This is a genomic window from Pseudomonas sp. B28(2017) (assembly GCF_002113025.1).
Classification (GTDB): Bacteria; Pseudomonadota; Gammaproteobacteria; order Pseudomonadales; family Pseudomonadaceae; genus Aquipseudomonas.
In genome coordinates, this window is record NZ_NEJH01000007.1 from 228,956 (window position 1) to 282,125 (window position 53,170).

A 53,170-nucleotide genomic window follows, 5' to 3' on the forward strand; every position below is an offset into this window, starting at 1 on the left:
TCACTCACCGCCAGGGCATCGGTGATGCCGTAGCCGGCCAGGGTGGTCGGGTTGGTACCGGCGATTACGCGCCCAAGGGCATCGACGGTGACACTGCGAAACGTGCCAATGCCCACTCCATTGCCGCCCGCGATAATCTCGAACTGCAAACCGGTGCTGCCCAAGGTGATCGGCGCGTCGGTGATCAACTGCCAAAGGCTGTCGCCGTTGACGCTGCCCTGCTCGACGTGGACGAACAGCCCGGGGGTCACTTCCAGACTATTGTCGGCATCGGTGGCCCGCGTCCAGCCTTCGGCGCTGACGACATACAGGCCGTTGTCATGGGCCTCTGCCTGGGCGGTCACCAGCACCCGGTCACCGACGACCACAGTCACGTCATCGAGGGTCTGCACATTGCTCAGGGTGATGGGGACCGTGGCCGCTACCCGCGCTGACTGCTTGTGATCCAGTTTGGCCAGTTCCTCCTGGATCTTGAGGTCCACGTATTCACGCGTGGCCAGCACCACCGCCGGGTCGATCTTCAGCACGATGTTCGCCGAGCTGCTGACGATGAAGTTCATCCGCACCACTTGGGTCTTGCCACTGCCTTGGTCCAGCAACGGTTTGTAGCTCGGCGCGCAGTTGGCCACCGCCACCAGGTCGCCGTCGATATCGTACAGGCCGATCTCGCGAATCCACTCACCGCCGACTTCGGGCGGAATGATCTGCTCGGTGATCACCGTGTTGGGGTTGGCCGGATCGACACGGATCTGGTTGATCGGCGCCCGGCGCCATTCGTTGATCAACTGGGTCTGCAGGCGATCGGGAATCGGGTCGGTGCCGTTGGCATCGCCCAGGCCCATCTCGGTGAACATCCAGTCCAGGCCCATGGCGATGGCATTGGCGTGTTTGGCTTCACCGACTGCCGTGAGGATGGCAAAAAACTGACTGCTCTTATCAATCATAGGGATAAACGTCCAAAGTATCGGTTTCATCGACGCAAAGCGCCGGGCCAAAAGTGCCGGTCACGTCGATGTCTTGCGGGGCCGGTGGGTACACGTCGATCTCTTCGCCCTCTTGCACGCACACGGCGATGCCCAGCACTCCCTCGGTCTGCAGACTGAGCGCCAGGTTGGTCATGTGCCGGCTGACCGGACGGGCGTCGTCGATCAACCAAGCCAGTTCCTCGTACAGTTCCTCGGTGATGCCCGCGTCGTTCAGGCCGACCTCCAGGGCGAAGGTGCCGGGCACGCCTTCCGGCACGGTGTCGAACCACTCGACCACGTCGATCAGGTAGCCCAAGGGCTCGACCACCCGACGCAGCGCACCGATGGTGCCTTTGCGCGCGTGCACGTCGTACGCCGAACGGATCGCCGTGCGCTTGGCCTCCTGCGTCCAGTTGTTGTTCCAGCGGTCCACCGACCAGGCCGACGCCAGATACGGCAACAGGTGTTCAGGGCAGGTGTCGGCGTTGTACAAACTGCGCAGCGGAATCAGCGTGCTTTCGTAGTTGGCCGCTTCCACGGCCAACTCCAGCGGCGTGCTGTTGAGCGGTAACTGGCTGCTCATGTCAGGCCCCCAGCGTCACGCTGTAACCGGTGCAATACGCCGCCTCGGCCTTGCTCGGCTTGATATCAGTCCAATCCAGCAATTCAACCCGGGCGATGCCGGGAATGTGCAACTGCGCATCGATCCCCGAGCGCGCCACTTCCAGCCCCAAACGACGACGCGGGTTGATCCACTCGCCCAGGCGTTTCTGGCTTTCGGCCAGATAGGCTTCGTTTTCCGGCCCCGGTGCCTGGGGGTACAGCACTGCTTCAATGTGGTAATCGATGACCACGGCGCTCTGCACCGTGAGGCGGTCGGCCACCGGCCGCACGTCCTCGTCATTGAGGTGCAGCCGGACCTCTTCCAGCAGTTCTGGCGAGGCCGCGCCGCTGCCTTCCAGGCTGAGCACGGTGACCACCACTACGGCCGGCGATGGGCTTTCCGCTGTGGCATCGGCCACCAACCCGGAAGCGTTGCGTGCATGCAAGATGTAGCTGTTGCGCGGCCCCGCCGTGGTCAGCCCCTCATACGACAGCTGCACCCGCTCGCGCAGGGCATCGTCCTCTTCGAGCACCTGCGGCGTCGGTGGCACGGTGCTCGGATCTCCGGCCTGAATCACCAGGCGTTGCAGGTTGACGTTGGCGGCCAGGTGATCGAGGTCGGCGCGTTCGGCGTGGGCCAACAGCAAGGCCTTGCCCGCATCGTTGACCCGCGCCCGGTTCTGCAAGGCGCCATACGCGGCCTGCTCGATCAGCTTGAGCACCGGGTCGCTCTCCAGCTCCGCGCTCCAGTTGTCGCCCATGCTCAGGCGGAAGGCTTCCAGTTTCTCCTGGTAGACCTCTTCAAAATCGAGGTCTTCCAGCACTTGCGGCGGCGGCAGGGCCGCCAGCTCCATGGTCATGTCGACACCTCTAACAACACATCGCCGCCCAGGTACTGCCCGGTCAGTTCAAAGGTGATACGTCCGTCGAGGATGGCCACGGCGCGCACCCGCCCGAGTTTCAACCGCGGCTCCCAACGCCCAAGCGTGCTGGCCACTTCCGCCTGCACGGCACTTTTCCAGCCGTCATTGACTGGCAAGTCGACAAAACGCCGCAGCTTGCTACCGTACTCCGGGCGCATGCGTCGGCTGCCCAGTGGAGTGGAGAGAATGTCCTCGATGGACTGGCGCAGGTGATCGAGGCCGGAGATCAGCTGACCGGTACGGCGATCCAGTCCGATCATGTAGGTCAGCCCTCGACCGCGATAAAGTCCACCCGGCCTTCCAGGTAGCCGATGGCGGCGTTATCGTTCGACGCCACCGAGACCTGCCCCTTGGTCACCCGCAACGTACCGCTGCACTGGGGCAGGATCAGCACCCGGGAGGTATAGAGCGTGTCGCGAAACACCCGCACCGCGTCCAGCGTGGCCGGCATGGGTGGATTGGCGTCAGGCTCGTCGGGCGACACGGCGGCGCCTTTGATTTTGGTCGTCATGGTTTGCTCCAGGCATAAAAAGGCCCGCGCATGGCGGGCTGAATGTGAACGGAATCGGGTTAATGCGAGTGGTTGCTGCTGTTGCCAGTGGCGTCCATGATTTTGCCGTCACCCTGAATGTCACCCGTTACGCGTAACGGCCCGTTGATCGTGACCGCACCGGTCAGATCGATGGCGGCGGCCTGGCCGGTTATCGCGTTATCCGTAACGGCCAGAGTCGAGGCGCCGACACGGATCAGGACCTGCCCACTCGGCACACTGATGGTGTAGCTATTGGCCTGCCAGTCGTAGACCAGCGAGCCGCCATCTTCGAAGTGCCAGGCCTCGACATGATCGCGGTTGTCCGGCGGTGCCCCGGCATTGCCATACAACCCCGGGATAAAGGTCCCCATGGCCGGCTCACCGCTAGGGCTGAACAAAACGCCCTGCTCATTCATGCTCGGCACCCGCCAGTGGCGGGCCTTGCCGGCGGCCAGGCTGTGCCAACGAACCCAGGCACTGACCCAGTCACCTGACTTGACCCGCACCCGGCCGGCCTCCAGATCGATGCCGACCACCACGCTGGGCAACAGCATGGCGGCGATCATCCGGTCATGTTCAGCGCTGGGGTACCCCATTCTCCAGATCCTCCGGCTGAAAGTAGTGGTCTTCGTTGCCGATACCGGTGCAACCGTCGACGTTCAGGTACAGGCTGCCCGGAGGTTCAATCGGCCATGGCCATTCAAGTTCGCCGACCTGAAACACCTGCTTCCATTCGACAATCCACATCACGAACTGGGCCAGCTCGGGCATCGAGTCATCCGGAAAGGCATGGACATCCTGCACCTCCTCGACAAAGTCCAGATCCCAATATTGCCCGCGTAAAATCTTGCTGATCTCGGTGGCTAGAATGGCCGCCTGCAAGGCGGCTTTACTGAGGGTGGAATCAACCATGATGCACACCTGAAAACGACCAGTCAGCGACGTTTTACCACTGCCATTGTCCGTCGCTTCACCAATGTCCGTCAGGGCAAACAACACCGCCGGCAGCCCCACCTCGGCCTCCAGCTCGGGAAACGACTCGACGCTGGCCACCATCGGCAAGCGCTCGCGAAAGGTGGCCTCAATGGCGTTGTGTAAGGTCGTCAGTTCATCCATTGTTCAAACTCAGTGTGAAGGCGACCATGCCGGCGCCGTCCGGTTCGCGCTTGCTCACCTTGTAGCGGCCACCCCCTTGCTCGGTCGGCAGATCGATGGTCAGGAAACTGTCTTTATCAATCCCCGTCGCATCCACCACCCGGGCCGTGAAGGTCGGGGCCAGCACGTTGTCGGTCACGATGGCATTGCCCAGGCGCACGCTCTTCGATTTGCCACCCACGTCGGCGCCGACAAAGGGCGAGAGAAAGGCACCGAACAGCGCCACCCCATCCGGCTTGATCGCTCGGTCACCCAAGCGACCCACCAGCACCGCATCCATGCGCGCCGTGATGTCGCGGAAGCGTTCCATTCCCGTCACTGAATCAGCAACGCTTCGGCAATCCCGCCGACCGGAGCGCTCATCAGCTTGCCGAACGGCACCAGGTCACCGGTGGCCACCAGCGGATCGACCAGCACACCGCCTTGCAGGGCCACCTTCTGCCCTTGCAACAGTGCCGCATCGGCGGGCAAACGCCAGACGCCGTCGAGATGGCCCACCAGGACATCACCCGCCGCACCACTGGCAATCGGGATGACCACCGTATCAACCAGCACCAACGGCACCCCCGCCATCGCGCCACCATCTGGCGCCACAAAAGTCAGCGTGCTACCGGGGCCGGAATAATTCTTGGACATGCGTTTTTCTCCTGCACAGAAACAACAAACCCCGCACACGGCGGGGTATTGAGGTGAATCACTATTGTCAGCGGGCTTTAGTCGCTACCGCACCGACCGACTTGTTCAGGCCGCGATAGTCCAGCGCCGCGACCCCAGCGTCGATTCGCACCTTGCTCGTCACACCATCAATGGTGAAGCCCTGTTGCTGCTCCATGTAGGGCTGTTCAACGCCGTCCAGGTAGGCGACTTCGATGGTGTCCGCGCCTTGGCGGGCTGCCTGATACCAGGTGGTCGCTGAATCATCGTCAAGACGTGGTTCGGCGATCACTGCGGCGAAGTTGCGGATCGGGTTGTCGATACCGGCATTGGTATCGACGCCGGGTACGGACGCCGAGCGGATCAGTTGGTTGGTCTTGTCTTCCAGCGCCACCGGTACCAAAACAAACGCCGGGCGAATGTTCAGCGTCCGGGGCTTGCCGCCCTCGACCTGAGTTTTCTGCAAGGCCATGGCGGTCTTGGCCTTGCTCAGCGCTTCAATCGACATATTGGCGCCGGCACCGGTGAACAGGTTGTTTCGCTCGGCATCGAACAACTCTTTGCCGTCGCTCATCACCGGCGAATGGATCAGCGTGTCGTAGACCAGGTCGCCGATGGTGCCGCGCGCGGCCAAGCCCATGTTGTAGGGCACCGTGCTCAGCTGGTCGAGGTCGTCGTTGATGATCGCCTGACGGGTGATGCTGAACATTTCACCGTAGGTGGCCAGGCGGATTTTTTCGCCACGGTCACTGGTGGTGATGTATTTGTATTCCGCACCTGGGCGAACTTCACGCAGGCTCGGGAAGGCCCCCATGCCGACCCGGGATGCCACCTTAAAGTCACTCAAGCGGCCCTTTTTGGTCCACAGGTGGTAGGTCTCCGGCGCCTCGTCCCAGCCGAGCAGCACCGACTTGGCGGCGCTGTCCACCAGGATGTTGCCGAAGTCGCTGGAGTCATGGGTGAACGCCAGCCCGACCATGGCCATCGGATCAAGGGTGGCCACCAGAATGCCGCGATCATGCAGCGAAGCACGGGCCAGCTCACGCAGGCTCATGTGGTTATAGGCGTTGTCCTTCTGATTTTCCGCCTGACCCAAACGACCCGCCAGCGAGGCGCGCACCGAATCGCCGACCAGGTTGCCATTGCTGACGTGGCCATGGTGGTTAGGGCCACCCGTTGGGGTCGTGGTCGAGCCCAGCGCAACCAGCAGTTTTTCTCGCGCCATCTCGGCCGTGCAGCTTAGGTCATTGAGGCAGGTGTTGAGCAGCTCGGTGTGGCTGGTGACCAGCGAGCCGCAGAACGCGGCATTGATCGCCGTGCGGCGAGCACCGTCCGCCGCCATGACCTGGGCGCGCATCTGATCGAGAGTCAGCGCGACCGGCGCCGGATCGACAACCGGCGCTGGAGTCGGGGCTGGAGCGGGAGCCGGAGCAGGCGCTGGGGTTGGAGCGGAAGCGCGCGGATTGAACAGATTTTGTGCCGAGGTAGGCATGTTGTTGAACTCCTGCATGCGTTTTGAAGTGAGTTGAGCGGCCGCCTTGAACGGGTCAAGCACGTTGTCAGCGAAACCGGCCGCCACCGCTTCGTTGCCATCCATCCAGGTTTCAGCCTTGAGCAGCGCCTGAATGTCCTCAATCGCCTTGCCCGACTTGCGCATGTACGCCTGAATTAGCGTGCTCTCGACTTTGTCGAGTAGGTCGGCGTACTCGCGCATGGCGTCGGCATCACCCACCTGACCACCCCACGGCTTGTGAATCATCATCATGGCGTTGGCCGGCATGTTGATTTCATCCCCGGCCATGGCAATTACACTGGCCATCGAAGCGGCGAGACCATCGATGTACACCACGACCCGCGCCGAATGGCCGCGCAGCAGGTTGTACATGGTGGTGCCTTCAAACACGTCGCCACCCGGCGAGTGAATGTGAAGATTGATCTGTGACACGTCACCCAGGGCGGCCAGATCACGGGCGAACTGCTTGGCGGTAATGCCCCAAGCACCGATCTCGTCGTACAGCATCACCTCGACCACCCCGCGCTGCACCGCACGGAGCGAATACCAGCTTTCGCCGGGCTTATTCGTCGGAGTTATCGAGGCTCTCGGCCTCATCAACGACAGGTTTTTTTGGCTGTTCATCGGTTTGCGTTTTTCCATAGATCTCGTGATAGAAGTCCGAACTGAAGACCAGTCCTTGTTCCCGGTTGGTTTTGATTTCCGAAGCCCGGGAACGCTTGAGTTCCTGCGGGTTGCGCTGCCGCGCCCGCGCCACTTCCGACTCATCGGAAAAGCCTGCTTCAACCAGAATTTTCCAAGCATTGGCCTCATGGATCGGATTGATCCAAGGCATCACCGGCCCTTGGTAAATCGCGCCAAACACCGTGTCCGGATCGACGTCGGCCGGCACCTTGATCACCCCGCTGGCAATCGCCATGTGCAGCCATTCGCGATAGACCGGGCGACTCCAGTAGTCGATAAATTCGTGCTGCAGCAGGTCATAGCCCGCCTGCCCCTCGACCAGCTCCTGACGCTGTGCGGAATAGGTGCCGTCATAACTGCGCGCCACGCTGGAGTAAGTGCCCCGGGTACCGGCGGCCACCGCCTTGAGCTGGCCGTTGCGAAAGCCTTCAAGAAAAGGGTTGGGCCGGTTGCTTTCGATCATGCCAACGTCTTCGCCGGGCAGCAGGCCGTCGAACACCATGCCAGGGCCGATGGGAATGCTGCGAGCAGCGACAGCCTGGCCATTCACCGCCGATGGCGTGGTGTAGTCGTCCGGCGTGCCTTTTTTGATGTACATGGCCAGCGCCGCGCTGATCCGTGCGGCAACCCGTTCGCTTTCCTCGTAATCCTTGATGTCTGCCAGGCGAATCAGCACGGCATGCAGCAGAGGTTGGCCGCGGTTTTGACCGATGCGCTTACGGTGCGCGATGTGAATCATCTGTTCGACCGGCACGCGCTTGGTGATCAAAGTCAGCTGGAAACCGGCGGCATGCCCGGGGTGATGCTTGACCAGGTGATAGGCCCGGACCCGCCGCCACTGATTGCGCTCGATTCCTTGCACAATGCCCTTGGCTTCATCGTTGTATTCCCACGGCAGGTAATCCGGTTCCAGCAACTCCAAAGCGAAAGGCACCACGCTCAAATGCTCATAGCTGGGCACACGCCCTTTGAGCTTCTGCGCCAAGGCTTCGCCATCGCGCAGCCAGGTGCGGCACACCTGCCGCTCCATCTGCGGGCGGGACAGCTCGCCGGACGTTTCCGGGCGCAACGACCACTCGGCCCAGCGGGCCTTGATCTGCGCCGCAAATTCCAGATGCACTTCCCCGGCGTAGCTCAAGGGAAACGGCTCGACCGCGATGCCCATGCCGCCCACCACTCGCTCTTCCAGACGATCGAACAAGCCGGTGACGATGTCGTGGTCTTCGTCCAACTTGCGGCACTGCTCGCGCAAAGAGCGCGCCGAACGCTGCAGCGAGCGGTCCGCGCTGGCAGATTGTTTTTTGGCTTGGTGCGTGCGAGTCGCCTGCGCCGCTTCAAAGGCCATGATCGTGCTACGGGCACGCAGACGGTCAGCCACCAGCCCGGGAAACACCGGGGCCAGTACACGATCCAGCAGGTTCATCGGAATGTCGCCAAGGCATACGGTGGCTGCCCTGCCGCTGCGGCTTGTTGTGCCCGCACCCGGCGCTCCCATTCCAGCCGGCCAGCGCGGATTTCCTCCAGGTCATCCATGATTAACTTGCGACCGTTAAAGAGGATTTCCTTTCCCTGCAGGATGGCCAACTCGGCCTCCAGATAGCGGTCCACCATGTCTTGAGCGGTTATAGCCATGCGCCTTGTCCTGTATTAAGCCAGCCGCCCGACTCGGCGGGCTGGTCGGGTGATTGTTCAGGCTCGACCTCAGGCACCGACACCGGAGCCGATATCGGAGCGGCAACAGTGGCCGGTTTGCTTTCTTGCTCGTAATTCACCGGCACAGTCCAGGTGCCTGACGGCAACTGCTGCGCGAGCAGGTCGAGATTCATGCCAAAGCGCTGCTGCGTTACACGTAACGCCGCCAAGGCATACACCAGGCAATCGAGCGCTTCGTTTCGGCGCCCGCCTGCGTCCCAACGCTGGACGCGCTGATGCTTGACGATCACCCATTTACGGCGCTCGGCGGTGAGTTGTCGCAATTCGTCTTCGCCGCAAATCATCTCGTTGGCCGGCAGGTGGATACAGCCAGGCACAGGCGCGCCCGAACCGTCCGGCTGCATCTTGAGACGGCCATAAATCAGCTCTTTGGCATTGTCGGTACCCACTTCGACCAGGTACGCACGCCCGCCTTTGACCTTGGTTTTCTTACGCGGCCAGGTCGCAATCGGCTTGCCGTAAGTCGAAGCACCAAATACAGGGATCACCCACTGGGTGCCGTGCTTGATGCATTCTTCACGTACTTCATCGCAGTAGTGACCACCTTGGTCCCAACACCAACGCTCGACGCCCATCACCGTGCCATCCGCCCGGGTGAAGGTCTTGTGGATCTCGACGCCGACCTTGGCCCGTAGCTCGATGCTGCCCGGGTCACCTTGCAGCACAAACTTATGGACCAGCCACGCTTCCTCACCCGCGCCAAACGCCCAGACCCGGCCCTCATAGCGGTCATCCTGGGTATCAATACCGCCGAACAGGGCAACCGCTTTGGCCGGCACTTGCGGGTATATCTCCCGGCGTGCGTGCAACTGCTGCCATTCCAACTGCTCGCCTTGGTCCTCTTCCCAAGCTTCGCCCAGGGTGGTGTTGACGAAGGTTTTGAGCTTGCCCCGATCCTTCTTGATCTTGAGCCATTCCGTGACGACTTCGGCCCAGGTCACAAACTCCGAGTACACCGTCCAGATATGAAAAGTCACCGAACGCGGTGACGGCATTGAAGTGTCCACATCGGTGAACCAGTCCATGCCGTCACGCGTCCAGATACCGGTCCGCTCGCAGATATAGCGACCGTTGACGGATGCCGCGACCATTTCGTGGTATTCGAAGGTACAGCCATGGCCGGACTCGCACAGGTACCAGGCCTTCACCACTTGCCCCAGTTCGTCCACGGCCCACTTGATACCGAACGGCGTAGCCGGGTCGCCCCACTTCAGGTATTGCTCGGTACCGCAGCACGGGCACTTGATGTTGAAGCGAAGAAAGTGCGGGGAGTCGTTGGCCGCCCGCGTGATCTGGCAGCCCTCCCCCGAGGTTTCCTCATTGTCGTCAGCGACAACCACTGTCGTCGGGGTCGATCCGCGTATGGACTTTTTGAACGTGGCACCTTCCAGGCGCTTGTCGCCAAGAATGGTGGGAGCACCCTCACCCTCGATGTCGGCGTTGAACTTCGACAGCTCGTCATAAATCACTTCATCCGGGCTTTTCTCCCGATAATTTTTCGCCGCCGTGCCACCCAGGCACCACAGCATCTTGGCGTTATCGAAGCGCTTTTCATCCAGTGTGTTATCGCGATGCTTTACCCCATACCAAGGTGCCAAGGCACGCACCACAGGACTGTCACGAATCATCGTTTCGATGTGCCGCTTCATCATGCCGTCAGCGTCGCCATCGGTTGGGCACCAGACGATGACGTTGCGTTTCTTGTGCTGGACCTTGTAGCCCATGTTGGCCACCAGCATTTTGGTATAACCAACCCGCGCCGACTTCAGCACGTTGACTTCACGGATCAGGTCGTTACCCATCGCGTTGAGAATCGCGACCTGAAACGGCGCCGTCGTCCAATCGCCTTCCTGATAGGACGACTCGGACGACAGATAGAAATGCTCATCGGCCCATTCAACCGCTGTTCGCGGCGGCTCTTTGTAGAGCCCGGCGAGTCCCTTGCGGACCCCCTCAACCAGCGCCCTCATCCAAGGTGTCGACAAACTCATCAAGCAACTCCGGCAAAAGATCAGCCAAGCCGACCGCATCGTTACGCGTCACGGCGACTTCGCGCTGGATCGCCTCAAGGTGACGCACCTCGATGTCGGGACACTTGCGCTTGACCTTCAAGTGCACGGTGTCGAGGGTTGACCCGAGCTTTGCGCTCAGGCGAGACAATGCGAACAAGCAAAAATCAACCGGTACCAGCTTCTTGGCCTTCACCTTGTTGCGCATTTCCTGAGCGTCCGCCTGCTCAGTTGTCAGCCGCAGTTTTTGCTGCGCCTGTTTGTATTCAATGAGCGGATCGATCGGATCACCGTTGTCGTCAACAGGTTGGTCTTTTGTCACCTGATGCTTAAGCCGGTTATCCAGCACCGACCGGACGTCGTAGAAGACATCACGGCCGATCTTCGCAACAGGCTGAACGCCCCATTTATCAAAGGCCTGAGTCGTGATGCCGAGGCTGGTAGCCATACGCGATTTGTTCAACCAATGAGGCTCGCGAGAGATGGTCGGATTGGCCATGAACTAAACAACAACCTCGATTCAAAAATGGGTCATATATAGCGAAGCAGCGGGGCCCGAATTACCCCCTAGCCCCCACCCCCTCGGGAGGACCCGTTAAATTCGTGCGGGGCAAACAAGTCAAGCAATACAGGCACAGAAACAGCCTTTCTTGCGATCTGTCAGGGTTTGGCAGTGGCCATTGCATCGGCAAATGCACCGCGGAACTCAGCGCCGTAGTGTGCCTTGCAGATGTTGTTGGCGATCTTGAAGAACGGGAAGATCGTGCGGTACACCGGCGCGCTGCGGCTGAACACAAACACCGGCCGGACCGCATCGCCGAACGCGGTTTCTTTGCGTTCCCATACACCCTCCGTCCCATCGACAGCACCTGTGAAGTAACGCTGGGCATTGCCCTTGGCTTTACTGCGTTTGCTGCTGGTGGCATTGGCTTTGTAGCCGCGCCGGCTCTCTGCCGCACCGAGGCCCGATAAGATTTTGTTCATCAGACCGCGCGACACGTTGCCGTACCTATCGAGGACATTCGGACTGGGAATAGCGTATTGACCGGACCTCATCAAGCCGTTCGAGATCAGAGATTTTTCAAAGCGCTTATGCGGACGTGGGCCACCCCGGACGGTCTGCTGAAGATAGGTGTCAGCGGGAATACCCGAGGTCCAAGAGTCCTTGAAGTACACCTCGGCCGGCTTGCTTTTGGTGGCCATTTTAGTGAATAGGCTGTTCATCGTGGTTCGGGTTGGCCGATCCAGACGCTGTGCCATAACGGCCAGTTCGCCCTTCTTGACCCGTTGGGCCAAGCGGGTCGCAGTCAGAGCAAGCACATGGGGAATGTGCGTTTTCTCCAGCTCCAGCAGCGCCTCGGAGACAGGCAGCATGTCGGGTGTGATCTTGATTTTGACCATTTAGCAATCCGATTTGGGAAACCTGCTTTCAGCAATCCGGTCAGCCCAAAGGGCGACTTTCTTCACCCCGAGGAAGCCCACCCAAATGCCTACCGGCTGGGCTAGTGACGGTGACAATCCCATCAGTTCGAAGCCCCAAATAATGCTCAGGGATAGCAAGACGCACATGGGACCTTCAATCAGCGCGTCTTTCCAAGTGCCACCCGTGTAAAACACACGCAGCACGGTCATGCACAAGGACAAAAATGCCGCCCAAATAGTTTGCGAATGCTGACTCAGCCACATGAATGCAATGGCCCAGGTATCGGGTTTGTCCGGCATATTCAGAGGTCTCTGTTGCCTCCCGAGGCTCGGAAGAAAATCAAAAAAACCGCACCGTGGCGGGGGCTATAAATTGGTTCTTGACCGCACAGGCCGAAAACAAAACCAATAAGCATTACCTAACAAAACCCTCGACAATACTTATTAAATTGCTTATATTCTCGTCATGGATTGCGAGGCAGCATGAATACAATCAACTGGACCCGGAAAGCCGTAAAACAGCTCTCCAAGATAAATAAAGACGACAAAGGGAAGATTTATGACGCGGCACAGGCGCTCGCTGATATGCCTAACGTCACCAACGTCAAAGCCCTCGTTAAACACCAGTATGGGTACCGGCTCAGAGTAGGAAACTACCGAGTCATGTTTGACTGGGATGGCGGGGTCAAGATCGTAAACATTGAAGAGGTGAAAAAGCGCGATGAACGCACCTACTAACATCCAAATCATCAGCGGGCCAGACGGAGCGCCCGCTTTTGTCGTCATTCCTTACGCGGACTATGTTGCAAACCACCCGAAAGAGGACTTGATTCCGAATGAGGTGGTTGGATACATGGTCAAAGAGGACCTGACCGCTGTCGGCGCATGGCGCAAGCATCTGAACCTTACTCAGGCGGAAGTGGCCTCGCGCATCGGCATTACCCAGGCGGCATACGCACAACAAGAGCAAGCAGCAAAACCACGCAAGGGCACCCTCGACAAGATTGCCCAAGCATTCGGAATTCATCGTGATTTGCTGGATCTGTAATCGGGCAGCCGAATACGAAAAAACCCCGCTCGAAGGCGGGGTTTTCTTTGATCTATGAGTAAGTTGCCATAGGCAAAACTCTAACAGTGGCGAAATATTGCCGCCAGCCGTGCGGGAAGTCAAGCAGCCTCTTTCATCTTGTAAATCACTCCCCCGATCGGGCCCAAAGCCTTCGCGTCGATGTCGTAGCAAGCGTCAAAGCAGAGCTGCACAAACGGCTCCCAATCCCGACCCCAAGCCGCAGATTGTAGCTTGACCCCATACTCGGCACTCATCCAGGACCTGAACTGTTCAGGCTTGATCAGCGGGTCCTCATTGGCCGACTGGCCGCCCTGATGCATGTAGCGATAACGACGGAACACACCTTTGGCCACGTACTCGGCGCGCTCCCTCTTGTCGGCTGTCATGCGCGACGCCCGGGTGCATGCCAGATTGAACACGGCCGCTTCTGCCTCCTCCCGATCATCATCATCATTAGGTTCAGCTGCGTACATGGCATTTCCGAATGCACGCAACGTGTTGTGAAGACGGGCGATTGCCGACTGCACCCTGCCGGCTAACGTCGCATGGATCGCATGATCAGCTGTAGGTCCACGCTCAGTTTTCTGCACCACAACACCCAGCACGGCAGCATCTGAGGTCTGACCGGGAGCGGGGTTGTAGTTGCAGTCATGCCATGCCTGGCGGGCGGAATTGATCTTCATGCTACCGCCCTCTTCACTTTGCTGATCTGCATCCGGACAACCATGGCTCAATCCCCTGTGAAATTTGTTCCGCCGGCACCGCGACGGTTGTTCTGTTGGTAGTACTCGGCAGGGCCAGAAATCGAAGAACCCTGCTGGAGCACTTCAATTTCGCGCTGAGCCTGCTGCAATTTGAAGCTCAATTGAGTCACTAACTCCTCCGAAGAAAGCACCAACCTGCTGCCCCGAATAACCCAACCTGAGCCATTGCAAGCGGTACAAATCAACTCATAAAACAGCCCTTTCACTACCGCTTTGCCCTTGCAGGTCGGGCAAGGCTCTAGCTCGATCTGCTGTCTCTTAAAGCCAAGCCCCTGCCCTTTCTGCATGTTTTAAATCCTCGCCTTTAACAAATTGTGGAAGCGCCTCGCAGACCACGCCATTCGTGGTTTGCAGGCGGTTTTGCGAATCTTCATATCTAGCGCCTGTCTGCCCATGAATGGCCCTGAAACCATGACCATCTAACCAGTCGTGCCACTTCACCAACGCCAGTCGACGCTGCTCGGTGGCCTGGGTGTTGATATAGGTCGAGGCGATCTTGCCCAGTGAGTGATTGAGCAACATCTCGCCGATGTGGCCGTCAATGCCGAGGTCAGTCCAAGCCGTTCGAGCTACCTTGCGCAGGTCGTGACTGGTCCACGCCCCCTGCCCCAATCGCGTGAATACGGCGCTGGCTTGATTCTCGCTAAGCGGCAGGCCACGACGTGACGGGAATAGATAGGCACCCTCGTAACCACTGGCGCGCTGGCAGTCGCGGTACCGGTGCAACAGCGCGCACGCTTGGTCGGTCAGCGGCAGTCGGTGTTCGGTTCGGCTTTTGGTGTGCTCGGCGGGGATAAACCACTCACGCTCGGACAGCGCGATATCAGCCCAGCGGGTCATGCGTGTCTCACCAATGCGTGTACCGTGGCAGAGCATCATCAGGGCCAGCATGGCGTCGTCCGGTGCGCTGTCGAAGCGCTCGGCCAACAGAGTGACAATCTCCGGTACCTGCACACCACGCAGGCGCGCCGGCTTGGGCATGATCTGGGCGGTGGTGAAATCGGCAAACTTGATCCCGGCCATGGGATTGGTCGGGATCAAGTCCAGCTTATGGGCTTGGCGGAAGGCCACGGCCAGCAGACGAAATAGCTGTTGCACGTACGATAACGACAACACCGCCTGCAATGGCCACATCAGTTCTTTGTCCAGGGAACATGCGCTCACCGCCCGAATCGGCAAATCCCCCAAGCGTGGTTTGAGGTGGCAAGCAATCGCTGACTTGGCCCCGGCCTTGCGCTTGTTCGACAACGAGCGCGCTTTCGCCATGCGCTCGCTAAACCAGTCGAGAAGATCGCCAACGTTGCTCCAGACTTCAACGGCGACACTGGCATTGGGTTTGAGAATCAGACGTTGACGCAGCTCTGGCAGCACCGACAACACTGCCGCGGGCTTCAAGTCCGGATATCCCGCAATACGGTGCCACTTGCGATGCGCGACCAGGTACCATGACCCGCGTGCCCGCCTGCCGCTGAACCGAAAATACAGGCCGGGATGCCGAGGGTCGCGCAACGTGGTCACCGTCAGATCGGCCGCCTGGCGCCGGATCTCTGGATCAGTGAGTGACACGGACACCGTGGTCATGCACCCGACACCTGCTTGTCCAGAACACTCATTATGCAAACTCTCTCAGCGCTTCTTGCAGGCGTCGGGCCTTGATAATGGCTGCGGCATTGCTCTCCCGCTCGGCTTCCACGGACAACGCTACTTCCTCGATACGCGCGGCGAGCTTTTTCATGCGCTGACCGACCTCCTCGGCAAAGCTGATGACCTCGCCAGACAGCACCGCCAACGTATCCAAAGCGCTACCCTCGGGTTTCTTGGTGGTAGCCACGGCCGGCTTGGTTTCTTTCGACATGCTCTGTTCTCTCTGGGGCGTGATGGTGATGGCGGTGCGCTGGAAATGTCCGTTAACGGGTTCGCGAATGAGACCTGCGTCCTTCAACTCGCCCAGGCCGCGACGTACGGCCGGAAACTGGGCACCCGTGGTTTCGGCAACCATCAACGAATTGAAAATATCGTGAGCACTCCAGCGCTCCTGGATTGGCACGACTTGAAATACTTTGCGGGCGAGCGACGATTGCCCGGCGAGCATGTTTTGTTGCTTGGCGGCGTTCATCAGAAGCCCTCCTTACCGCGTTGAGATTCCCACTCGAATGCCACACCAATGCAGCCGTTTTCGCGGATGCGGTCGACACATCGCGCACCAATGGCGTCGTTCAGTTCGGAGGGAGACAGATTGCTGACGATGATCGTCGGACGGCATTGCTCGTAACGACCATTGATGATGCTGAACAGAGTGGCCAGCTCGAACTCGCTCTGCTTGGTTGCACCAACTTCATCGAGCACCAGCAGGTCCGCGCCAATCACCTCACGCAAAATGTGCGCCTCGGACTCGCCTGAGCGATCATTGAACGTCGCCCGAATCTCGCCGATGAGCGTGCCCACCGTGCGGTAAATCGCCTTGACCATGCATTCGTTGATCAGGTGACTGGCCGAGGCAATGGCCAGGTGGGTCTTGCCAGTACCGACCTTCCCCAACAGCAACATGCAGCGACCTTCACGGCGATGCTTCGAAAAGTTGTCGACGTAGTCGGTGCACGCATCCAGGGCAATCTGCTGGGCCGGATTCGACACGACGAAATCGGCGAATGTCTTATCCGCGAAACGCTTCGGGATCCGGGCGCATGACTGCTGAACTATCCGAAACTGACAGCGCTTGCGCTCGAGCTCTTGCATGTCGCGCTTGTTGCTCGCGCATTTGGGACACCCAGACAGGTTGCCACCCTTGAGGATGACCGCCGAGTATTCGCCATGATCGAAGCAGCTCGCTGGCTGACGGCCGATGACGCCGAATTTGCGGTCCATGTGAGCGCCGAAGTTAGAGACGGAAAGTGCCATTGGCGTTCTCCTTGGTGCCGGCCTTGTAATCGCGAGTGTCAAAACCGGAATGGCGACTGGTCGGAACGGGTGCGGGGATGACTGCTTTGTCGGGGAAGATCCCCGTCCATCCGTTGCTGATCGAAAGAGCCAGAACGGAATCGGGGGTTGGATGGTTCGCCAGGGCCTTGGCCTGTTGTTCGCAGCTCTTGGCGGTGAGGGGTTTGTGGATTTCCTTGCGGTGCTGGCACCAATCGGCCCAAACCTCGACGCTGACGTTTTCCGGTTTGGCGGTCAGCGGGTCGAATTTTGATGATTTGCCTGGCGCGTTAGCGCACTGCTTTTCCTGATTACTGGTTACCTGATTGGTACCCTGATTACTGGTACCCTGATTTGTCGGAGATTTTTCCGACCCTCCTCGGATATTTTTCCGACCCTGTTCGGAGATTTTTCCGACCTTGCCCGGAGATTTTTCCGAGGTAGATCGGATTTTTTTCCGCCCCTCAAACGCCTCAGAGGTCGGATATTTTTCCGACCCATCCAGCTTGCGATTCCATTCTTTGGCTTTCTCGGTCAAGCGAAACAACGAAACGTTCGCGGTGCTGGATAACTCCACCAAACCTGCTTTTTCGAGCCCTTTGAGAAGCCGATACGCCGTATCGGGTTTATCGGTGAGCAGAGGCAATTCCTCAATGATCTTTGCCTTGGTCAAGACAAAGAAAATCCCGTTATCGGTCTTGATTGCTTTGGCCCAGCTGGGGCATTCGTAGACGAAGGAAAACAATTGCGCCTGCTGGGAGTTCAATCCCCACTCCAGCGCTTTCACTTGGTTGATCGTGATGGTGAACTGCATATCAACCCTTCCCGCTTGGGATTCGGGCGGGGCCATTCGACTTGTACAATTCAATCTGTGCGATCACCTCCTCGTGTCGTGCAGCCAAGTACTTGGCATGCCCGGCCAAAATATCTGCCGCTTCCGCTGCAGTGATTTCGCCGTCATCCAGTGCCAAGGCGAGAAGCTGGTCAACCCGGCCGCGTTTCACAGAGGTACGCAAAGAGCGTCGATGGATGTCGACGTTGTCCAGATCGGCAACCTCAGGCAGGCGAACAAACACACCGCCATACATTGCGCAGATGTAATCCGGTAAGAAGGTAGTTTTCGCTTCAGTCTCAAGCGTGCAGATCTCATCGTCGGTGAGGGGCTTGACCCCTGCCGACTCGTAAATCCGGTTCTTGAATCGCTTGAGATTCACCTCACCCAGAAAGTCAGAGGCGTATGCAAGTCCGCCCGGAAATGCATTGGCAGCGGCAATGACGGCTTTGCGGCGGGTGTCTAGTACTGGCAATTTCATCGTCTAGTTTTCTCTCGGCGCCGTTGCGCTCAAAGTTTGCTCATGAAATGGGCAGCATCCGGCGACGCGACCTTTTTGCGCTTTGGACCGGAAATGGTCTGAGCTCTTCAGCTGTGAAAGAGCCATCTGCGTGTTCAGTAACAAAAATGTCACGACCAACCTGCAGAGCTTTGTTGAGCGACCCTTGTGACATCCCAAGCAGATTTGCTGCGTTGGTTTGCCCGCGTGCACGGGCAAACTCATCCAGACTTTTTCGGCTCATCTCGCCGATCTCCTTTATTAAATACCCACCAAGTATCTCCGGCGGAATTTAATTAATCAAGCCCGGCGGCATTTGATTAAATATCGCCGCTAGGAATAATCGTGGAATGAAAAAACGCGAACTCGAAGACTGGGAAAAAGAAGAGTGCTCAGCACTCAAAGCGGCTGTGGATGCCTTCAACGCAGGCAAATCGCGGCGTGATGCCCTGACTCAGGGAAAAATCGCAGATGCCCTAGGCATAAATCAGGGCTCCGTCAGTTCGTACCTGAACGGCTACAACGCACTGAATGCGAAAGTCGCTAGCGCAATTGCCGGATTGATTTCCAAACCCGTGGAGTCATTCAGCCCTCGACTGGCTGATGAGATTGCGAAAATGGCGCAGTCCAGCTTCGAATCTAATGTCGAGGCTGGTCCCCCCATCTATTCCTCACCTCGCAGAATCAATATCGAAGGTACCGCACAGCTCGGCAGCGAGGGATATTGGACAAGCCTTGACCAGGCAGCTGGCTGGGTTGAGACCTACTCCCGAGATGAGGACGCCTACGCACTTCGGCTCAAGGGTGACTCAATGGCACCAGCGATCCGTAGCGGGTGGGTCGCTGTCTGCGAACCCAATCACCGCCTAGTGCCAGGTGAGTATGTGATGGTCACCACCGTTGATGGACAAAGCATGGTTAAAGAACTTCTCTTCGAGACCGAAGAAGAGGTCAGCCTCATGTCGATCAACTCCGCTTACGGCGAGCGGCTGACAGTAGCTCGGATTGATATCGAGAGAATCCATTACGTAGGGGCAATTCTTGCCCCCAGCAAGGTGCTGGGCAGAATCTAAATTTGAGCCCTTCGATTTGTCTCTAACTCCCTTGGACACCTCCCTCCTGAAGCCCGCAAATTGCGGGCTTCTTTCTGTTAAATGATTGTTTTTAATCGTTAATCTTTAGCGCTTAGGATTCAAGCCATTCACTGTGTATCCATACATAAAAGGAGCAGTGCAATGGCAAAGCCAAAAAACAAACCAACACCGCCAAATTCGTTTGAGCTTCTTGGATTCCGCATCCAAAAAATCATCAGCGCCCCCGCCGCCCAAAAACGAAAAACGGCAGTCATTTGCAGGGAAGCAGATGAATGCCTTAAGGACTGGGAGCGGCTCCTTGAAGAGATAGCAGAAACCGAGCACGTACTAGTGCATCGAGAAGATGACTGCACCGCGCGCATCTCTTGGGACCTCCCCGCAAATATCTAGCCCAAAGCAAGCCCGCTCAGCACGGGCTTTTTTCATAGAGCGGAATTATATCTCCGGCGGCATTGACTTTAAATATCCCCGGCGGCAATATTTGTTCGCCGCAGTGAATCACAGCGGCAATACGGGGCCACCCGCCGCTCTTTAACAACCCAATCGATTCAAAGCTGTCAGCTGCAAAAAGACTAACGCACCAGGCGTGGGCGACTCCCACCTAAGTGCGCCGTATCTGAGTCCCGCTGACAGCCCAAACAGATTTCACTACATAGCCTTGGCAACAGGGCCATGTGGGAAATCCCCTCCCCTGTATGAGGAAACACCATGTTCGGAATGAAAAAACTCTTCGGAAAACAAGTCGGCAACGCCCAGGCCGAAATGAAGAAGGTCGTTAACCGCGACTTGATGCAGGCCATTGTCGGTGGCGGCCTATTGGTCGCTGCGGCTGATGGTGAGATTGAAGCCAGCGAGGTTTCCAAGCTGGATGAGTTGATTCGCTCCAACCCGAATTTGACGCACTTCGGCAGCGAGATCACCGAAACCATCAATCGTTTTACAGGTCAGTTGAACGCCAATTTTCAAGTAGGCCGATTGGCGATCAAGCGGGAACTGGCCGACATCAAAAACGTTCCGGCCGATGCGGAGGAAGCCTTCGTCAACATTCTTGCCATTGCCCAGGCTGACGGCCTGATCGAGCCAGCAGAGTTTGTGGTGCTGAAGGAAATAAGCATGCACTTCGGCCTGCGCCTGGCTGACTACGGTATCGAGGCGTGAAGTACGCGACAAAGGTTCTGTTAATCCTGCTGGCACTGATCCTGGGTGGCATGTTGCTGAGCAGTCTTGCCTCTCGGGCCACTTGCTCTTACTACGGCTTCCAGACTGACCGAGAAACTCGCTACGCCGCGTTTGTTGGCTGCATGGTGAAACTCGACGGTGAGTGGTTCCCTCGCACTGAAATCCGCGTAATGCAGTGACGTTTCACTGATGCCGCTTCTCGCAAGGCGGCATTGGGAAACCTACTCACACAAGGAAATGAACAATGCTGATTTTGACTCGCAAAGCAGGCGAAAGCATCAACATAGGCAACAACATCACGATCACCGTGCTGGGTGTTAGCGGCAAACAGGTACGTATCGGAACTAGCGCACCAAAGGATGTCCAGGTGCATCGAGAGGAAATCACGCAGCGCATTCAAGCGGGTTCGTCGAAGCCCGCGATGGCAGCACCAGCGATCACTTGAGCAAGTCTTTGCGCCGCAAACAATAGCCCGGTTCCGATCGGGCTTTTTTACGCCTGCTTTTTATCAATCAGCACCCTTCCCTGACCAATGGCCAGCAGCAGGTGGTCGGAGTGCTGATGGATACACCTAACCTACTCCGAGGGATCAGCCATGCATCCATCATTTCAAGAGCGCGTCGATGAAGTCAGTGAACTGCTACAACGAACAAAGGCCGCCCGCTCCGGGTTCTACAGGCGTATTGATCAACGAGCCCCAGCCAAACCGGTGCGCTACCAAGTCGTCGGCGGAAGCTTCGGCATGTATCAGATTAAAGACCTTACCACCGGCAAGACTCGCGCCTTCCGTAACGACTACAAGGCCGCTCACGACCTTGCCATGCAGTTTGAAGGCAAGGCCAATCGCAAGATTACGGTGGCGCTATGAAAAAGCGAAAGTCCAACAACATGCGCACGCGGATAGAGCGAACGGGCCGAGCACTGCTTAACGCCAATCACGTCGCGGTGGTCCACATCGACCCCAGCGGGCGTCAAGGGATGATCAACAGGAAGACCTGCAGGAGCATCCCGCCAGGACAGCGAATGGCCGAAGCCGTCTGCGACATAGCCCATCGCTGGACGATCTATGTCAGCGTCCAGTGTCGAGATCAACGCGGCCACCGCTACACCAAATCGGTAGAGGTCGCCCCTCAGGGCAACTATCTGGCCGCCCACCTCGAGGACGTGATCGAGGACACCTACAAAGCCCTGGTCGCCGAGAGCAATCCGAATCACCGGGTCGCGTCGGGCTGGATCGCCATTCCCGCCGAAATATCGCTGACCGAAGAGCAGGCGGCCCGGATGTTCGACGTCGTGGGTGTCTGGAGTCAACAGAAGGCAGCATGAGACGAATTAGCAACCAAGTGCGGTGACGATGATGTTCTCGCGCTGTGTGCGATTGCCTGAGCACCAATTCCCCCCCCTCCACCTCCCGGGCAACCCCGGCATACATGCCAATCCTCGCCTCACTGCCTCCGTTTAAAACGCGAGCAAGTTTAATCACCTTCTGCCGCAACGCTCGGCATGGAGAAACATCATGGAATCCGAAATTCTTTCGGACGAAGAACTGGCGATTATTACCGGTTACAAGGCTAGGGCTTCCCAGCGACGCTGGCTGATCGACCACCAATGGGTCTTCATCGAAAGCCGAGGCAAGCGCCCATTGGTTGGACGGCACTATGTCCGCATGAAGTTGGGCATGGTGTCACCTTCTGCTCTCACCCCCCCCTCCACTCCCGCGGCGCCCGCATGGACGCCAGACTTCTCACGAGTGAACTGACATGCGCCCCCGCAATGCCGAAACACGCAACTTGCCGCCAAGGATGTATCAATGGACACGTCCCCGGAAAAGCGGAAAAACCTGGATTGCTTACTACTACTTGGACGGGTCGGGAAAGGCGATACCGCTAGGCAAAGACCTGGACAAGGCCAGGATCAAATGGGCAGAACTCGAAGCCAAGGAGGCACCTCTCGATCTTCGAACCATGAAGGGCATCTTCGATAGGTACATTCGCGATATTGTCCCCAAAAAAGCAGCACGTACCCAGAAGGACAACCTCTCAGAGATCAAGCAGCTACGACCAATGTTCGACAGCGCACCTATCGATGCAATAACACCTGCAGCAATTGCCGGTTACAGGGATGCACGCTCGGCAAAAGTGCGGGCAAATCGCGAAATCGCTACCCTCTCCCACGTATTCAACATGGCACGAGAATGGGGTCTAACCACAAAGGAAAACCCCTGCCAAGGAGTCCGTAAAAACAAGGAAACCCCGCGCGATTACTACGCAAACGATGCAGTCTGGAATGCGGTGTACCAGAAGGCAGGTCAAGAGCTGAAAGATGCCATGGACTTGGCTTACCTGACTGGTCAACGGCCAGCGGACGTACTGGTAATGCGCAAGGATGACCTTGAGGGAGGATTCCTGATGGTTCAGCAAAACAAAACCAGCAAAAAACTTCGAATCCAGACTACCACTGACGGCTCTGCAAACAGCCTGGGCTTGCTGATCGCCCAGATCGCCGAGCGTAATGCGCAGCATCTGTCGAGTTATCTGATTGTTAGTCAAAGAGGAAAACGGATGACCGCTACCATGCTGCGTAAGCGATGGGATGAGGCAAGAGAAAAGGCGAAGCAGGTCGCACTTGACCATAGTGACACGCTCTTGGCGAGCCGGATTGCAGAGTTTCAATTCCGAGACATCCGACCTAAAGCGGCATCAGAGATCACGGATATTGGTGAGGCCAGCTTGCTGCTAGGACATACCAAAGGCGACATTACCGAGCGCGTTTACCGTCGTGTAGGCGCCATTGCTAAGCCCTCAAAATAGCTGCGAAATTGCACTCCACTTGCCTACCTGATTGCATCCGGCCTGACCAGTCATACCTTCGCCAAGATGTTTTTCTAACGTATTTGTCCTGCCTCGGTGGACTCCTGTGTCTTGCCGGCGTTTTCGTTTGAGGCCGCGATGCCGGCCGCCCTGTTTAACAGTCTATTTCGGGATGTATTTGGACAGGGTCGCCTTAAGCGCCTCGGTGACAAGGGCAATCAGAATTGGCTCCGAACTCGACTGCATATATCTACCAATTTCGGATTGCTGTTCTTTCACTTTTCCCGCGTATTTTGATGAACGGCCCTCAGAAACGAGTGATGACAACTCTTCTTGAGAGAATGACTTCTCATAGGCTGCTGCAAGATTCTCATTCCATTTAGGCTGATACTGCGGCAGCAATGCATTGATTTCACTAGACACGGCACTGCTTGCATCTGCACTTCCCAGCTTTTTGGCGATCATCGCGTAGGTGATCGTTCTTTTCGCTGCCGAAAGTGCAAAGGTAGAGAGGTGTCTGCCCATCTGTTCCTGGGCAACGAATGTGCGAGCATCCTTATGTGAGGGGGTTTCGGCAGACACTGTATTTGAAAGCGCGACGAGCACGGTGAACACGATAGCGGCAGAAGAAATCCTTTTCATTTTCCAGCTCCTTAGGAGGGAAATAAGTGTTTCATCAGCGTAGTTTCATCCCGGAGGTTGTGCTACTTGATGACCGCTGCTGCGGCAGGTGGTTCTAGCACAGCGAGACTTTGAATACCCTGGTTGAGGAAATTTGAGTCACGTCGGCTTTTTAGGCACCACGACGGACTGCTTTTGGCCGATTTTTGCCTGTCGCCACCGGCCGCTGTGGGTCGTTTTTCGCCAGTCGCGATAGGCAGAAAACGGCCAGAAGCAGTCCTGCGACTGACCGAGATATTGGGGCGATTCAGATTGGATACGATGTATTTTTGCGACAGTAACAAAGGTCCCGGCGTAAGGGCTGGGCTAACTCACCACAAATTTTCCCTTCAAAGCCCCGAGCGCCTCCTTCAAATTTTGAGCGATTTCTTGTTTTTTAACATCGGAAATTGGAACGACTGAGGTTGGCCTGCTCCAATTCGTTAACTCCGACGCATACACAAAAATCTGACGGGTTGAGGGGTCATACCCTATCGATACATCAACTGAGAGATCTCCTTCTGTATACTCCAAGTAATCTGGATGCTTGATTTGAACGACAACCCCATCGTCTCTCTTTGCGCCGCCTTCATTCAACTTGTAGAACTTCATGTGACTTGTGAATCTCCCCTAGTTTGGTAGACATGTCGAGTGACTGCTCCTGGCCGATTCTGTTGAAAAAGTCGACCATGGTTTGCGCAGCAGAAAAGTATGCGTCCGAGATTGAAATCTTTACTTTCGGCAGAGGCTTCCGGACTCAGATTTCACGTAGCAGTGTGCAAAAAAGGCGTTTTAACCAGTCAATGACCAGACCGTTTGGGCGAACCGACTTTTTCAACACGATCGGTCGACAGCAGTCTCTGGGAAATCACGGCATCAGCTCTCTCAATACCTCACCAAAGCATTTTCGAGCTCCTGAATCAAAGATCTAGGCACAGGTGTATCTGCATATTTTTGCGCTATTTCGAATGGGTCGACCTTTAAAGCGGATTCGTCCCCAACGATGTATCGGCTGAAGGTAGGTGACGCGTGGTCTTCATCAACCAGCCAAAACCCGTCATAAACAGTCACCAGGTACTCTCCGATGTAGTAGCCGATCCGTGTAATGAACCAGACTCGATCTTCATCACTGACGACTGCATTTCTGAAGTAACTGTCAAGTTGGGGCAAGAATTTCTGCGGCATAATCAAAATCTCGTGGGGTTGGTCAAAACCAAGGATTTTGCTGAAATCATGAAGTACCGGAAGACGTTCTAACCTGAACGCGTCAAAACCTGCGATTCGCCGTGCCAACAAATGTTCGGGCGAGTATTCAATGCCATCCACTTTCATTCCCTTCCCTAGATCAACTCAGATGGGATGATGCCAAACCGAGGCTGCCTGAGCAATCGAGGACCCACCCAGCGTCAGCTATGGGTCGATTCTGTTGAAAAAGTAGCTCCCCTATCTGGCCTGCGGCAAAATCTCCGCATCGGCCAGCAGGGAAGCACGCAGCATGATGGGACAGTTATCGAGTGGGCAGGAGCGACTGTTTTACTCGTTCAACCTTGAAGATCACATCCCAGCCAATCACCTGCTGCGCAGCATTGATCAATGCCTCGATCTGAACGACCTGCGCCATTACCTCGCCGATTTCTACAGCCCGATCGGGCGTCCGTCGATTGATCCTGAACTGATGATCCGCATGCTGATCGTGGGCTACTGCTACGGCATTCGCTCCGAGCGGCGGTTGTGCGAAGAGGCTCATTTGAACCTGGCGTATCGCTGGTTCTGCCGGTTGAGCCTTGAAGATGAAGTACCCAATCACTCGACGTTTTCCAAGAACCGACACGGCCGTTTTCGGGACAGCGATCTGTTTCGCTGGCTGTTCAATGAAGTGCTGCGTCGCTGCATGGACGCCGGCTTGGTCAAAGGTGAAGGCTTTGCCGTGGACGCCAGCATTATCAAGGCGGATGCGAGTCGGCAGCGCGGCGTACCCGGTGATGAACCAGTCAACTGGAGCGATCCAGCCCTGAGCAGTCGCGCCGTGCGTGAGTACCTTGAGGCACTTGATGAAGAGGCCCTGGCCGAAACGCTCCCGAAGCGCCTATCGCTGACGGATCCTCAGGCTCGCTGGACCGCCGCTCCAGGTGGCCCAGCGTTCTACGCTTACTCCACGAATTATCTGATCGATACCGAGCACGGCGTGATCATGGATGTGGAGCCCACACCGGCTCATCGCACCGCAGAAGTCGAGAGCACCAAGACCATGATCGATCGGGTCGAAGCGCAGTTCGACATCAAGCCGGAACGCCTCATTGGCGACACCGCTTACGGTACCGCGCCGATGCTGGCCTGGATGGTGGAGGAAAAAGACATCGAGCCGCATGTACCGGTGTGGGACAAAACCGAGCGCAAGAACGACAGCTTCTCGATCAATGATTTCCACTGGAATGAAGAAGCAGAGGAATACCGCTGCCCGGCCGGCAACGTATTGCGCAGCGAATGGCGAGCCTTCAAGAATGAGCGTTCGCACGTCACCAAAGCCAACACCATCATCTTCCGATCCAGACAGACCGACTGCGCGATGTGCCCGATGAAAGCCAAGTGCTGCCCTAACACTTCGATTCGTAAGATCGCCCGCAGCGTCCATGAAGCCGCGCGTGATGTGGCTCGGCGCATTGCGGCGACGCCGGAGTATGTGCGCTCTCGCCACGAACGTAAAAAGGTCGAAATGCTGTTTGCCCACCTCAAGCGCATCCTGAAACTGGATCGCTTGCGACTACGTGGCATGAGCGGCGCGTCCGATGAATTCACGCTGGCCGCTGCGGTGCAGAACCTGCGACGGTTGGCCAAATTTATCTCCCAAGGGCCAGCGCTCACGGGATAGGTGCGTCTGCACCAAGCCAAAACCCTCAAATTAACCCAATAACAGAGCAGCAAAGGTCAACGAAGGGCCGAGTAACCACTCAATGTGGTGAGTAGGTTCTCCGCTGATGATCGGATCTGACTTCAGGCGAACTGAAAATCCGACTTTTTCAACAGAATCGGCCGTTCTCTGCCGGTCATCACTACCGCATGTACTGGTCAAGTCGAATGCAACCGGTTGGTCAAGTCCATGCACATACACAATAGCCAAAAAGGTGTTACAAAACCCTAAAACCGCCCCTTGTAGAATGCGGCCTGCAGCGGAACCAAAAAATGCTCGTATTAGAACGAAATCAAGCTACAGGCCACGAATTTCGGACGTTTGTATCTCGGACTTGAAAACCGTCGACTGTAACAGGTCCATGAGTTCGAATCCCATCGCCTCCGCCATCTTTATACGACAAAGCCCTGATTATTCAGGGCTTTGTCGTTTCTGGAGCTTGGCGCGCGCTGTCGCCAGTGCGCGGATCGTTTCCGCATCTTTTCGACCATTTCCGCAACCTCCCCCCTGAGTTTTCTCCTGTCATCCTGAAATCGCCGCCAAACAAATAAGCTCTGCAACCCGTCAAGGGCGGCAGAGCTTTGTGGTTTTTGCCAAGAAGACATCATTGGTATAGGGATTCGAACCCCTTCTGCCGTCATCCTGGACCGCTTCAGGCCATGGAACACGGGCACTTCCTCGACAACCATTGGCCTATGACGGCCTATTACGGCCCTAAATTTGCCCTAAATTGGCTTGTACGATCATCCCGTTATCCCTCCTCTCGGACGTCTCCTTTCGGTCCAGGCGGTGTGAAAACACCTGCAATTTACGCGAGGGTATGGCGCTACTAGCTATGAGGCGTTCGCAGCTGGGCCGAAAAGCTATCGATGCCTATCTGATAATCACGAAAATAAATCAGGAGGCGGTCGTGAAGCTGGAAAAACGTAGTATCGAGTTTGTCCCTCACAGTGAACGTTACGGAACGCCACGGCGGTTATTCACCATCTGGTTCAGTTCCAATTTCCAAGTGACCGCTTTGATGGTCGGTACGCTGGGTATCGCCTCGGGGTTGAGCTTCGGCTGGACATTGCTGGGCCTGCTGATTGGCAATCTGGTCGGCACCGTGTTCATGGCCGCGCACTCCGCCCAGGGCCCTCACTTGGGGATTCCACAAATGATCCAGAGCCGGGCACAGTTCGGTGTTTACGGAGCCGCGATCCCCCTGCTGGTAATGGTCACGGCGGCGGTGCTATTTCTTGCCGCGAGCGGCGTCTTGATGCGCGATGCCTTAAAGGCGCTGGTGCCAATGAGCGACGACCAGGCCATTGTGGTGGTCGGCGTTCTGACTTTCATCATCGGTTTTATAGGCTACGAGCTGATCCACCGTCTGGGGGCGTGGATGAGCCTGTTATCTACCCTGGTGTTTGCAAGCGCCTTGGCCTTGATCCTGCTGCACCCCAGCGACGCGGCATCAACAACCGTCTCAGGTACGGGCTTTACGTGGGCGGCCTTTAACCTGGTCATAGCGCAGGCTGCCTCCTGGACTTTAGGTTACGGCCCCTACGTGGCAGATTACTCGCGTTACCTCCCCGCGAACGTGAGCACCCGCGCCACGTTCTGGACAACCTATTGTGGTTGCGCACTGGGCTCTTTTGCCATGATGGCATTAGGCGCTTTACTGGCTGTAGCGATACCTGCAGCGCTTGACCGCGACCCTGCAACCGCCATTGCCACGTTGTTTGGCCCGTGGGCACCTTTGGTACTGGGCGTGATCGCGCTTGGCGTCATCCAGTACAACGTACTCTGCTTGTACAGCGCCTATATGTCTTCGGTCACGATATTCGGAGCCTTTGGAGGGCTCAAATACGTCACGGCTCCAGCAAAAGCGTTGGTGATGGCCATGTTGACCGTTGCTGCGACCCTGATCGCCATAGCCACCCAGTACCGTTTTGACACGTTTTTTGCGGACATTCTGATCGGTCAGTTGTATTTGCTGATTCCCTGGAGTGCGATCAACCTGGTTGATTATTACTGGGTGTGTCGTGGCCACTATGAAGTAAGTGACCTGTACGACCCTAAAGGCCGCTACGCCCGCTTCAACGGGCGAACCCTTATGGTCTATGCCGTTTCGATAATCGGCACGATTCCCTTCATGAAACTCTCGTTCTACACAGGCTTTGTAGCGAACTGGCTAGGCGCCGACATTAGTTGGGCGATGGGGTTGGTGTTGGCCGGGGGGCTGTACTGTATGGTCAACAGCCGACCAGTTGTTAAAAGCTCGCGCAAGTTTGGTCAAAGATCTCTCGAATAGGCGAAGCGAGATACGTCGTCGACGCTTCGCCTACAGCCATTCGACGATACAGGTCCAAAACTTTCTATCTATCGTAGTCAGTTCACGAGGCATCTCCCTCAAGCTGGACATGCCGGCACGCTGTGAGCAGCGCCAGATCGTAGATGATCTTGAGCACACCGCAGGCGAGCAGCGGCGCCGTGAGCCAACCCAGCCCGATCAGTCCGCTGGCAATAGTCGGGGCGATAGCGGCGGCGAGACTACGCGGCACCGCTGTCAGGCTCGCGGCAGCCGCTCGCTCCGCCGGTGTTACGACGGCCATGACGTAGGCGCTGCGCGTGGGCACGTCGAGCTGCGACAGCGCGCTGCGGAGCAACAGCATGAGCAATGCGAGCGGCAATGACGGCATGAAGGCCGCTGCAATGAGGCACAAGCTTGACGGGATGTGCGTGAAGACCATGGTATTGAGCAGGCCAATCCTGCGCGCAAGAGGCGCCGCTGCCAGTTGAGACCCTGCGCTCAGCAAACCCGTGCAGAAAAAGTACTGTCCGGCAGCGCCGATTGATAGGTCGAACCGCGCCATGAGCCAAAGCGTCAGCAACGCGTTGACGACCAGTCCGCCAGCGAATGCATCAACGCTGAAGAGCAGCGCGAGGCGAACGACAATCCACCGCGACGGCCCGAGCGATGCGCGATCCGTTGTCGACGCAGGCTGATGCACAGGCATTCTATGGTATAGCGCCAGGATCGCCAGCCCCGACAGTGCATAGAGAGCGAACATGCCACGCATGACCGAAATTGCGGCGACGCCGAGATGAGCAGCGATCCAATCGGGTGCTCCGGCCAGCAGAGCCCCCAGAGCAGCTGAGAGTGCTCCGACGAGGCTGTAGCGTGCAAAAAGTGACGTGCGTGCCTGCGCTTCAGACGCTTCGGCCAGGCACGCGTGCTCGATAGGGAGGAACATGCTGACATCGCCCGCACTGGGGTTCATCGTACCGAGGAACGCCACTACGAGCAGGGGCCATAGCGTCGAGAAGCTGGAAAAACCAATGCCCGTTGCCGTCATCACCAAGGCAGCGATCAGCAGCAGTGATCGGCGTGAAAAGCGATTGCTCAGTATTCCGATCAGCATCGTGGCAATCGCGGAACCGAGCAGGGTTGATGTGCTGATCAGCCCAACGGACAGGGTCGACATGCCAAGTGCCAGAAGATAGGCCGGAAGCAGCACCGCAATGTAACCATCACAAAAGCCTCGCAGGCTCCTCGCCACAAGCAGCCGCCATACGCCAGCCTCAAAGCCCACTAGAGCGAGTGTTGATGAGAGGCGTTTGGGGAGGGGAATCATCGCGAAACCTCCAATGTGCATTCGTGACTTGAATACTGGTTACAGCCCGCCTGAATAGATATTATAGTAGAGACAGCAACAAAATACGTTGAGTGAGCTACATGGATCAATGGCTGCTTCTGGTGCTCGGCCTCCCAACCGCCAACGCGACCGAGCGTATGCGCGCCTGGAGAGCGCTCAAGTCTTGCGGGGCGGCAGTGCTACGCGACGGCATCTATCTGTTGCCCGAGCATGTCGCTGGCCGGGAAGCCCTTGAAACGATCGAACGAGAGGTGCTCGCCATCAATGGCACGGCCTACCTGTTCTCGATCAGCGAGCCCGGCGAGCGATTCATTCCGCTATTTGACCGGAGCGAGGAATACGGCAAGCTTCGGGACGATATCGCCAGTTGCCTTGGCGAACTGACTGGCGAGAACGCCCTGCAAACCGCACGACAAGTCCGCAAGCTGCGCAAGGCGTTCGCCCAGCTGAGCGCCATCGACTTTTTCCCGAACGAGCAGAAACAGCAGGCCGACTCCGCGCTCCAGGCGTTGGAAACGGCCATCAGCAGCGCGCTCTCAGCGGACGAACCCGGCAGCCATGCAGAGCCCATCGCGACGCTTGCCCCGGAGGATTTCCAGGGGCGCCTTTGGGCTACACGCAAACGTCCGTGGGTCGACCGCCTTGCCAGTGCCTGGTTGATCCACCGCTTCATCGACCCGGCGGCGCGCATCCTCTGGCTGGACTCCCCACATGACTGCCCGACCGATGCACTGGGGTTCGACTTCGACGGGGCCACCTTCAGCCACGTCGGAAAGCGCGTCACCTTCGAAACCCTGCTGGCCAGTTTCCAGATCGAAAGCCCTGCCCTGAATCGCATCGCCGCCGTCGTGCACTACCTGGACGTCGGTGGCAGCCAGCCCACCGAGGCATCGGGTATCGAACGCGTCCTGGCCGGGCTGCGAGAAAGCATCACGGATGACGACCAGCTTCTTCAGACAGCCAGCAGCATCTTCAATGGCCTGCTGATCGCCTTCGCAAACGACGAGAAAAACCATGACTGAACCCACTGTGCGTGCCACCGGGAAGGTTACCTCCGCTAGAGCTCCCATCGGCCTGTTCGAGGCGTTCCTGTTCTGGCTGAAGCTGGGCTTCATCAGTTTCGGTGGCCCGGCGGGGCAGATTTCGATCATGCATCAGGAATTGGTCGAACGCCGTCGGTGGATCAGCGAGCGGCGGTTCCTCCATGCCCTGAACTATTGCATGTTGCTACCGGGGCCGGAAGCTCAGCAATTGGCCACCTACATAGGCTGGCTGATGCATCGCACCTGGGGTGGCGTGATCGCCGGCGCCCTGTTCGTACTGCCGTCGCTCTTCATCCTGATCGGCCTGTCGTGGATCTACGTCGCCTTTGGCGAAGTGCCGGTAGTGGCTGGCATCTTCTATGGCATCAAGCCTGCGGTGACGGCCATCGTCATCCATGCGGCCCACCGGATCGGCTCACGGGCCCTGAAGAATGCCTGGCTATGGGCCATGGCCGCGGCCTCCTTCGTTGCCATCTTCGCGCTCAACGTGCCCTTCCCGATCATCGTGCTGGTGGCTGCGATCGTGGGCTATATCGGCGGACGGCTACTGCCGAGCAAGTTTGTCATTGGCGGTGGACATGGGGCAGCGAAGGCCAGCAACGGTCCGGCGCTGATCGACGACGACACCCCGACTCCCGAGCATGCGCGCTTTCGCTGGGGGCATCTGCTGCGCCTGGCCGTGATCGGGGCCGCCCTCTGGCTGCTGCCAATGGGGCTGCTGACAGCCTCGTTCGGTTGGCACGGAACCCTGACGCAGATGGGCTGGTTCTTCACCAAGGCAGCCTTGCTCACCTTCGGCGGCGCCTATGCAGTGCTGCCCTACGTCTATCAAGGAGCGGTCGGCCACTACGGCTGGCTGTCCCCCTCTCAGATGATTGATGGCCTGGCCCTGGGCGAAACCACGCCGGGGCCGTTGATCATGGTGGTGGCGTTCGTGGGTTTCGTCGGTGGCTACGTCCAGCCGATGTTTGGCGCCGACCACCCCTTCCTCGCTGGGGCGATGGCTGCGACCCTGGTCACCTGGTTCACCTTCCTGCCGTCCTTCCTGTTCATCCTCGCCGGCGGCCCGCTGGTGGAGTCGACGCACAACGAACTGAAATTCACCGCGCCACTGACCGGTATCACCGCCGCCGTCGTGGGTGTGATCCTGAACCTGGCCCTGTTCTTCGGCTATCACGTGCTCTGGCCGAACGGCTTCAGTGGCGCCTTCGATTGGCCGTCGGCGCTGATCGCCATCGCTGCGGCGGTGGCCCTGTTCCGCTTCAAGCGTGGCGTGATCCAGGTTTTGCTGGCCTGCGCCCTGGCAGGCATGACGGTACATTTGCTGCGCGGTTGACAGCATCTGCCGGCCAGTCCGACTGGTCGGCTCACCCACGAACTATCGCTTCGTGCGGGAGGTGTGCAATGGATTCAACCGGTCGACGCAACGGATTGGTTAAATCGTTCAGCGGGTGATTCGTAGTTTAGTGTTTTCCGAGGTCGGCTATTTAGCTGCCTCGCCACTTCATTTAGCGTGGCATGCGAGAGATCCACAAGGTCAGTTCCTTTCGGGTACTGCCTTGACAGGCCGTTGGTGTTTCGGACCGCGCGACACGATTTGGTAAAAAAGTCGCAAACCCCGTGACTCAACAGGGTTTGCGACTCATTGCCGATATGTCCCTCAGCCCCCGGGACGTATTTTTCAGGTATGCCTGCCGTGTTTATTGCGCTACGTGCAGGCCTAGTGCTGTACCTCAACCACGTCGATATCCGGCGCGTCTGGGGCATTAGGGGCGTCCTCGTTGGCCTCTCTGGCCGCCTGTCTGGCCGCCTCGTTAGCCTCCTCGTTAGCCTCTCTGGCCGCCTCATTAGGCTTTCTGGCCGCCTCGTTAGCCTCCTCGTTAGCCTCTCTGGCCGCCTCGTTAGGCTCTCTGGCTGCCTCGTTAGCCTCCTCGTTAGCCTCTCTGGCCGCCTCGTTAGGCTCTCTGGCTGCCCTCGCCTGAGCCTTGGCAGCGTCCCGAGCAGCATCTGCAGCAGCCCTGGCAGCATCTCGGGCTGCATCTGCGTCGGCCTTGGCGGCGTCCCTGGCTGCATCCGCAGCGGCCCGGGCAGCGTCTCTGGCTGCATCTGCATCTGCGCGCGGTACGCCAGCAGCTCTTGCGGCATCCCGGGCTGCATCCGCCTCAGCTCTGGCGGCGTCCCGGGCTGCATCTGCAGCAGCTCTTGCCTCATCCCGGGCTGCATCTGCATCAGCCTTGGCCGCGTCTCTGGCTACATCAGCGTCATTTCTGGCAACGCCTCTGTCTTCCGCGGCTTCCCTGGCAGCGTCCCTGGCGTCTTCTGCGGCTTCCCTGGCTGCATCTGCGGCGTTATCCGCGTCGTTGTCATCGTCGTTGTCATGCGCTTTGCCTGGGCCTCTGTTTCCGGCCATTCCACCATGGTCATCGTCGTTGTCACGCGCATTGCCTGGGCCTCTGTTCCCGGCCATTCCACCATGGTCATCGTCGTTGTCACGCGCATTGCCTGGGCCTCTGTTTCCAGCCATACCACCATGGTCAGCGCCATGGCCAGCAGCACCATGACCGCCGCCATCTCCATGGCCGCTACCACCGTTACCGCCTCCGCCGTCACCACCGTGACCACCGCCTCCAGAGCCTCCACTGCCGGAGCCACCAGAGCCACCGTGACCACCACCTCCGGAGCCACCAGAGCCTGCGCTGCCGCCACCACCGTGACCACCGCCGCCTCCACTGCCGCCACCGTGGCCGCCTCCGCCTCCACTACCACCCTGGCCACCTCCGCCGCCATCTTTGGCATACACGCTGGAGAAACTGCTGATGTAATCGGGTACCAGGACAGTCGATGCCGACAGGACTCCGCCAATTGCCAGAGCCAATAAACATTTTTTAAGCTGCATGTTGCACCTCCGCTTGGAGTTGCGTCGTCATCTCCGTATCGAACGCAATGTCCAGTGAGATCCCAGCCGCCCATTGGAGCGGCCAGCCAACCGGCGCGGCCATGAATCTGCAGCATTAACGAACAACTGCGGTGTCCGCACGTTCCTTCGGAGCCAGTTATCATCGTTGCGCGGGAAAAATTCCCACGTTTATGTTAGATGAGTGCTTTCAGCCAGAGTTCAAAGGACGAATATCAGGACTCAAGCATTGCGTTGAGCAAAGACTTCAACCTGACCCATTTGAGAATCGCCCCTCATCTGATCTGCCCGTTTTACGAGGCGAGTTTTTTCAATCGAATCCACAGTTGTTTGCGGCCCTTCGCGCCAGGCAGCCACAGCCCAAAGCGGTCACCCGCCATTCATGCGCTGCATAGGTGTGGAATCTCGCGTTAGGTAGGCAGATACGTCCTAACGACTTGATAAAACACATCTATTTTCCATGGCTTACTGAAAAACTTTGCGTTAGCAGGCAGTAGGCCATCGGGTACTGATCTATTACCCGACGTGATGATGACGGGTAGGCCTGGCCAGCGTGACCAGATCACTTGTGCCAACTCCAACCCACCCATACTGCCCGGCATGCAGATGTCGGTAATCACGAGAATTATCGAAGACTGGCCTTCCAGGATGGGAATCGCTTCATCGGCTGAGGCGCAGTCACTCACACCGACGCCCAGCAGCGAAATTGCCTCAGCCATCAGTGAACGCAATATTTCGTTATCTTCTACGACGAGCACTGTGGGAGACATGGCTAAAATCCCCATCTCTTTACCGTTAGTGTTATCGCAGATAGAAACTGTTTCGGACATCTGACGAGCGGGGTTCGACGCCGGATCTATTGCCGATTCTCGGCATTCCGCTAGTCTGATTTTGATGAACAAATTTGTATGACTGCGGCCTTCATCATAAACAGGGGACTGGATAGGATCTTCATGCGCCTTTCAGATTTCATCCTCAAAAATCTTGAGCCGATTCTGCAGGCGTGGGAGGAATTTGCCCGGTCTGTGGATACCCCGATGCCAGCCATGGATCCGCCAGGTTTGAGGAGCCACGCCGAGTACATTTTACGAACCGTTGCGTTCGACATGCGTACCTCTCAAACCCCTCAAGAGCAGATCGACAAGTCCCATGGACTCGGGCCAGTCACCGAAGATGAATCGGCCGCTCAAAGTCACGCAATTACCCGCCTGATGGCGGGTTTCACGCTTGATCAGATGGTCTCCGAATATCGGGCTCTCAGGTCGAGTGTACTGAGACTTTGGCTGGCTGAAGAGTACGCAGGGGAAGACCATCAAATTTCGGACATGATCCGATTCAACGAGGCCATCGATCAGGCGCTTGTCGAATCGATTGCAGCGTATGGTCAAGCGGTGGAGACGACTCGAAAAACAGTCTTGGGCGTCTTAGGTCACGACCTTCGCACACCGCTCAGCGCCGTAACGCTGGGCGCCGATTTGCTGAGGCAGACTGAAGAACTGGGCACCCGAGGGAAAAGAATAATTGCGCAGATTTCTACCAGTGTGCAAAGCGCCAACCAGATGGTGAATGACCTGCTTGACCTGGCACGCTGTAACCTGGGCACCGGAATCCCGGTACGACCAGAAAAAACTGACCTGACTTCCGTGTGCAAGTCAGTCGTGGATGAACTCACTATCGCCCATCCCAAAGCGCAAATAATACTTTCCGACGCGGAAGCGGTAACCGGCCAGTACGACCCTTCACGCATGGCACAAGTATTCTCCAATCTCATAGGAAACGCCGTGCAACACGGCAACCTACAGAAGCCGATTCATGTCACCTTGAAGGGGGATGACACCACCTCCTGCTTTTGCGTGCAAAATTCTGGAGAGCCTATTCCTGCCAGCGCAATGCCCTCACTGTTCAATCCGCAAGGACGTTACTCCAAGTACTCAGAGGGAGAACAAGGAGCGTCGGCTGGTCTCGGGCTGGGACTATTCATAGCGGCTCAGATTGTAGAGGGCCATGGTGGAAAGATAGAGGTCGAGTCGACGCTTGAGCAGGGCACGATCTTCCGTGTGATTCTGCCCATTTGCCAGTAATCGGTATCGGCGGCTCAAGTATCCGCGCTGGAAAGCCTACGGTGAGTGTCCGCTCTGAGTTGTGGATTCAACCGGTCGACGCAACAGGCAGCTATCGGCCAGAAGCCATCATTAGCACGGATACCAAACACCAAGCCGAAACTCGGACTAAGCTTAAATTCTCAGCGTTCGTCGCATCTGCGGCCTACCATTCTGGGACCCGAAAGATGAACGTCAATTGGGAGGGGCTTCTACCCATCCTCGGTACTGTGCTCATCGTCGATGATGATCCGATTCTCCGCACGTTGATGGGTTACATCCTCGCCGACATGGGTGCAGAGCCTGTAGCTTATCCGACAGCTGAGGACGCTCTCACCTACCTCCTCCAAAGCCACGCCCACTGCCTTTTGGTGATTGTGAATCACCGCCTGCCAGGAGAAATTCAGGGCATAGATTTGATAAAAATTGTGAGGGGGAAGTGGCCGTCGATGCGCTCTATCCTCACTTCTTGCGACCTCCTGAAATCATTAACGATTCCTCGTCAATCCGTTTACCTGGGCAAACCATGGTCGCCGGACCAACTGGTTGCTACCGTGGCTGCCGTCCTTCGACTCACTCCCCCAGCTTTACATCAGGCATTTTGACTAGCAGGTGTCCTGCCATGAACGATAAAGCTATCTCTGCACTCCATGTGGCATTGACCATTGCATGGGTCATAGCTGTTGCAGGCGTCATGTTGTGGCACATGCGGTAAAACGCAGAAGCAAGCCCACCGGCACTGGGCTCAGTCAGGATCCACAGCTTTAAGGCGTATATGAATGACTGCTGTGGGTAGCAGCCACTCAAACGCTGCGAGAATGTTCATCCCATCAACATCCCCTCCGCGCCGCACCATCATCAGTCGTGCGCCAGAGTAGTATTTGCCAGAACCTCTAAAAACGAATATTTGCGCACCGTCACAACTGAAGAACAATCGATTTTATGAATATAAACCTTTTGATATTCATCAATACGCGCGGGGTCATAGCTCTATCGCTAGACGGAAAATCTTACGGTCTGTGTTGCCTTGCCTTGAAGGTCTGGCGTGGTTGATCGACCGGAACCATTGAAACAGGAGGTGACCATGTACTCCCAGCGCACTACTGCCCATCTCACAGCCTGTCGGTGCTTGGCGATAGAGCAAAATACAAAACTTTTCGAAGAGGCGAATGCCCTCAATCGCTCAGCAGTCGACTTACTGGATCGACCGGACTTCGATAGCGAAATGTTCCTTCAATATTTGCATCTTCGAGGGAAGGCAGAACTCCAGTTTCGTGAAGCGCTGGATCACCTCTCGTTCGTCAATGAGCAGTTCCCTGAACTTTGAAACGAGCCAGAGGTTTCCTCCAGCCAACAGCAGCCGGCCGTCAAAGGCGGCTCTCGAGTAGGTTGTTTCCTCGGTATAGCCATCCGCCCGGCTTGATCCAGGCGCCATTTACAAGGGGCTCATGGGAGCTAGTCTCCAGGCCCGCTTCAACTGATAGCGGTACCGTATGGACAGGATGACCAAGCAAGAAATCGAAGCAGTCCTTTCGAGCCGGCTACCGAACTTACGTCCCCTCTCCCGCTCCCTCCACAACACGCGTATACACGACCGTTGCCACTTCGATTAGTGATCTGCGTTCGTCCAGGTTGATGATACCTTTCGCCTCAAAACCATCAGCCAGCCGAATCAGTTCTTCGTATTGTTCCTGTGCATTCATCCTGACTTCGGGGGTTACCAATAAGTCATGAAAGGCGGAAAACGCCATAACCTTCGCATCGTCGTACATCTCAATTCTCCCGCACATATACCGGTAGATAACGAATTGCTCCGAGAGGTTCATCGGGGGCGATGGTTGCTAACGATGATCGTCGGACGGCATTGCACATAACAACCGTTGATGCTGAACCGGGTGGCCAGCTCGAACTCGCTCTGCTTGGTTGCACCGACTTCATCGAGCACCAGCAGGTCCGCGCCGATCACCTCACGCAAGATGTGCGCCTCGGACTCGCCCGAGCGATCATTGAACGTCGCCCGGATCTCGCCGATGAGCGTGCCCACCGTGCGGTAAATCGCCTTGACCATGCATTCGTTGATCAGGTGGTTGGCCGAGGCAATGGCCAGGTGGGTCTTGCCCGTGCCGACCGTCCCCAACAGCAACATGCAGCGACCTACCCGGCGATGCTTCGAAAAGTTGTCGACGTAGTCGGTGCATGCATCCAACGCAATCTGCTGGGCCAGGTTCGACACGGTGAAGTGCTCGATGGTGAAACGCCAAAACCGTGTGAATGACCCGGCAAGCAATGAGCCCTGCTCCTTCCGACGGCAAAAGGACGAACAGCATCACTGAGCAGCCTTCTCGCGAGGGCTGGTTGGGATGACAACCGAGGATTAGAAGATGGCAAGAAAGTAGTTTTTGATCTGGAGGCATACAGCGTGGCGTTGAGCCAACACCAGTGGTCTGCCGTGCATGACGTGTTTGCCAACTACAACCAAGGCGATGATGAAACTTTCGTGGTTGATGAAGAGAACATCAACGGGCTTGTGAGCGAAATCTTGATCGCGCTTGAACTTGCCCTTGCGAGTAACAACCAGCGCCACGTCAGCCTGACGATAACCGCCCTATACCGGTGATGGTTGAGGTCCTGGGTGGTCGGGACGAAGACGGTTAACCCACCCAAGCCTCGCTATGTGTTCGCATCCATTCTGACTTTCCTACTTACTAGTACCGGTGGTATTCCTGACCTCCTCGGTCACCACCATAGTAGCGACCGTGATCACCACGGTGGCCATCATGATTATAATACGGCCAGCAACCACCGAGTAATAGGGTTGCTAATACCACCAGAACTAATGCAGTTGTGCTTTTCATTTGATCATCTCCGAACAGGCAACGCCTGACGCTGTATTCGTTTGATCGCGTCCAAATTGAGATGGTTCAAACAACTCATATATCTCATTGCCCGACACCACCCGCATGCACTCCCCACCACGCTCAACCGCAACCAGCGCAATGGACGAGTGCAGCCGAGTTTTGTTGGATCAACACCCAGCAACTCTGGAGGCGAACACGACCAATGGGTGAACGTCCGATTAGCCGATGGATCGCAGCGAATAGCCTGCGGTCAATATGTTTAAAAGGATGCAGGCGGCCCTCGCCTCATCCATTTCGCCGCTCTGGAGGCGATCATGAATGGAACACAACTTGCCCGGTTGAAACTCGAACATCGCCACCCGCCTCCAGTAAGTGATAGCGGCCGGGGGTTCGCTCGGGCCTATTGGCTCTTTCACGCTGCCGAAGAACTTCAAGGAGTTCGCATGACGACTGCACCGGTAAAAACGCTGATTGAAGAGCAACTGAAAGAGCTGCCAAGAGACCGCATGATTTTAGCGTTCACTCACCCGCAATGGCTTGGCGCTCTGTCTCTCGCTCACGACGCTGGCATTCCGAACGTACACGTTTGGAGCAGCCGGGCGTGCTTGTGCGGAGAGTGGACGGTCGCTTACGAGGTAAAGACATGAAGATCCTGGTCACCCGCGTTTATTCATTCGAAGCCCTGTTGAAACGCTTGGATATGGAGTTCTGGCGCGTTCGCGAACACAACGAAATGAATTACACGTTCATCCCTATTCAATACTGGGGAGGTGATTGATGAAGTCTTTCGAAGAGTGGGTGACGCAACCAGTCACGCCACTGAGCCAGCTGCCCGAGCTTCCTGAAGGCGTCGACGAGATCCGGCCAGGCCAATACGTCTTCCAGTGTCGGTCTTGCGAAGGATGGTTCCCGATGGAATGGGACATTTCCGAAGACAGATACGAAGACCATTACTGCAATGTCAAGAAACCGGGAAGCGCGAGCACTTGCACGACTGCCCCACCCTCACCTATTGCACTGAGCAAGAAGAAGGCTTGAGCAGTTCCATTCCATAGGCCAGATCACGCCAGCGCGCCAGATCAGCAATAAGCCGGAGACCTTCGAAGGCTTGCTCATGAAGCTGATCATCGGGAAGGTTGAGCAACCGTAGGACCTCGTCGCCAATCATTATGATCGCCATTTCATCGGTTTTCGTACTCATCGCAGTCACCATTCCTAGTTGCGCCTGAGTAGATCATCCGTCCACGCATTAAAACGCGACAGGCTCAGGACTCTGACTCAACTGGCCCGGCGCAAAGCCTCGACCAGCTCGGCCTTACGCATGGTTGAGCGCCCAGCGATTTGCTGTTTTCGCGCTCGGCTCATTAATTCCGTCTTGCTCATGTCCTCTAATTGCTGTCCAGGCCTTGGCACACCTTGTCGGGTAGCTGCCGCTCGACGGGCCGACGATTTTCGAGCCTTCGTCTTTGCCGCATCGCTGGTTTTCTGCCCCGAGCCTCCCTTACGCTCACCACCACCTGATTGCTTGTTAACCGTAGCCCATGCCCGGCTCACAGCCTCATCCCTGGAAACACCCTTGGCCTCATAGCTATCCTCGATGTGTTCGGCCTTACGTTTCTGCTTATCTGTATATTTGTCTTTATCACCGCGTGGCATGGTCGAGTCCTCTTGGGTATCGGTCACGTCTACCTATTAAGATAGAAATGCCAACGCGGACTTCCGTTCGGATGGATAGACCAACGGTTCGTAAGTCTGACCGATCTCGGAAACCCATTTTTACTCTCCTGTTTAAAACCATACCGCCCGGGAATGACCCGGCATCGGACGCCTCATGCCCGCAGAAAACCTCATGACTGGTTGACGACACGATCACTCATCGTCATCTAATCGGAACCTGCTCAAGACAGGAGATCCCGGTAGCTTGCTGGTCTCAACTTCAACATGCCTCCCGCCACAGTGCTCGCAATTGAAGACCTGGCCGTCGATGTCCTCGTCAAAGCAAAGCTCTACGGACGTATCTTGATTGCATTTCTGGCAGATCAGTTTTCTCGTCATGGCTGTAACCCTTGAGAGTTTGACCGACATGAGCTTAGCCAACTTTTTCTATGACCATCGAGACACACTCCCATGCCCAAAGAAAACAAATTTGCTGAGCCGCTGCAGGTTGAGCGCTCGACAGTCACGAGGCTGGTGATCACCGGTTCCCCGTGACTCGACCCGATCACCGTGTTCCTCGAGGGCTTCGGCCGGCGCGACGGCCCGACCGAGTCCGATCCGAACTACCAGACCGCCCAGGGCAAGATCACGATCAACTGCCGGGACAGTAGTTGGAACGCGTACTGGGGGGGAAGGGACCACGAACCGTCGCTCAATTCGTCGCCAAATGCGACTGGCACTACGTTCTGAACTGTCTGGATCGCGGAATCAGTAATAAGCGCTTCACCGGTGATGAGCTGGCTCGCATGTGCATCCTTGAACGCCGACGCCGTCGCAACTCATCGGTGGAGGAAGGTAGCCTGATTGCGGAAGACTCGCGTCGCCTGTTCAATGGGTAGACGAGTTGCAGTGCATCGAATCCACCAACGAGTGCGGGCACCACAGCGAGCTGCTGACTGAGCTGTTTGGCGAAGAGTGGCACTTCCCGGTCGGTGACCGGGCACTGGAGGAAAACCACGAGTTCACATACCTGCGGCGGGTCGTCGAAGCGGCGCAGCAATCGCTGCGCCAGGAACAGCATCAGGTGGCAGCATGACCGCCTCTAACCCTTTTCGCGTGCTCTCCACAATCAATCGATGCTTTGTAGTCTCGATACGCGTAATCGCAGGCAACTGGCCCGACCAAGAATGGGTCAACAAAAATTGTTGGGTGCACGCGGCGTGAAAGATCTGTCTTGCTACCGTCATCTCCTCAATCAACTGCCGATTGACTAAGTAGTAGCCACAGTTCGGACATTTAAACTCATCAAAATTGGACACTGGGAAAGCTTTCTCGGCGCTCTCCCGACATACGAGGCAGGCAGTGATGCCTCATAGCACCTCCTTCGGCCGGGCATGACCAAGTGCATCAGCGAGCCGAAGTTAGAAGTCCATTTATTCCGAAGTTATCGGCTTACCAGAGCGGCTCCGCAAGCTGGTGGATCGCTCATTAGTAGCGCGGTGCAATAAAGAAACATTGTAATCGTAGGTCGAAATCAACGGCGTTGGTCCCTCCCGCCGAGCCATCGCGAGCCATTGCCATGTTCGTTCAACGTCAAAAAACTCGTTCTTGAACTTCATCTTCGCTACAAGGTTCGCTGAGACCCTGTAGTGTCCACAACCAGCCGAGCATTTGACCTCTGACCAGTCTCCAGGCGCGTGAACAATCCTTGCGGCAGCCTGACAAATTAAGCACTTCATATTCGATCTCCATATCAGTGACCCATCAACTGTAGCCGATCACCGGCGAAGGACATCCACATACCCACAGAAAACCAATCCAACACTGAACTGGACGTTTACACGCTGCGCCCGAACCGGGAACTCCAGGAAAAGCTGAACACCCTCTCGCGCTATATAACTCCCTCCCCCTTCAAAATCAGCCGCTATAGAAGGACGACGTCACGTCTTCCGGGGCAATTGCTGAGCCACTGGAATGCCCTGCTCAGCCACACGGCGAGCCTTTCCGACCCCCAAGCCAGGACGCGGGTCATCGACTCATTGCGCCGGCAGTCTATGGCTTCTTCATGAAGCGCCATGCCAGCAGTGGCGTATACCCCGATAAACAGCTGGGTCATACCTGCAGGAGAGAGCCTGACCTGAACATCAATGGTCGTTCCATCGCCCAACTCTTCGTCGTGAGACCGGGTATGGAGTGTTGGGTCTGCCCAGTTCCAGTAATTCTGACCTCGATTGCGCATGCTCACCTCCGAGTGCTTCCAGCAGTAACGCAGGTAAGTCGCACAAGAGATATCTATTTCGCGGATTTGCGAGCGAAGGTGAAAGTACTCCGACGTGCTCTACGTGACGCCGTGCATTACGCACGGTCCAAAAACCTTTGGGCCAACTGAAGTGAAGCGTGACGAAGATGACCGGTGGTGGCACCCGGGCATCCCGGACTTTGGCGGAGACGAAGATCCAGCGCCGTACATTGCCTGGGCCGATGAACAGAAGCTGGAGCGCAAAGGCTGGCACATGCTTGATGAACTCAACAGTCCCCCGACAAGAACGGTGAAGCACATTGCAATGGCTGGGAACCTGAGTCGCCGGGGCTTGAGTGGTTCCTGACAGGATTCTTCCGACACCGAAGATGGCCCGTATGTGGCTTGGGCACGGCGCATCACACAGAGGGTGACCCCATGATCATCCCAATCGCAGCGCCGCTCTATATGCTCTGGCTGATCTACAAGGGGCCATGGCGATGATTGTTCGTAGAGGATTCTTCCGGCGTCAGCTAAAACCCACTATTGCGCCAAAGGAACGGATTGGAAATTCGAATTCGGCCTTTCAACTGCCAAACGCTCGGCACGGGCACATCCCCAATTCAACGCAACGGTCATCGTTTCGCCCGAGCGTTCCTTGTAATACTCCTCGAAAACCATCAAACCATTGGGCTCGTACCCCCCAATGAACAGCTGCACTGTTCCTTCACGGGAGGTCCGAACCTGGACATCAACCTGAATCCCGTTGCCGCAAACCACGCCCTGAGAGCGACTGTGCAACTGGCAATCTGCCCAATCCCAGAACACACGCTGTCGTTGTTTTATCGGATGCATTTCCGTTCTCGCTGAATTTGGGTCGGTCCCCAGTTATACGCCCTTTGTTGATCCAGCAACTTATGCTGATGAGACTACTTTCGCCTCCCCGCAGCCGTTGTGATAGCGCTTTTATCTAACCAGCCCTCATCTCCAAAACTGCCTTGAATAGCGAACAAGGCAATCCTGATTTCAACGGAGCTTCAGGTAAGGGTTCACCCCGCCAGTCATCTCAGGGGAGAGTGTTTGTAGCGTAACTGGCGAGGTGAACCTATAAACCCTAGCTCACGCGTTCAGCTCGTCTGACGCCCCTCATCTGATTTCACAATCCACCTACCAGCCTGCCGATGAACGGCGAGCAAGGAATCCTCATGATCAAAGAAAACGTGTTCGACGAACAAGTCAGCCCTCTGGCCCACAAGATCATCGCCATCTGCAAAGAGCATGAAGTAGCCAAAGTGTTTTCCCACTGCTGAGCATGCTTGGCATTTTTCCAGCCCGCCCTGTGGCCAGCGATATAATCGAGAGCAACGTCTTTGAAAGGGGTTGCCTTGGCTCTTGCTGTGGCCTGAGCTAAACGCTCGGCCTTTTTTCCAACCGTTGTCGTTCCACCCCCTTATCCCGAGTGAACTGGTCAAGTAATCCTGGACACCAGTTAAGGTTCACGCCGCTAGTCTCTCTCTCGCCCTCGCAGCCGCCATCATGGAGCTTTCGAAGCGGGTCGAGCAGCATGGATCAGCCAATGTCGCCGCCCCCCAAGTCGCTCGCCTGATGCCTTCGGACATAACGAATCAAGGCTCGGATGTTTACCTATAGAGCAGATCCTTATACGATGAAGTCCGCATCTACTGCTCTCCATCAGGCCTGAGCAGGCCATTGTTATCATGCATGACAAAGTGACTTAACAAATTGTGCTCTACAGCCATGCAAGAATTTGTGAAAAAATAAGCAAAAACTGCATACAAATTAAACCGTTCCTACAATCAAACACAATAACATTGAGCACCTGAACAATGGACAACCCTGATTTTCTGGCCGAAAGTTCTAAAACCTTCAGCATAGTTATAGTAAATTACAAAACACCAGAAATCACCAAGATATGCCTGGACTTATTGCACCAGCACTTTGGCAACAACGGCGTACCAATATGGGTAGTTGACAATTATTCAGCCGATGAAAGCACTGAGTATTTACGAACTCTTGACTGGATCAATTTAATCGAGCGTTCTGTTTCCGAACCAGAAGCGGGCCATATCGCACATGGCAAGGCACTTGACCTGGTTTTGGAGCGAGTTGGAACTGATTATTTATTCCTGATGCACACCGACACATTTGTTTTCGATAAAAATGTTTTTCCGATGATGCTTAATAAATGCATAAAAAACCAAAAAGTCGTGGCCGTCGGTTGTGTTGAGCAAATAAACCGTGGCACCACGAGAACGCTTTGGCGTTTTAGCTCACGACTATTCAAACACCACTTCAGACGCCTGAAAATCTCCATGGGATTGCGTTCAAGAGAACCAAAACCGTACAGAGAGGTCTATTTGAAAAGTTTCTGCACATTGTGGAACTGCAAACTTGTCAAACAGCACAATATGCACTTTTCGATGGATGACCGCGTGCCAGGCTATACCCTCCAAGACCGCATGACCGAGCTTGGCTATGTCGTTGAAATGTTATCGCCGCGTAAAATCTTCAGCTATCTGGATCACATTCAGGCCGGCACTGTTGCAGCGGCTGGCGGCTATGGAAAGACTCATAGACGAACAAAAATGTACAACAATATCCTTAAGCGCCTGAACAAGGACGACAGAAGAAAATAAGCTACGAATTGACGCAACAAGCAGTGCGTTCAGTTCTATTTGATGTCACCCACAAGTCTTTATATCAAGTTATTGGAGCGGTAATGGCACCCATCACTCAAGCACTACCTATGACCCTATCCCCGGAGCTTGATTTCGACCAACACACCGCTAGCGCCTTCGGTGGCTCATTGACCAGTCGCTATGTTCAGGCTACGCCATTTCCGCACATAGTCATCGACAATTTCTTGCACGAAGACCTGATTGCAAGCATCTGCTCGCACTTCCCGATCGAGCCTACCAACAACGAAATGCTCTACGAGCGCGGTTATAAAGGCCAACTAAAACGTCAAATCAGTCCCAACGAATGCTCCCCCTATCTGAAGACTATCTTCAACGCCTTCAATTCGGCTCCCATGCTGCAGTTTCTCGAAAAGCTCACAGGTATCGAAGGCTTGATACCCGACCCCTACTTTACCGGTGGTGGCCTGCATGAAACGAAAAGCGGTGGTTTCCTGGGTGTGCATTCGGATTTCAGGCTAAACAAAAAGCTTAATGTCGAGCGCAGACTGAATGTCATTATTTACCTGAGTGAAGACTGGCGAGAGGAATACGGCGGCAACCTGGAACTCTGGGATGTCGACATGAAGACCTGCCTTAAAAAAATCCTGCCAATTTACAATCGCTGTGTCATTTTCAACACCGACAAAGACAGCAATCATGGGCACCCAGAGCCTTTAACGACTCCAGAGCACATCACCCGCAAGTCTATAGCGCTTTATTACTACACCGCAGGAACCATGGCGCTCGACCCCACACAAAGAAACAAAACCCACTATAAACCAAGGCCCAAAGATCGTTTAAGCCTAAAGTACTACATGAGCAAACTGATCAAGAAAAAATAAGCTGAAAACACCCGCTGAAAGATCAGCTCAGTCTTTCAGCGGATGTTTCGTAGTTCGGGGCCTGCCGGAGAAGATGTCCGGACCGGGCTCGCTTATCCTGCAGCCCTGCCATACTGTTCAACATGACCAGTGCAACCTTCCGCTTCTACGAGGAGCTCAACGATTTCCTGCCGGCCGAACGGCGGCGGCAGTCCTTTACTTGCGAATGCGCGCAAGGGGCGACGGTCAAGCACATGATCGAGGCGCTCGGAGTACCGCACACGGAGGTCGAACTGGTACTGCTCAACGGCGAGTCGGTGGGCCTCGAGCGGGCGATCTTCGACAGTGACCGGCTGGCGGTGTATCCCAAGTTCGAAGCGCTGGACATCAGCCCGCTGCTAAAGGTTCGTGCGCAACCTTTACGGGTGCTGCGCTTCGTCGCTGATGCGCACCTTGGCGGGCTGGCCAGCCTGCTGCGCATGAGCGGCTTTGACACCCTCTACGACAATGGCTTCGAGGATGGCGAAATCGCCGAGATCGCTGCGCAGCAAGGACGCATCGTGCTAACCCGCGACCGCGAACTGCTCAAGCGACGGATCATCAGCCACGGCTGTTACGTGCACGCCCTGAAACCGTCACTGCAACTGCGCGAACTGTACGAGCGCCTCGACCTGGCGCGTAGCGCGCGGCCATTCAGTCTGTGCCTTCATTGCAACCTGCCGTTGCACGAGATCAGCCTGGAACTGGCCCGGACGCAGGTGCCACCGCGCATTGGTGCCCTCTATTCACACTTCCTGCGCTGCGACGCCTGCCAACGAGTTTACTGGGAGGGTTCGCACTGGCGAGGCATGTGTGCACTGCTGGCACCTCTACTGGACCGATAACCACACGTATCTGCGAACAGCCCCCCACGACCAAGGTTTCAGGAATGAAAATGCCCGGCGATTTACCGGGCATTTCTTAACCGCCAAACGAACTTCAAACAGTTCAAAAACAAGTCGCAAACCCCGTGACTCTACAGGGCTTGCGACTCATTGCCGATACGTCCCTCAGCCCACCCGGGACGTTTTCTACGGGTATGCCTGCCGCGCTCATTGCACCAAGTGCAGGCCTAGTTCTGTACCTCAACCACGTCGACATCCGGTGCGTCTGGGGCATCAAGGGCGTCTTCTCTAGCCTCCCTGGCCGCCTCTCTAGCCTCCTCGTTAGCCTCTCTGGCCGCCTCGTTAGCTTCTCTGGCCGCCTCTCTAGCCGCCTCGTTAGCCTCTCTGGCCGCCTCGTTAGCTTCTCTGGCTGCCTCGTTAGCCTCCTCGTTAGCCTCTCTGGCTTCTCTGGGCTCTCTGGCTGCCCTCGCCTGTGCCTTGGCAGCCTCTCTGGCTGCATCGGCGTCTGCCTTGGCAGCGTTCCGGGCCGCATCTGCAGCAGCCCGGGCAGCGTCCCTGGCTGCATCTGCCGCGGCCCGGGCAGCGTCCCGGGCTGCATCGGCGCCCACTACGCCAGCAGCTCTTGCTGCGTCCCGAGCTGCGTCCGCATCAGCTCTGGCGGCGTCCCGGGCTGCATCTGCAGCAGCTCTGGCAGCATCCCGGGCTGCGTTCGCTTCAGCTCTGGCAGCGTCCCTGGCTGCATCAGCGTCGTTTCTGGCAGCGTCCCTGGCTGCATCAGCGGCGTTGTCATTGTCGTTGTCGTTGGCGTTGTCGTTGTCATGCGCATTGCCCGGGCCTCTGTTCCCGGCCATACCACCATGGTCAGCGTCGCCGCGCCCCGGACCGCCATGACCGTCACCGCCATGGCCAGCAGCACCACCATGGCCTCCACCGCCATCACCACCATGGCCGCCACCGCCGTCACCACCGTGACCACCGCCTCCGGAACCTCCGGAGCCACCGCCACCGCCACCGCCGCCGTGACCACCACCACCTCCGCTTCCCCCTCCGCCGTGGCCGCCTCCGCCGTCGCCACCGTGACCACCGCCTCCGGAGCCACCGTGACCACCACCGCCACCACCGCTGCCGCCATCTTTGGCATACACGCTGGAGAAACTACCGATGTAATCGGGCACCAGGACAGTCGATGCCGACAGGACTCCGCCAATCGCCACCGCTAACAAACATTTCTTGAGCAGCATGATGCACCTCCGCTTGGAGTTGCGTAGTCATCTCCGTATCGAACGCAATGTCCAGTGAGTTCCCGGCCGCCCATTGGAGCGGCCAGCCAACCGGCACGAACATAAATCTGCAGCAATAACGAGCAACTGCGGTATCCGCACGATCCCTCAGAGCCAGCTAGCAATCTTGCGTGGGAAATATTCCCACATCTTTAGATTAGTGCTGTCAACCCAAGTGTCAACGACCGAACATCGGGACTAAGGCACGCGCAGAGCCATGCCCAAGATCCTCACTGGCTCACAGGCATGAAAACTTACTGGCCAGCGTCACCGAACCGGGGTGTGCAACAGGCCCCGGCCTCGATCGGTGCAGGAATGCAGGGTGGCTGTCAGAAGGTGTGACTGAACAACAGTCCAGCCTCGCCATCCGGGCTGGCATCGGAAAAGCCCTTGACGGCATACAACTGAAACTTCCAGTGCTGATTGAGCTTGTGCGTCAGGAAAAGGGTGAGCTCCTTGATCGGGTCGCCCGTGGAAACAACCTTCTGCCGCCAGTCGTAGGACGCGCCCGCCGATGTGCGCGCAAACACGGGTATGGCGAAGCCCAGACTGGTGAATATCGGGTCGTCGAAGTCGGAGCCCGACGGGTCGCCGAATTTTTTCCAGCCCAGGGTGGCAAATCCGGTCACAAGACCAAAGGATTTGGTGACATCGACCTGGGCGGAATAGTCGGTTTTTCCGGTGCCCAGGCACTTGTCTTCGTCGGCTGTAGGCAACTTGACCTTGCCGATCAGGTCCACGAACAGCCCGCCAACACTGTCCTCAAGCACGGCATAGTCGGCACCGGCGATAGTGTCGCCCAAACCACTTTCAACTTTGCCGCAGCCGCCGGGCAGCGGCTCGCCGTCAGGGCCGACCGAAGGGTTGGTGATCCGCAGCCAGGGCACGGTGAGCTTGTAGGTCATGGGGCCGGTCTGGTATTTGCCCACCAGCGGGACGTACCAGGTTTCGGAAGTAGTGCCGGTGCCATAATCGCCCCGAGAGTAGTCGGTGCCGATCGAGGTCGTGAAGGTATCGGCCTGGGCTGGCAGGGCCAGGCCGGCAAGCAAACCGACGAGCAGGATGCGCTTGCGGCTCATGTTCACCTCGTGTCTTGCGTCATCGAAGTTCACACGCATGTTTTGTTGTGTGACTTACCCAGCCTAGTCACTTATGACGATAGTGCATCACGACTGCACTTCTAACCCGGCCTGCCAGAGTGATCGATTTTTTCAACCGGCTCGACCTTTTCGACTTTCTCTACCTTCTCGACTGTTTCTGGCCGTTCAACTTTCTCGACTTTCTCCGGGCGTTCGACCTTTTCAACCTTTTCGGGACGTTCGACCTTTTCGGCTTTCTCTACCCTCTCTACCCTCTCGATTTTGTCGGGTTGCTCGACACGCTCCGACTTGCCGGACTTGTCCACGCTTTCCGTTCTTTCGCCGCCGCCATGACTGTCACTGCCCCCGCGGCGAGCATCGTCGCCGACGCTGTTTCCGCTGCCGGAGCGGCCGCTCCTGTCAGTGCCCGAGCTGCCAGAGCTACCGGAATTGTCGGAGCTGCCCGAGTTGTCCGAACTGTTGGAGCTGCCCGAGTTGTCCGAACTGTTGGAGCTGCCCGAGTTGCCCGATCCACTTGAGTCGTCCGCGTTTTGTTCGCTGGTTCGGAGTTTCCCGTGTTGGCTGCCGGCGGGAGAATCGGAACGCTCGCGGGGCAATTCGATACGCGTCGCCTGCACTTCCCGCGCGCCGCTGAACACGCCAATGACCCGCACGCGTCGATCCAGCGCCAGCTCCGAAGGCTGCACACCCACAAATACGGTGTCGCGCGCCAGCGTCACATTAAAGCCACCCACCACCAAATGGCGGTCCTGCCGACCCTGTACCAGGCCCTCGATCACTGCATTGCGTACCCGGCCAATGAAGGGCAGGCTCGGGTCGGGGCGGCTTTGGGTCACGTCCAGCTCGCGGCCGGACCACTGGCCGCGCACGAGCATTTCCTGTGCCGGGCCAGAGTGATTACTGAGTTTGAGCCCCTGGAGATAACCGCTACGATCCACCGGCCCGATGGCACTGGCCTCCTTGAGCCCGGGCGCCCGGTCGATGCGGCTGGCCACCACTTCGCCACGGGCATCGCGCAGCCCGCTGACCCGTACGGGATCCCCCAGGCGCAGACCGGCAGCGACTTGAGCACCGCTGGCCAGGCGTACCGGTTGCCCCATGACACGCATGGGCATGGAAACGCGTGGCAGGGCTGTCAAGGGGCCCTCATAGACGTGCAGGATAGAAATGCGCCCGGCCTCCAGACCGCGTCGGGTTTTGAACGCTTCCACGGCAACCACTTGGCCTACTGCCAACTGGGTGCTGGTGGCGGCAATGCCGTTTTCGCTGACAGGCACATTGTTGTTGAAGTGCACTTCCAAGCCGTTGACGCAGATCGAGGCAAACCCGGTGATGGTGCCGACTATGCCGGTGCCACCGATCCCGCCGTTGTCGTCGCTGATGCCCGTGCCACCCACGCCGCCTGCAACGGCACCGGTGCCGCCAATGCCGCCGGGGCGTTTTGTGACCGGTGCACCGGTACCGCCCACCCCGCCGTTGTCGGTGCCGATGCCAGTACCGCCCATGCCGCCAGGCGCAGCGCCCGTACCGCCGGTGCCACCAGGAGCCTGGATGACCGGCACTCCAATTGTGCCCGCATCATTCTGGCTGACACAGGCTGGGGCGGCTTGCAACGTAATCGCAAACCCGAGGCCCAGAGCGAGGGCGGCTGCTCGAATCAGGCACAAATTGACTGTCATGGCTTAGGGGCCGTTGGTGAATCGGGATCTGAAGGTTCAGTGTAGAAGTACAGGCCGACCGTGATGCGCTGGCGAGGTTCAAGACTTGGCAGGTCCTGGAACTCCAGTTCGGCAGCCAGTCGGTTGAAGCTCAACAGGGTCTGCATCCCTTCACTGGCAACGGCCTCGCGCAATGCCTCGACGCTCATCGGGGCCAGTGCGTCATAGTGGACACTGCGTTCAAAAAAGGCCGGACCTTCACTGCTCAGATTATGGACCGCGGCGCAGGCATGATCGTGCAAATTATGCCCCAGGTAAGCAGCTTTCTCATCGAAGCCCTTTTGCGGCACGAAGGCCTGGGCTTCGAGGTGCACGCGCTCCTGTTCGTCCAGGCGGACGACGCCCAGGCGCAGCCACTCGTCCAGCACTACCCGCGCCCGGATATCCGTGCTGACCTTCGCCACCAGCGCGTCAAAGGAACAGTCGCCGCCGACACTGGCCAATCGAGGCAGTGGCAGTGGCTGGCCGGCGTCATTGCAGAAGGGCGCGCTGGTCCAGGCGTTGACCAGTTGCGCACCGAAGGTGATATTTTCCGGAAGCGTGGAGGAAGCCGGATCGCTGGTGTTGCGCAAACGCCGTACATCCTTGCGATGCACGCCAGTGAGCAGGCTGATGCGGCTGTCGGTCGGTGCCTTGTCGCCCAGACGGAACTCACGGTCCGCCACTTCGACGAAAACCTCCTTGAGCAGGTCGGCAAACACCAGGTAGGTAACACCTTTGCGCAGCATCAGGCGTACCAGCGGCCGCATGACATGCCGCAAGGCCTTGAGGAGCGAGGTGGGCAAGGTAGACGATTGCATTCAGTGCATTCCTGGTCAGATAACCCCAGTATAGCCGTGTGGGAAATAATCCCATGAATGCAGGCATGTTTTTCTGCCGCGCCTCACATCTGGCTGTTGTCGTCGCCGGGTTCGCCGCCAACATGGACGCCGCGATCGTCACCCGGCTCGCCGCCGACGTGGACACCGCGGTCATCACCCGGTTCACCGCCGACGTGGACACCGCGGTCATCACCCGGCTCGCCGCCGACATGGACACCGCGGTCATCACCCGGCTCGCCGCCGACGTGAACGCCGTGATCGTCACCTGCTTCAGCATGGGTGCCACCGCGACCGGAGTTCGAACTTCCAGGACCGGAATTGCCTGAGTTCCCATTCCCATGGTCGCTGCCACTGTGACCACTGTTGCCACCATGGCCTCCACCACTGCTACCGCCACCGCCGTTGCCACCGTGGCCGCCACCGCCGCTTCCGCCGTTGCCACCACCGCTACCGCCGCTACCGCCTCCGCCGTGACCGCCACCACCGCCACCGCCAC

67 protein-coding genes and 2 pseudogenes (1 of these 69 only partly in view) are annotated in these 53,170 nt (G+C 57.2%); 26 read left to right on the top strand and 43 right to left on the bottom strand.

Annotated elements, in window-relative coordinates:
* The 16 genes from CAF65_RS19145 to CAF65_RS19220 form a co-directional block, all read right to left on the bottom strand.
* On the bottom strand, window positions 1-944 hold the start of the coding sequence (locus CAF65_RS19145; protein ID WP_085717684.1) for a phage tail protein. The gene continues 1,366 nt to the left of window position 1, outside the view; only the first 944 of its 2,310 coding nucleotides appear in the window; its start codon is at window positions 942-944; its stop codon lies off the left edge, out of view.
* A complete protein-coding gene (locus CAF65_RS19150) occupies window positions 937-1,548 on the bottom strand; it encodes a phage tail protein I (RefSeq protein ID WP_085717685.1) in 612 nt (203 codons plus the stop codon). The genes CAF65_RS19145 and CAF65_RS19150 overlap by 8 nt, the downstream gene beginning before the upstream one ends.
* Window position 1,549: 1 nt before the next feature.
* On the bottom strand, window positions 1,550-2,428 hold the full coding sequence (locus tag CAF65_RS19155) for a baseplate J/gp47 family protein (RefSeq protein WP_085717686.1): 879 nt from the start codon (window positions 2,426-2,428) through the stop codon (window positions 1,550-1,552).
* Window positions 2,425-2,751 (bottom strand): GPW/gp25 family protein, encoded by a 327-nt coding sequence (locus tag CAF65_RS19160; protein ID WP_085717687.1) that lies wholly within the window; start codon window positions 2,749-2,751, stop codon window positions 2,425-2,427. Before CAF65_RS19160 ends, CAF65_RS19155 begins: the two co-directional genes overlap by 4 nt.
* Window positions 2,752-2,756: 5 nt before the next feature.
* Window positions 2,757-3,002, bottom strand: a complete 246-nt coding sequence (locus tag CAF65_RS19165; protein WP_085717688.1) for a hypothetical protein — start codon at window positions 3,000-3,002, stop codon at window positions 2,757-2,759.
* 59 nt (window positions 3,003-3,061) lie between these two features.
* Window positions 3,062-3,619: a phage baseplate assembly protein V gene (locus tag CAF65_RS19170; RefSeq protein ID WP_085717689.1), complete on the bottom strand. Its 558-nt coding sequence runs from the start codon at window positions 3,617-3,619 to the stop codon at window positions 3,062-3,064.
* On the bottom strand, window positions 3,600-4,139 hold the full coding sequence (locus tag CAF65_RS19175; RefSeq protein ID WP_178076717.1) for a hypothetical protein: 540 nt from the start codon (window positions 4,137-4,139) through the stop codon (window positions 3,600-3,602). The genes CAF65_RS19170 and CAF65_RS19175 overlap by 20 nt, the downstream gene beginning before the upstream one ends.
* The gene (locus CAF65_RS19180) at window positions 4,132-4,488 is read right to left on the bottom strand and encodes a hypothetical protein (protein ID WP_256578667.1); all 357 of its coding nucleotides are present in this window, start codon (window positions 4,486-4,488) and stop codon (window positions 4,132-4,134) included. The genes CAF65_RS19175 and CAF65_RS19180 overlap by 8 nt, the downstream gene beginning before the upstream one ends.
* A gap of 5 nt (window positions 4,489-4,493) precedes the next feature.
* The gene (locus CAF65_RS19185; protein ID WP_085717691.1) at window positions 4,494-4,814 is read right to left on the bottom strand and encodes a capsid cement protein; all 321 of its coding nucleotides are present in this window, start codon (window positions 4,812-4,814) and stop codon (window positions 4,494-4,496) included.
* 67 nt (window positions 4,815-4,881) lie between these two features.
* On the bottom strand, window positions 4,882-6,969 hold the full coding sequence (locus CAF65_RS19190) for a ClpP-like prohead protease/major capsid protein fusion protein (protein ID WP_085717692.1): 2,088 nt from the start codon (window positions 6,967-6,969) through the stop codon (window positions 4,882-4,884).
* A complete protein-coding gene (locus CAF65_RS19195; protein WP_085717693.1) occupies window positions 6,908-8,452 on the bottom strand; it encodes a phage portal protein in 1,545 nt (514 codons plus the stop codon). Before CAF65_RS19195 ends, CAF65_RS19190 begins: the two co-directional genes overlap by 62 nt.
* Window positions 8,449-8,661 (bottom strand): hypothetical protein, encoded by a 213-nt coding sequence (locus CAF65_RS19200; RefSeq protein ID WP_057714284.1) that lies wholly within the window; start codon window positions 8,659-8,661, stop codon window positions 8,449-8,451. The genes CAF65_RS19195 and CAF65_RS19200 overlap by 4 nt, the downstream gene beginning before the upstream one ends.
* A complete protein-coding gene (locus tag CAF65_RS19205; RefSeq protein ID WP_085717694.1) occupies window positions 8,652-10,733 on the bottom strand; it encodes a phage terminase large subunit family protein in 2,082 nt (693 codons plus the stop codon). The genes CAF65_RS19200 and CAF65_RS19205 overlap by 10 nt, the downstream gene beginning before the upstream one ends.
* Window positions 10,696-11,250, bottom strand: coding sequence for a terminase small subunit (locus CAF65_RS19210; protein WP_008015854.1), 555 nt, complete (start codon window positions 11,248-11,250; stop codon window positions 10,696-10,698). The genes CAF65_RS19205 and CAF65_RS19210 overlap by 38 nt, the downstream gene beginning before the upstream one ends.
* Window positions 11,251-11,411: 161 nt before the next feature.
* The gene (locus CAF65_RS19215; RefSeq protein ID WP_085717695.1) at window positions 11,412-12,152 is read right to left on the bottom strand and encodes a hypothetical protein; all 741 of its coding nucleotides are present in this window, start codon (window positions 12,150-12,152) and stop codon (window positions 11,412-11,414) included.
* Complete coding sequence (locus tag CAF65_RS19220; RefSeq protein WP_085717696.1) at window positions 12,153-12,473, bottom strand: phage holin, lambda family; 321 nt, start codon at window positions 12,471-12,473, stop codon at window positions 12,153-12,155.
* A 183-nt stretch (window positions 12,474-12,656) separates the two neighbouring features.
* Here CAF65_RS19220 and CAF65_RS19225 point away from each other — a divergent pair, with 183 nt between their 5' ends.
* Both CAF65_RS19225 and CAF65_RS19230 read left to right on the top strand, forming a co-directional pair.
* A complete protein-coding gene (locus CAF65_RS19225) occupies window positions 12,657-12,911 on the top strand; it encodes a type II toxin-antitoxin system RelE/ParE family toxin (RefSeq protein ID WP_085717697.1) in 255 nt (84 codons plus the stop codon).
* Window positions 12,895-13,221, top strand: coding sequence for a helix-turn-helix domain-containing protein (locus CAF65_RS19230; protein WP_085717698.1), 327 nt, complete (start codon window positions 12,895-12,897; stop codon window positions 13,219-13,221). Before CAF65_RS19225 ends, CAF65_RS19230 begins: the two co-directional genes overlap by 17 nt.
* 119 nt (window positions 13,222-13,340) lie before the next feature.
* Here the strand turns inward: CAF65_RS19230 and CAF65_RS19235 are convergent, their stop codons facing one another.
* The 8 genes from CAF65_RS19235 to CAF65_RS19270 are packed head-to-tail and all read right to left on the bottom strand — an operon-like array spanning window position 13,341 to window position 18,497.
* A complete protein-coding gene (locus CAF65_RS19235) occupies window positions 13,341-13,925 on the bottom strand; it encodes a hypothetical protein (RefSeq protein ID WP_085717699.1) in 585 nt (194 codons plus the stop codon).
* A gap of 47 nt (window positions 13,926-13,972) precedes the next feature.
* A complete protein-coding gene (locus CAF65_RS19240; protein WP_085717700.1) occupies window positions 13,973-14,293 on the bottom strand; it encodes a hypothetical protein in 321 nt (106 codons plus the stop codon).
* Entirely contained in the window at window positions 14,265-15,587 is a 1,323-nt protein-coding gene (locus tag CAF65_RS19245) for a site-specific integrase (protein WP_085717701.1), read from the bottom strand. Before CAF65_RS19245 ends, CAF65_RS19240 begins: the two co-directional genes overlap by 29 nt.
* 31 nt (window positions 15,588-15,618) lie before the next feature.
* The gene (locus CAF65_RS19250; protein ID WP_085717702.1) at window positions 15,619-16,122 is read right to left on the bottom strand and encodes a hypothetical protein; all 504 of its coding nucleotides are present in this window, start codon (window positions 16,120-16,122) and stop codon (window positions 15,619-15,621) included.
* On the bottom strand, window positions 16,122-16,904 hold the full coding sequence (locus CAF65_RS19255) for an ATP-binding protein (RefSeq protein WP_085717703.1): 783 nt from the start codon (window positions 16,902-16,904) through the stop codon (window positions 16,122-16,124). Before CAF65_RS19255 ends, CAF65_RS19250 begins: the two co-directional genes overlap by 1 nt.
* On the bottom strand, window positions 16,885-17,736 hold the full coding sequence (locus CAF65_RS28805) for a hypothetical protein (protein WP_256578668.1): 852 nt from the start codon (window positions 17,734-17,736) through the stop codon (window positions 16,885-16,887). The genes CAF65_RS19255 and CAF65_RS28805 overlap by 20 nt, the downstream gene beginning before the upstream one ends.
* A gap of 1 nt (window position 17,737) precedes the next feature.
* Window positions 17,738-18,235 (bottom strand): YmfL family putative regulatory protein, encoded by a 498-nt coding sequence (locus CAF65_RS19265; protein ID WP_085717704.1) that lies wholly within the window; start codon window positions 18,233-18,235, stop codon window positions 17,738-17,740.
* Between the two features lie 40 nt (window positions 18,236-18,275).
* Complete coding sequence (locus CAF65_RS19270; RefSeq protein ID WP_056724266.1) at window positions 18,276-18,497, bottom strand: Cro/CI family transcriptional regulator; 222 nt, start codon at window positions 18,495-18,497, stop codon at window positions 18,276-18,278.
* A 106-nt stretch (window positions 18,498-18,603) separates the two neighbouring features.
* Between CAF65_RS19270 and CAF65_RS19275 the strand changes: the two genes are divergently transcribed.
* The 9 genes from CAF65_RS19275 (at window position 18,604) to CAF65_RS19315 (ending at window position 23,336) form a co-directional block, all read left to right on the top strand.
* Window positions 18,604-19,326, top strand: coding sequence for a S24 family peptidase (locus CAF65_RS19275; protein WP_085717705.1), 723 nt, complete (start codon window positions 18,604-18,606; stop codon window positions 19,324-19,326).
* Window positions 19,327-19,488: 162 nt separating this feature from the next.
* Window positions 19,489-19,737, top strand: a complete 249-nt coding sequence (locus CAF65_RS19280; protein WP_085717706.1) for a DUF1654 domain-containing protein — start codon at window positions 19,489-19,491, stop codon at window positions 19,735-19,737.
* 318 nt (window positions 19,738-20,055) lie between these two features.
* The gene (locus tag CAF65_RS19285; protein ID WP_085717707.1) at window positions 20,056-20,505 is read left to right on the top strand and encodes a tellurite resistance TerB family protein; all 450 of its coding nucleotides are present in this window, start codon (window positions 20,056-20,058) and stop codon (window positions 20,503-20,505) included.
* A complete protein-coding gene (locus CAF65_RS19290; RefSeq protein ID WP_085717708.1) occupies window positions 20,502-20,705 on the top strand; it encodes a hypothetical protein in 204 nt (67 codons plus the stop codon). The genes CAF65_RS19285 and CAF65_RS19290 overlap by 4 nt, the downstream gene beginning before the upstream one ends.
* A gap of 65 nt (window positions 20,706-20,770) precedes the next feature.
* On the top strand, window positions 20,771-20,971 hold the full coding sequence (csrA, locus tag CAF65_RS19295; protein ID WP_085717709.1) for a carbon storage regulator CsrA: 201 nt from the start codon (window positions 20,771-20,773) through the stop codon (window positions 20,969-20,971).
* A gap of 150 nt (window positions 20,972-21,121) precedes the next feature.
* A complete protein-coding gene (locus CAF65_RS19300; RefSeq protein ID WP_085717710.1) occupies window positions 21,122-21,394 on the top strand; it encodes a hypothetical protein in 273 nt (90 codons plus the stop codon).
* The gene (locus CAF65_RS19305) at window positions 21,391-21,852 is read left to right on the top strand and encodes a hypothetical protein (RefSeq protein WP_085717711.1); all 462 of its coding nucleotides are present in this window, start codon (window positions 21,391-21,393) and stop codon (window positions 21,850-21,852) included. The genes CAF65_RS19300 and CAF65_RS19305 overlap by 4 nt, the downstream gene beginning before the upstream one ends.
* Window positions 21,853-22,042: 190 nt before the next feature.
* Window positions 22,043-22,285 carry a DUF4224 domain-containing protein gene (locus tag CAF65_RS19310; protein ID WP_085717712.1) on the top strand — a complete coding sequence of 81 codons (243 nt, stop codon included), beginning with the start codon at window positions 22,043-22,045 and terminating at the stop codon, window positions 22,283-22,285.
* A 1-nt stretch (window position 22,286) separates the two neighbouring features.
* On the top strand, window positions 22,287-23,336 hold the full coding sequence (locus CAF65_RS19315; protein WP_085717713.1) for a tyrosine-type recombinase/integrase: 1,050 nt from the start codon (window positions 22,287-22,289) through the stop codon (window positions 23,334-23,336).
* A 162-nt stretch (window positions 23,337-23,498) separates the two neighbouring features.
* Here CAF65_RS19315 and CAF65_RS19320 read toward each other — a convergent pair whose 3' ends face one another.
* The 3 genes from CAF65_RS19320 to CAF65_RS19335 all read right to left on the bottom strand — a co-directional run bounded on the left by CAF65_RS19320 (window position 23,499) and on the right by CAF65_RS19335 (window position 25,328).
* Window positions 23,499-23,978: a hypothetical protein gene (locus CAF65_RS19320; RefSeq protein WP_085717714.1), complete on the bottom strand. Its 480-nt coding sequence runs from the start codon at window positions 23,976-23,978 to the stop codon at window positions 23,499-23,501.
* Between the two features lie 345 nt (window positions 23,979-24,323).
* A complete protein-coding gene (locus tag CAF65_RS19325) occupies window positions 24,324-24,608 on the bottom strand; it encodes a hypothetical protein (RefSeq protein ID WP_085717715.1) in 285 nt (94 codons plus the stop codon).
* A 273-nt stretch (window positions 24,609-24,881) separates the two neighbouring features.
* A complete protein-coding gene (locus CAF65_RS19335; RefSeq protein ID WP_178076718.1) occupies window positions 24,882-25,328 on the bottom strand; it encodes a hypothetical protein in 447 nt (148 codons plus the stop codon).
* Between the two features lie 163 nt (window positions 25,329-25,491).
* On the opposite strand from CAF65_RS19335, the gene CAF65_RS19340 reads away from it, so the two are divergent.
* Both CAF65_RS19340 and CAF65_RS19350 read left to right on the top strand, forming a co-directional pair.
* Entirely contained in the window at window positions 25,492-26,865 is a 1,374-nt protein-coding gene (locus CAF65_RS19340) for a transposase (protein WP_085717717.1), read from the top strand.
* Window positions 26,866-27,814: 949 nt separating this feature from the next.
* A complete protein-coding gene (locus CAF65_RS19350) occupies window positions 27,815-29,197 on the top strand; it encodes a cytosine permease (protein WP_085717747.1) in 1,383 nt (460 codons plus the stop codon).
* 82 nt (window positions 29,198-29,279) lie between these two features.
* Here the strand turns inward: CAF65_RS19350 and CAF65_RS19355 are convergent, their stop codons facing one another.
* Window positions 29,280-30,521, bottom strand: coding sequence for an MFS transporter (locus tag CAF65_RS19355; protein ID WP_143492132.1), 1,242 nt, complete (start codon window positions 30,519-30,521; stop codon window positions 29,280-29,282).
* A gap of 101 nt (window positions 30,522-30,622) precedes the next feature.
* Between CAF65_RS19355 and CAF65_RS19360 the strand changes: the two genes are divergently transcribed.
* Together CAF65_RS19360 and chrA are read left to right on the top strand one after the other, a co-directional pair.
* The gene (locus tag CAF65_RS19360; protein ID WP_085717720.1) at window positions 30,623-31,564 is read left to right on the top strand and encodes a chromate resistance protein ChrB domain-containing protein; all 942 of its coding nucleotides are present in this window, start codon (window positions 30,623-30,625) and stop codon (window positions 31,562-31,564) included.
* Entirely contained in the window at window positions 31,557-32,921 is a 1,365-nt protein-coding gene (gene chrA / locus CAF65_RS19365) for a chromate efflux transporter (RefSeq protein WP_085717721.1), read from the top strand. The genes CAF65_RS19360 and chrA overlap by 8 nt, the downstream gene beginning before the upstream one ends.
* A gap of 74 nt (window positions 32,922-32,995) precedes the next feature.
* Here chrA and CAF65_RS19370 read toward each other — a convergent pair.
* The 3 genes and pseudogenes from CAF65_RS19370 to CAF65_RS19380 form a co-directional block, all read right to left on the bottom strand.
* Window positions 32,996-33,163 (bottom strand): annotated as a pseudogene (locus CAF65_RS19370) (IS30 family transposase); the annotation flags it as partial.
* Window positions 33,164-33,305: 142 nt separating this feature from the next.
* Entirely contained in the window at window positions 33,306-33,995 is a 690-nt protein-coding gene (locus CAF65_RS28565; RefSeq protein ID WP_158090071.1) for a hypothetical protein, read from the bottom strand.
* Between the two features lie 914 nt (window positions 33,996-34,909).
* A complete protein-coding gene (locus CAF65_RS19380; protein WP_256578669.1) occupies window positions 34,910-35,329 on the bottom strand; it encodes a response regulator in 420 nt (139 codons plus the stop codon).
* A gap of 123 nt (window positions 35,330-35,452) precedes the next feature.
* On the opposite strand from CAF65_RS19380, the gene CAF65_RS19385 reads away from it, so the two are divergent.
* The 3 genes from CAF65_RS19385 to CAF65_RS28125 all read left to right on the top strand — a co-directional run bounded on the left by CAF65_RS19385 (window position 35,453) and on the right by CAF65_RS28125 (window position 37,925).
* On the top strand, window positions 35,453-36,580 hold the full coding sequence (locus CAF65_RS19385; RefSeq protein WP_085717749.1) for a sensor histidine kinase KdpD: 1,128 nt from the start codon (window positions 35,453-35,455) through the stop codon (window positions 36,578-36,580).
* A gap of 206 nt (window positions 36,581-36,786) precedes the next feature.
* Window positions 36,787-37,203: a response regulator gene (locus CAF65_RS19390; protein ID WP_085717750.1), complete on the top strand. Its 417-nt coding sequence runs from the start codon at window positions 36,787-36,789 to the stop codon at window positions 37,201-37,203.
* Window positions 37,204-37,682: 479 nt separating this feature from the next.
* The gene (locus CAF65_RS28125; protein ID WP_143492133.1) at window positions 37,683-37,925 is read left to right on the top strand and encodes a hypothetical protein; all 243 of its coding nucleotides are present in this window, start codon (window positions 37,683-37,685) and stop codon (window positions 37,923-37,925) included.
* A 223-nt stretch (window positions 37,926-38,148) separates the two neighbouring features.
* On the opposite strand, the gene CAF65_RS19400 is transcribed toward CAF65_RS28125, so the two are convergent.
* Both CAF65_RS19400 and CAF65_RS19405 read right to left on the bottom strand, forming a co-directional pair.
* Window positions 38,149-38,370, bottom strand: a complete 222-nt coding sequence (locus CAF65_RS19400; protein ID WP_085717751.1) for a hypothetical protein — start codon at window positions 38,368-38,370, stop codon at window positions 38,149-38,151.
* 50 nt (window positions 38,371-38,420) lie between these two features.
* Entirely contained in the window at window positions 38,421-38,885 is a 465-nt protein-coding gene (locus CAF65_RS19405; protein ID WP_256578670.1) for an ATP-binding protein, read from the bottom strand.
* Window positions 38,886-39,017: 132 nt separating this feature from the next.
* Between CAF65_RS19405 and CAF65_RS19410 the strand changes: the two genes are divergently transcribed.
* The 3 genes from CAF65_RS19410 (at window position 39,018) to CAF65_RS28810 (ending at window position 40,234) form a co-directional block, all read left to right on the top strand.
* Window positions 39,018-39,215, top strand: a complete 198-nt coding sequence (locus CAF65_RS19410) for a hypothetical protein (protein ID WP_085717724.1) — start codon at window positions 39,018-39,020, stop codon at window positions 39,213-39,215.
* Window positions 39,216-39,899: 684 nt separating this feature from the next.
* Window positions 39,900-40,103, top strand: coding sequence for a hypothetical protein (locus tag CAF65_RS19415; RefSeq protein WP_085717725.1), 204 nt, complete (start codon window positions 39,900-39,902; stop codon window positions 40,101-40,103).
* Window positions 40,100-40,234: a hypothetical protein gene (locus CAF65_RS28810; RefSeq protein WP_256578671.1), complete on the top strand. Its 135-nt coding sequence runs from the start codon at window positions 40,100-40,102 to the stop codon at window positions 40,232-40,234. Before CAF65_RS19415 ends, CAF65_RS28810 begins: the two co-directional genes overlap by 4 nt.
* Before the next feature lie 231 nt (window positions 40,235-40,465).
* Here the strand turns inward: CAF65_RS28810 and CAF65_RS19420 are convergent, their stop codons facing one another.
* On the bottom strand, window positions 40,466-40,657 hold the full coding sequence (locus tag CAF65_RS19420; RefSeq protein ID WP_085717752.1) for a hypothetical protein: 192 nt from the start codon (window positions 40,655-40,657) through the stop codon (window positions 40,466-40,468).
* 77 nt (window positions 40,658-40,734) lie between these two features.
* Window positions 40,735-41,112 (bottom strand): Rho termination factor N-terminal domain-containing protein, encoded by a 378-nt coding sequence (locus tag CAF65_RS19425; protein WP_085717726.1) that lies wholly within the window; start codon window positions 41,110-41,112, stop codon window positions 40,735-40,737.
* Window positions 41,113-42,016: 904 nt separating this feature from the next.
* Here CAF65_RS19425 and CAF65_RS28815 point away from each other — a divergent pair.
* A complete protein-coding gene (locus tag CAF65_RS28815) occupies window positions 42,017-42,208 on the top strand; it encodes a hypothetical protein (protein ID WP_256578672.1) in 192 nt (63 codons plus the stop codon).
* Between the two features lie 844 nt (window positions 42,209-43,052).
* Here the strand turns inward: CAF65_RS28815 and CAF65_RS28820 are convergent.
* A pseudogene (locus tag CAF65_RS28820) lies at window positions 43,053-43,351 on the bottom strand (hypothetical protein).
* 151 nt (window positions 43,352-43,502) lie between these two features.
* Between CAF65_RS28820 and CAF65_RS19455 the strand changes: the two are divergent.
* Window positions 43,503-43,718 carry a hypothetical protein gene (locus CAF65_RS19455; RefSeq protein ID WP_256578673.1) on the top strand — a complete coding sequence of 72 codons (216 nt, stop codon included), beginning with the start codon at window positions 43,503-43,505 and terminating at the stop codon, window positions 43,716-43,718.
* A gap of 176 nt (window positions 43,719-43,894) precedes the next feature.
* Here the strand turns inward: CAF65_RS19455 and CAF65_RS19460 are convergent, their stop codons facing one another.
* Window positions 43,895-44,206, bottom strand: coding sequence for a hypothetical protein (locus CAF65_RS19460; RefSeq protein WP_085717728.1), 312 nt, complete (start codon window positions 44,204-44,206; stop codon window positions 43,895-43,897).
* 992 nt (window positions 44,207-45,198) lie between these two features.
* Between CAF65_RS19460 and CAF65_RS19465 the strand changes: the two genes are divergently transcribed.
* The 3 genes from CAF65_RS19465 to CAF65_RS19475 all read left to right on the top strand — a co-directional run bounded on the left by CAF65_RS19465 (window position 45,199) and on the right by CAF65_RS19475 (window position 47,755).
* Window positions 45,199-46,008: a glycosyltransferase family 2 protein gene (locus CAF65_RS19465; protein WP_085717729.1), complete on the top strand. Its 810-nt coding sequence runs from the start codon at window positions 45,199-45,201 to the stop codon at window positions 46,006-46,008.
* An 83-nt stretch (window positions 46,009-46,091) separates the two neighbouring features.
* Entirely contained in the window at window positions 46,092-46,892 is an 801-nt protein-coding gene (locus CAF65_RS19470) for a 2OG-Fe(II) oxygenase (RefSeq protein WP_085717730.1), read from the top strand.
* Between the two features lie 122 nt (window positions 46,893-47,014).
* Window positions 47,015-47,755, top strand: coding sequence for a Mut7-C RNAse domain-containing protein (locus CAF65_RS19475; RefSeq protein WP_085717731.1), 741 nt, complete (start codon window positions 47,015-47,017; stop codon window positions 47,753-47,755).
* Window positions 47,756-47,982: 227 nt separating this feature from the next.
* Here the strand turns inward: CAF65_RS19475 and CAF65_RS28825 are convergent, their stop codons facing one another.
* The 6 genes from CAF65_RS28825 to CAF65_RS28835 all read right to left on the bottom strand — a co-directional run.
* Window positions 47,983-48,363: a hypothetical protein gene (locus CAF65_RS28825; RefSeq protein ID WP_085717732.1), complete on the bottom strand. Its 381-nt coding sequence runs from the start codon at window positions 48,361-48,363 to the stop codon at window positions 47,983-47,985.
* Window positions 48,363-48,887, bottom strand: coding sequence for a hypothetical protein (locus tag CAF65_RS28830; RefSeq protein ID WP_256578677.1), 525 nt, complete (start codon window positions 48,885-48,887; stop codon window positions 48,363-48,365). The genes CAF65_RS28825 and CAF65_RS28830 overlap by 1 nt, the downstream gene beginning before the upstream one ends.
* Before the next feature lie 477 nt (window positions 48,888-49,364).
* The gene (locus CAF65_RS19490) at window positions 49,365-50,114 is read right to left on the bottom strand and encodes a hypothetical protein (protein ID WP_085717734.1); all 750 of its coding nucleotides are present in this window, start codon (window positions 50,112-50,114) and stop codon (window positions 49,365-49,367) included.
* A 101-nt stretch (window positions 50,115-50,215) separates the two neighbouring features.
* Window positions 50,216-51,814: a DUF5666 domain-containing protein gene (locus CAF65_RS19495; protein ID WP_085717735.1), complete on the bottom strand. Its 1,599-nt coding sequence runs from the start codon at window positions 51,812-51,814 to the stop codon at window positions 50,216-50,218.
* Window positions 51,811-52,653: a DUF6502 family protein gene (locus CAF65_RS19500; protein ID WP_085717736.1), complete on the bottom strand. Its 843-nt coding sequence runs from the start codon at window positions 52,651-52,653 to the stop codon at window positions 51,811-51,813. Before CAF65_RS19500 ends, CAF65_RS19495 begins: the two co-directional genes overlap by 4 nt.
* Before the next feature lie 83 nt (window positions 52,654-52,736).
* A partial coding sequence (locus CAF65_RS28835; RefSeq protein ID WP_085717737.1) for a hypothetical protein occupies window positions 52,737-53,170 on the bottom strand: 434 nt, incomplete at its 5' end.

Coding starts and splice junctions, on each gene's coding strand:
- CAF65_RS19195 (WP_085717693.1), bottom strand. CDS start 8,452: ATGAACCTGCTGGATCGTGTACTGGCCCCGGTGTTTCCCGGGCTGGTG.
- CAF65_RS28810 (WP_256578671.1), top strand. CDS start 40,100: ATGAAGATCCTGGTCACCCGCGTTTATTCATTCGAAGCCCTGTTGAAA.
- CAF65_RS19180 (WP_256578667.1), bottom strand. CDS start 4,488: ATGGAACGCTTCCGCGACATCACGGCGCGCATGGATGCGGTGCTGGTG.
- CAF65_RS19230 (WP_085717698.1), top strand. CDS start 12,895: ATGAACGCACCTACTAACATCCAAATCATCAGCGGGCCAGACGGAGCG.
- CAF65_RS19425 (WP_085717726.1), bottom strand. CDS start 41,112: ATGCCACGCGGTGATAAAGACAAATATACAGATAAGCAGAAACGTAAG.
- CAF65_RS19465 (WP_085717729.1), top strand. CDS start 45,199: ATGGACAACCCTGATTTTCTGGCCGAAAGTTCTAAAACCTTCAGCATA.
- CAF65_RS19495 (WP_085717735.1), bottom strand. CDS start 51,814: ATGACAGTCAATTTGTGCCTGATTCGAGCAGCCGCCCTCGCTCTGGGC.
- CAF65_RS19400 (WP_085717751.1), bottom strand. CDS start 38,370: ATGTACGACGATGCGAAGGTTATGGCGTTTTCCGCCTTTCATGACTTA.
- CAF65_RS19210 (WP_008015854.1), bottom strand. CDS start 11,250: ATGGCCAATCCGACCATCTCTCGCGAGCCTCATTGGTTGAACAAATCG.
- CAF65_RS19415 (WP_085717725.1), top strand. CDS start 39,900: ATGACGACTGCACCGGTAAAAACGCTGATTGAAGAGCAACTGAAAGAG.
- CAF65_RS19460 (WP_085717728.1), bottom strand. CDS start 44,206: ATGCATCCGATAAAACAACGACAGCGTGTGTTCTGGGATTGGGCAGAT.
- CAF65_RS19360 (WP_085717720.1), top strand. CDS start 30,623: ATGGATCAATGGCTGCTTCTGGTGCTCGGCCTCCCAACCGCCAACGCG.
- CAF65_RS19190 (WP_085717692.1), bottom strand. CDS start 6,969: ATGAACAGCCAAAAAAACCTGTCGTTGATGAGGCCGAGAGCCTCGATA.
- CAF65_RS28125 (WP_143492133.1), top strand. CDS start 37,683: ATGTACTCCCAGCGCACTACTGCCCATCTCACAGCCTGTCGGTGCTTG.
- CAF65_RS19165 (WP_085717688.1), bottom strand. CDS start 3,002: ATGACGACCAAAATCAAAGGCGCCGCCGTGTCGCCCGACGAGCCTGAC.
- CAF65_RS19315 (WP_085717713.1), top strand. CDS start 22,287: ATGCGCCCCCGCAATGCCGAAACACGCAACTTGCCGCCAAGGATGTAT.
- CAF65_RS19185 (WP_085717691.1), bottom strand. CDS start 4,814: ATGTCCAAGAATTATTCCGGCCCCGGTAGCACGCTGACTTTTGTGGCG.
- CAF65_RS19470 (WP_085717730.1), top strand. CDS start 46,092: ATGGCACCCATCACTCAAGCACTACCTATGACCCTATCCCCGGAGCTT.
- CAF65_RS19225 (WP_085717697.1), top strand. CDS start 12,657: ATGAATACAATCAACTGGACCCGGAAAGCCGTAAAACAGCTCTCCAAG.
- CAF65_RS19175 (WP_178076717.1), bottom strand. CDS start 4,139: ATGGATGAACTGACGACCTTACACAACGCCATTGAGGCCACCTTTCGC.
- CAF65_RS19340 (WP_085717717.1), top strand. CDS start 25,492: ATGATGGGACAGTTATCGAGTGGGCAGGAGCGACTGTTTTACTCGTTC.
- CAF65_RS19215 (WP_085717695.1), bottom strand. CDS start 12,152: ATGGTCAAAATCAAGATCACACCCGACATGCTGCCTGTCTCCGAGGCG.
- CAF65_RS19300 (WP_085717710.1), top strand. CDS start 21,122: ATGCATCCATCATTTCAAGAGCGCGTCGATGAAGTCAGTGAACTGCTA.
- CAF65_RS19170 (WP_085717689.1), bottom strand. CDS start 3,619: ATGGGGTACCCCAGCGCTGAACATGACCGGATGATCGCCGCCATGCTG.
- CAF65_RS19355 (WP_143492132.1), bottom strand. CDS start 30,521: ATGATTCCCCTCCCCAAACGCCTCTCATCAACACTCGCTCTAGTGGGC.
- CAF65_RS19280 (WP_085717706.1), top strand. CDS start 19,489: ATGGCAAAGCCAAAAAACAAACCAACACCGCCAAATTCGTTTGAGCTT.
- CAF65_RS19420 (WP_085717752.1), bottom strand. CDS start 40,657: ATGAGTACGAAAACCGATGAAATGGCGATCATAATGATTGGCGACGAG.
- csrA (WP_085717709.1), top strand. CDS start 20,771: ATGCTGATTTTGACTCGCAAAGCAGGCGAAAGCATCAACATAGGCAAC.
- CAF65_RS19205 (WP_085717694.1), bottom strand. CDS start 10,733: ATGAGTTTGTCGACACCTTGGATGAGGGCGCTGGTTGAGGGGGTCCGC.
- CAF65_RS19305 (WP_085717711.1), top strand. CDS start 21,391: ATGAAAAAGCGAAAGTCCAACAACATGCGCACGCGGATAGAGCGAACG.
- CAF65_RS19390 (WP_085717750.1), top strand. CDS start 36,787: ATGAACGTCAATTGGGAGGGGCTTCTACCCATCCTCGGTACTGTGCTC.
- CAF65_RS19475 (WP_085717731.1), top strand. CDS start 47,015: ATGACCAGTGCAACCTTCCGCTTCTACGAGGAGCTCAACGATTTCCTG.
- CAF65_RS28565 (WP_158090071.1), bottom strand. CDS start 33,995: ATGGCCGGAAACAGAGGCCCAGGCAAAGCGCATGACAACGACGATGAC.
- CAF65_RS19380 (WP_256578669.1), bottom strand. CDS start 35,329: ATGTCCGAAACAGTTTCTATCTGCGATAACACTAACGGTAAAGAGATG.
- CAF65_RS28830 (WP_256578677.1), bottom strand. CDS start 48,887: ATGGCGGCAGCGGTGGTGGCGGTGGTGGTCACGGTGGCTCCGGAGGCG.
- CAF65_RS19275 (WP_085717705.1), top strand. CDS start 18,604: ATGAAAAAACGCGAACTCGAAGACTGGGAAAAAGAAGAGTGCTCAGCA.
- CAF65_RS19335 (WP_178076718.1), bottom strand. CDS start 25,328: ATGAAAGTGGATGGCATTGAATACTCGCCCGAACATTTGTTGGCACGG.
- CAF65_RS19500 (WP_085717736.1), bottom strand. CDS start 52,653: ATGCAATCGTCTACCTTGCCCACCTCGCTCCTCAAGGCCTTGCGGCAT.
- CAF65_RS19310 (WP_085717712.1), top strand. CDS start 22,043: ATGGAATCCGAAATTCTTTCGGACGAAGAACTGGCGATTATTACCGGT.
- CAF65_RS19255 (WP_085717703.1), bottom strand. CDS start 16,904: ATGGCACTTTCCGTCTCTAACTTCGGCGCTCACATGGACCGCAAATTC.
- CAF65_RS19270 (WP_056724266.1), bottom strand. CDS start 18,497: ATGAGCCGAAAAAGTCTGGATGAGTTTGCCCGTGCACGCGGGCAAACC.
- CAF65_RS19265 (WP_085717704.1), bottom strand. CDS start 18,235: ATGAAATTGCCAGTACTAGACACCCGCCGCAAAGCCGTCATTGCCGCT.
- CAF65_RS19240 (WP_085717700.1), bottom strand. CDS start 14,293: ATGCAGAAAGGGCAGGGGCTTGGCTTTAAGAGACAGCAGATCGAGCTA.
- CAF65_RS19200 (WP_057714284.1), bottom strand. CDS start 8,661: ATGGCTATAACCGCTCAAGACATGGTGGACCGCTATCTGGAGGCCGAG.
- CAF65_RS19155 (WP_085717686.1), bottom strand. CDS start 2,428: ATGACCATGGAGCTGGCGGCCCTGCCGCCGCCGCAAGTGCTGGAAGAC.
- CAF65_RS19160 (WP_085717687.1), bottom strand. CDS start 2,751: ATGATCGGACTGGATCGCCGTACCGGTCAGCTGATCTCCGGCCTCGAT.
- CAF65_RS28805 (WP_256578668.1), bottom strand. CDS start 17,736: ATGCAGTTCACCATCACGATCAACCAAGTGAAAGCGCTGGAGTGGGGA.
- CAF65_RS19385 (WP_085717749.1), top strand. CDS start 35,453: ATGCGCCTTTCAGATTTCATCCTCAAAAATCTTGAGCCGATTCTGCAG.
- CAF65_RS19320 (WP_085717714.1), bottom strand. CDS start 23,978: ATGAAAAGGATTTCTTCTGCCGCTATCGTGTTCACCGTGCTCGTCGCG.
- chrA (WP_085717721.1), top strand. CDS start 31,557: ATGACTGAACCCACTGTGCGTGCCACCGGGAAGGTTACCTCCGCTAGA.
- CAF65_RS19235 (WP_085717699.1), bottom strand. CDS start 13,925: ATGAAGATCAATTCCGCCCGCCAGGCATGGCATGACTGCAACTACAAC.
- CAF65_RS19220 (WP_085717696.1), bottom strand. CDS start 12,473: ATGCCGGACAAACCCGATACCTGGGCCATTGCATTCATGTGGCTGAGT.
- CAF65_RS19150 (WP_085717685.1), bottom strand. CDS start 1,548: ATGAGCAGCCAGTTACCGCTCAACAGCACGCCGCTGGAGTTGGCCGTG.
- CAF65_RS19245 (WP_085717701.1), bottom strand. CDS start 15,587: ATGACCACGGTGTCCGTGTCACTCACTGATCCAGAGATCCGGCGCCAG.
- CAF65_RS19285 (WP_085717707.1), top strand. CDS start 20,056: ATGTTCGGAATGAAAAAACTCTTCGGAAAACAAGTCGGCAACGCCCAG.
- CAF65_RS19325 (WP_085717715.1), bottom strand. CDS start 24,608: ATGAAGTTCTACAAGTTGAATGAAGGCGGCGCAAAGAGAGACGATGGG.
- CAF65_RS19490 (WP_085717734.1), bottom strand. CDS start 50,114: ATGAGCCGCAAGCGCATCCTGCTCGTCGGTTTGCTTGCCGGCCTGGCC.
- CAF65_RS19250 (WP_085717702.1), bottom strand. CDS start 16,122: ATGAACGCCGCCAAGCAACAAAACATGCTCGCCGGGCAATCGTCGCTC.